At 70.6% G+C, this 56082-nt stretch carries 53 protein-coding genes and 4 tRNA genes (1 of these 57 only partly in view); 21 read left to right on the forward strand and 36 right to left on the reverse strand.

The annotated features are described in order from the left end of the window. Window positions 1-122: 122 nt before the first annotated feature. Window positions 123-1406, reverse strand: coding sequence for a UDP-N-acetylglucosamine 1-carboxyvinyltransferase (gene murA / locus ABIE38_RS16655; RefSeq protein ID WP_354058186.1), 1284 nt, complete (start codon window positions 1404-1406; stop codon window positions 123-125). 110 nt (window positions 1407-1516) lie between these two features. On the opposite strand from murA, the gene ABIE38_RS16660 reads away from it, so the two are divergent. Then, complete coding sequence (locus ABIE38_RS16660; RefSeq protein WP_354058188.1) at window positions 1517-2101, forward strand: cob(I)yrinic acid a,c-diamide adenosyltransferase; 585 nt, start codon at window positions 1517-1519, stop codon at window positions 2099-2101. Window positions 2102-2183: 82 nt separating this feature from the next. On the opposite strand, the gene ABIE38_RS16665 is transcribed toward ABIE38_RS16660, so the two are convergent. The 7 genes from ABIE38_RS16665 to ABIE38_RS16695 all read right to left on the reverse strand — a co-directional run bounded on the left by ABIE38_RS16665 (window position 2184) and on the right by ABIE38_RS16695 (window position 9151). Next, the gene (locus ABIE38_RS16665) at window positions 2184-3074 is read right to left on the reverse strand and encodes a LuxR C-terminal-related transcriptional regulator (RefSeq protein WP_354058190.1); all 891 of its coding nucleotides are present in this window, start codon (window positions 3072-3074) and stop codon (window positions 2184-2186) included. Window positions 3075-3258: 184 nt separating this feature from the next. Next, window positions 3259-4473, reverse strand: coding sequence for a CobW family GTP-binding protein (locus tag ABIE38_RS16670; RefSeq protein ID WP_354058192.1), 1215 nt, complete (start codon window positions 4471-4473; stop codon window positions 3259-3261). After that, window positions 4461-5246 (reverse strand): enoyl-CoA hydratase, encoded by a 786-nt coding sequence (locus tag ABIE38_RS16675; RefSeq protein WP_354058194.1) that lies wholly within the window; start codon window positions 5244-5246, stop codon window positions 4461-4463. Before ABIE38_RS16675 ends, ABIE38_RS16670 begins: the two co-directional genes overlap by 13 nt. Window positions 5247-5316: 70 nt before the next feature. Further along, complete coding sequence (locus tag ABIE38_RS16680) at window positions 5317-8559, reverse strand: arabinosyltransferase domain-containing protein (RefSeq protein ID WP_354058196.1); 3243 nt, start codon at window positions 8557-8559, stop codon at window positions 5317-5319. 85 nt (window positions 8560-8644) lie between these two features. Continuing rightward, window positions 8645-8718: transfer RNA gene (locus tag ABIE38_RS16685), tRNA-Phe, on the reverse strand. Window positions 8719-8767: 49 nt separating this feature from the next. Then, window positions 8768-8841: transfer RNA gene (locus ABIE38_RS16690), tRNA-Asp, on the reverse strand. 237 nt (window positions 8842-9078) lie between these two features. Continuing rightward, window positions 9079-9151: transfer RNA gene (locus tag ABIE38_RS16695), tRNA-Glu, on the reverse strand. A gap of 127 nt (window positions 9152-9278) precedes the next feature. Between ABIE38_RS16695 and ABIE38_RS16700 the strand changes: the two genes are divergently transcribed. From ABIE38_RS16700 to phoU, 3 genes are all read left to right on the forward strand, one after another. Next, window positions 9279-9354, forward strand: a tRNA-Lys gene (locus ABIE38_RS16700). A gap of 77 nt (window positions 9355-9431) precedes the next feature. Next, a complete protein-coding gene (gene dusB / locus ABIE38_RS16705; protein ID WP_354058197.1) occupies window positions 9432-10610 on the forward strand; it encodes a tRNA dihydrouridine synthase DusB in 1179 nt (392 codons plus the stop codon). Window positions 10611-10712: 102 nt separating this feature from the next. Then, window positions 10713-11486, forward strand: coding sequence for a phosphate signaling complex protein PhoU (phoU, locus tag ABIE38_RS16710; RefSeq protein ID WP_354058199.1), 774 nt, complete (start codon window positions 10713-10715; stop codon window positions 11484-11486). A gap of 82 nt (window positions 11487-11568) precedes the next feature. Here the strand turns inward: phoU and pstB are convergent, their stop codons facing one another. From pstB to ABIE38_RS16740, 6 genes are all read right to left on the reverse strand, one after another. Further along, window positions 11569-12345, reverse strand: a complete 777-nt coding sequence (pstB, locus tag ABIE38_RS16715; protein WP_354058201.1) for a phosphate ABC transporter ATP-binding protein PstB — start codon at window positions 12343-12345, stop codon at window positions 11569-11571. Window positions 12346-12356: 11 nt separating this feature from the next. Continuing rightward, on the reverse strand, window positions 12357-13271 hold the full coding sequence (pstA, locus tag ABIE38_RS16720) for a phosphate ABC transporter permease PstA (protein ID WP_354058202.1): 915 nt from the start codon (window positions 13269-13271) through the stop codon (window positions 12357-12359). Beyond that, entirely contained in the window at window positions 13271-14281 is a 1011-nt protein-coding gene (gene pstC / locus ABIE38_RS16725) for a phosphate ABC transporter permease subunit PstC (RefSeq protein WP_502914800.1), read from the reverse strand. Before pstC ends, pstA begins: the two co-directional genes overlap by 1 nt. Before the next feature lie 45 nt (window positions 14282-14326). Continuing rightward, window positions 14327-15442, reverse strand: coding sequence for a phosphate ABC transporter substrate-binding protein PstS (pstS, locus tag ABIE38_RS16730; RefSeq protein WP_354058204.1), 1116 nt, complete (start codon window positions 15440-15442; stop codon window positions 14327-14329). A 249-nt stretch (window positions 15443-15691) separates the two neighbouring features. After that, window positions 15692-16630: a mycothiol synthase gene (gene mshD / locus ABIE38_RS16735; protein ID WP_354058205.1), complete on the reverse strand. Its 939-nt coding sequence runs from the start codon at window positions 16628-16630 to the stop codon at window positions 15692-15694. After that, a complete protein-coding gene (locus ABIE38_RS16740; RefSeq protein ID WP_107748833.1) occupies window positions 16627-17316 on the reverse strand; it encodes a winged helix-turn-helix domain-containing protein in 690 nt (229 codons plus the stop codon). The genes mshD and ABIE38_RS16740 overlap by 4 nt, the downstream gene beginning before the upstream one ends. 84 nt (window positions 17317-17400) lie before the next feature. Here ABIE38_RS16740 and ABIE38_RS16745 point away from each other — a divergent pair, with 84 nt between their 5' ends. From ABIE38_RS16745 to ABIE38_RS16760, 4 genes are all read left to right on the forward strand, one after another. After that, window positions 17401-18141 carry an LmeA family phospholipid-binding protein gene (locus ABIE38_RS16745; protein WP_354058207.1) on the forward strand — a complete coding sequence of 247 codons (741 nt, stop codon included), beginning with the start codon at window positions 17401-17403 and terminating at the stop codon, window positions 18139-18141. A gap of 10 nt (window positions 18142-18151) precedes the next feature. Continuing rightward, window positions 18152-18982: a sulfurtransferase gene (locus ABIE38_RS16750; RefSeq protein ID WP_354058208.1), complete on the forward strand. Its 831-nt coding sequence runs from the start codon at window positions 18152-18154 to the stop codon at window positions 18980-18982. Between the two features lie 48 nt (window positions 18983-19030). Then, window positions 19031-19531 carry a DUF8021 domain-containing protein gene (locus ABIE38_RS16755; RefSeq protein ID WP_354058210.1) on the forward strand — a complete coding sequence of 167 codons (501 nt, stop codon included), beginning with the start codon at window positions 19031-19033 and terminating at the stop codon, window positions 19529-19531. Window positions 19532-19650: 119 nt separating this feature from the next. Next, window positions 19651-20340, forward strand: a complete 690-nt coding sequence (locus ABIE38_RS16760; protein WP_354058212.1) for a heme-binding beta-barrel domain-containing protein — start codon at window positions 19651-19653, stop codon at window positions 20338-20340. Between the two features lie 36 nt (window positions 20341-20376). Here ABIE38_RS16760 and ABIE38_RS16765 read toward each other — a convergent pair whose 3' ends face one another. Next, on the reverse strand, window positions 20377-21297 hold the full coding sequence (locus ABIE38_RS16765; protein ID WP_354058214.1) for an aminodeoxychorismate lyase: 921 nt from the start codon (window positions 21295-21297) through the stop codon (window positions 20377-20379). A gap of 38 nt (window positions 21298-21335) precedes the next feature. Here ABIE38_RS16765 and ygfZ point away from each other — a divergent pair, with 38 nt between their 5' ends. Further along, on the forward strand, window positions 21336-22499 hold the full coding sequence (gene ygfZ, locus ABIE38_RS16770) for a CAF17-like 4Fe-4S cluster assembly/insertion protein YgfZ (protein WP_354058216.1): 1164 nt from the start codon (window positions 21336-21338) through the stop codon (window positions 22497-22499). A gap of 132 nt (window positions 22500-22631) precedes the next feature. Next, window positions 22632-22835, forward strand: coding sequence for a DUF3073 domain-containing protein (locus ABIE38_RS16775; protein WP_354058218.1), 204 nt, complete (start codon window positions 22632-22634; stop codon window positions 22833-22835). Between the two features lie 89 nt (window positions 22836-22924). On the opposite strand, the gene purM is transcribed toward ABIE38_RS16775, so the two are convergent. The 4 genes from purM to ABIE38_RS16795 all read right to left on the reverse strand — a co-directional run bounded on the left by purM (window position 22925) and on the right by ABIE38_RS16795 (window position 27787). Further along, entirely contained in the window at window positions 22925-24010 is a 1086-nt protein-coding gene (gene purM / locus ABIE38_RS16780) for a phosphoribosylformylglycinamidine cyclo-ligase (RefSeq protein WP_354058220.1), read from the reverse strand. Window positions 24011-24050: 40 nt separating this feature from the next. Further along, a complete protein-coding gene (gene purF, locus ABIE38_RS16785; protein ID WP_182659464.1) occupies window positions 24051-25700 on the reverse strand; it encodes an amidophosphoribosyltransferase in 1650 nt (549 codons plus the stop codon). A gap of 150 nt (window positions 25701-25850) precedes the next feature. Continuing rightward, entirely contained in the window at window positions 25851-26234 is a 384-nt protein-coding gene (locus tag ABIE38_RS16790) for a sterol carrier family protein (RefSeq protein ID WP_354058222.1), read from the reverse strand. Next, a complete protein-coding gene (locus ABIE38_RS16795; protein ID WP_354058224.1) occupies window positions 26231-27787 on the reverse strand; it encodes an LssY C-terminal domain-containing protein in 1557 nt (518 codons plus the stop codon). Before ABIE38_RS16795 ends, ABIE38_RS16790 begins: the two co-directional genes overlap by 4 nt. 60 nt (window positions 27788-27847) lie before the next feature. On the opposite strand from ABIE38_RS16795, the gene ABIE38_RS16800 reads away from it, so the two are divergent. Beyond that, window positions 27848-28984, forward strand: a complete 1137-nt coding sequence (locus ABIE38_RS16800) for a hypothetical protein (protein WP_354058226.1) — start codon at window positions 27848-27850, stop codon at window positions 28982-28984. Window positions 28985-28993: 9 nt separating this feature from the next. Here the strand turns inward: ABIE38_RS16800 and ABIE38_RS16805 are convergent, their stop codons facing one another. The 3 genes from ABIE38_RS16805 to ABIE38_RS16815 all read right to left on the reverse strand — a co-directional run bounded on the left by ABIE38_RS16805 (window position 28994) and on the right by ABIE38_RS16815 (window position 33310). Further along, window positions 28994-29662, reverse strand: coding sequence for a YoaK family protein (locus ABIE38_RS16805; RefSeq protein WP_354058228.1), 669 nt, complete (start codon window positions 29660-29662; stop codon window positions 28994-28996). Window positions 29663-29744: 82 nt separating this feature from the next. Next, complete coding sequence (gene purL, locus ABIE38_RS16810; RefSeq protein ID WP_354058230.1) at window positions 29745-32045, reverse strand: phosphoribosylformylglycinamidine synthase subunit PurL; 2301 nt, start codon at window positions 32043-32045, stop codon at window positions 29745-29747. A 53-nt stretch (window positions 32046-32098) separates the two neighbouring features. Next, a complete protein-coding gene (locus tag ABIE38_RS16815) occupies window positions 32099-33310 on the reverse strand; it encodes a saccharopine dehydrogenase family protein (RefSeq protein WP_354058232.1) in 1212 nt (403 codons plus the stop codon). 252 nt (window positions 33311-33562) lie between these two features. On the opposite strand from ABIE38_RS16815, the gene ABIE38_RS16820 reads away from it, so the two are divergent. The 3 genes from ABIE38_RS16820 (at window position 33563) to ABIE38_RS16830 (ending at window position 34560) form a co-directional block, all read left to right on the forward strand. Next, window positions 33563-33754: a hypothetical protein gene (locus tag ABIE38_RS16820; RefSeq protein ID WP_354058234.1), complete on the forward strand. Its 192-nt coding sequence runs from the start codon at window positions 33563-33565 to the stop codon at window positions 33752-33754. 175 nt (window positions 33755-33929) lie between these two features. Continuing rightward, window positions 33930-34130: a hypothetical protein gene (locus ABIE38_RS16825; protein WP_354058236.1), complete on the forward strand. Its 201-nt coding sequence runs from the start codon at window positions 33930-33932 to the stop codon at window positions 34128-34130. A gap of 238 nt (window positions 34131-34368) precedes the next feature. Then, complete coding sequence (locus ABIE38_RS16830) at window positions 34369-34560, forward strand: hypothetical protein (RefSeq protein ID WP_354058238.1); 192 nt, start codon at window positions 34369-34371, stop codon at window positions 34558-34560. Window positions 34561-34639: 79 nt separating this feature from the next. Here ABIE38_RS16830 and purQ read toward each other — a convergent pair whose 3' ends face one another. The 4 genes from purQ to ABIE38_RS16850 all read right to left on the reverse strand — a co-directional run bounded on the left by purQ (window position 34640) and on the right by ABIE38_RS16850 (window position 37072). Next, the gene (purQ, locus tag ABIE38_RS16835) at window positions 34640-35317 is read right to left on the reverse strand and encodes a phosphoribosylformylglycinamidine synthase subunit PurQ (protein ID WP_354058240.1); all 678 of its coding nucleotides are present in this window, start codon (window positions 35315-35317) and stop codon (window positions 34640-34642) included. Next, entirely contained in the window at window positions 35314-35568 is a 255-nt protein-coding gene (purS, locus tag ABIE38_RS16840; RefSeq protein WP_354058242.1) for a phosphoribosylformylglycinamidine synthase subunit PurS, read from the reverse strand. Before purS ends, purQ begins: the two co-directional genes overlap by 4 nt. A gap of 166 nt (window positions 35569-35734) precedes the next feature. Next, on the reverse strand, window positions 35735-36454 hold the full coding sequence (locus ABIE38_RS16845; protein ID WP_354058244.1) for a DUF2334 domain-containing protein: 720 nt from the start codon (window positions 36452-36454) through the stop codon (window positions 35735-35737). A gap of 126 nt (window positions 36455-36580) precedes the next feature. Further along, a complete protein-coding gene (locus ABIE38_RS16850) occupies window positions 36581-37072 on the reverse strand; it encodes a glutathione peroxidase (RefSeq protein WP_354058246.1) in 492 nt (163 codons plus the stop codon). A gap of 63 nt (window positions 37073-37135) precedes the next feature. Between ABIE38_RS16850 and ABIE38_RS16855 the strand changes: the two genes are divergently transcribed. Both ABIE38_RS16855 and ABIE38_RS16860 read left to right on the forward strand, forming a co-directional pair. After that, complete coding sequence (locus ABIE38_RS16855; RefSeq protein ID WP_031264401.1) at window positions 37136-37414, forward strand: helix-turn-helix transcriptional regulator; 279 nt, start codon at window positions 37136-37138, stop codon at window positions 37412-37414. Then, window positions 37411-37938, forward strand: a complete 528-nt coding sequence (locus tag ABIE38_RS16860; RefSeq protein ID WP_354058247.1) for a hypothetical protein — start codon at window positions 37411-37413, stop codon at window positions 37936-37938. The genes ABIE38_RS16855 and ABIE38_RS16860 overlap by 4 nt, the downstream gene beginning before the upstream one ends. Before the next feature lie 87 nt (window positions 37939-38025). Here the strand turns inward: ABIE38_RS16860 and ABIE38_RS16865 are convergent, their stop codons facing one another. The 3 genes from ABIE38_RS16865 to ABIE38_RS16875 form a co-directional block, all read right to left on the reverse strand. Beyond that, window positions 38026-40254 carry a S9 family peptidase gene (locus ABIE38_RS16865; RefSeq protein WP_354058249.1) on the reverse strand — a complete coding sequence of 743 codons (2229 nt, stop codon included), beginning with the start codon at window positions 40252-40254 and terminating at the stop codon, window positions 38026-38028. Continuing rightward, window positions 40251-41144 (reverse strand): phosphoribosylaminoimidazolesuccinocarboxamide synthase, encoded by an 894-nt coding sequence (locus ABIE38_RS16870; protein WP_354058251.1) that lies wholly within the window; start codon window positions 41142-41144, stop codon window positions 40251-40253. The genes ABIE38_RS16865 and ABIE38_RS16870 overlap by 4 nt, the downstream gene beginning before the upstream one ends. Window positions 41145-41216: 72 nt before the next feature. Next, window positions 41217-42080 (reverse strand): alpha/beta hydrolase, encoded by an 864-nt coding sequence (locus ABIE38_RS16875; RefSeq protein ID WP_354058253.1) that lies wholly within the window; start codon window positions 42078-42080, stop codon window positions 41217-41219. A 161-nt stretch (window positions 42081-42241) separates the two neighbouring features. Between ABIE38_RS16875 and ABIE38_RS16880 the strand changes: the two genes are divergently transcribed. The 3 genes from ABIE38_RS16880 to ABIE38_RS16890 are packed head-to-tail and all read left to right on the forward strand — an operon-like array spanning window position 42242 to window position 46235. Next, on the forward strand, window positions 42242-44296 hold the full coding sequence (locus ABIE38_RS16880) for a serine hydrolase domain-containing protein (RefSeq protein ID WP_354058255.1): 2055 nt from the start codon (window positions 42242-42244) through the stop codon (window positions 44294-44296). A gap of 26 nt (window positions 44297-44322) precedes the next feature. Continuing rightward, window positions 44323-45582: a sensor histidine kinase gene (locus ABIE38_RS16885; RefSeq protein WP_354058256.1), complete on the forward strand. Its 1260-nt coding sequence runs from the start codon at window positions 44323-44325 to the stop codon at window positions 45580-45582. Continuing rightward, on the forward strand, window positions 45579-46235 hold the full coding sequence (locus ABIE38_RS16890) for a response regulator (RefSeq protein WP_354058258.1): 657 nt from the start codon (window positions 45579-45581) through the stop codon (window positions 46233-46235). Before ABIE38_RS16885 ends, ABIE38_RS16890 begins: the two co-directional genes overlap by 4 nt. Window positions 46236-46241: 6 nt before the next feature. On the opposite strand, the gene purB is transcribed toward ABIE38_RS16890, so the two are convergent. The 6 genes from purB to ABIE38_RS16920 form a co-directional block, all read right to left on the reverse strand. Continuing rightward, window positions 46242-47699, reverse strand: a complete 1458-nt coding sequence (gene purB, locus ABIE38_RS16895) for an adenylosuccinate lyase (protein ID WP_354058260.1) — start codon at window positions 47697-47699, stop codon at window positions 46242-46244. Window positions 47700-47720: 21 nt separating this feature from the next. Next, window positions 47721-47864 carry a hypothetical protein gene (locus ABIE38_RS16900; RefSeq protein ID WP_354058262.1) on the reverse strand — a complete coding sequence of 48 codons (144 nt, stop codon included), beginning with the start codon at window positions 47862-47864 and terminating at the stop codon, window positions 47721-47723. 24 nt (window positions 47865-47888) lie between these two features. Continuing rightward, window positions 47889-49067: an aminotransferase class I/II-fold pyridoxal phosphate-dependent enzyme gene (locus ABIE38_RS16905; protein WP_354058264.1), complete on the reverse strand. Its 1179-nt coding sequence runs from the start codon at window positions 49065-49067 to the stop codon at window positions 47889-47891. Window positions 49068-49089: 22 nt separating this feature from the next. After that, the gene (locus ABIE38_RS16910; protein ID WP_354058266.1) at window positions 49090-50757 is read right to left on the reverse strand and encodes an SLC13 family permease; all 1668 of its coding nucleotides are present in this window, start codon (window positions 50755-50757) and stop codon (window positions 49090-49092) included. A 91-nt stretch (window positions 50758-50848) separates the two neighbouring features. Continuing rightward, window positions 50849-52303 (reverse strand): family 43 glycosylhydrolase, encoded by a 1455-nt coding sequence (locus ABIE38_RS16915; protein WP_354058268.1) that lies wholly within the window; start codon window positions 52301-52303, stop codon window positions 50849-50851. Window positions 52304-52376: 73 nt separating this feature from the next. Beyond that, on the reverse strand, window positions 52377-54020 hold the full coding sequence (locus tag ABIE38_RS16920; RefSeq protein ID WP_354058270.1) for an AMP-binding protein: 1644 nt from the start codon (window positions 54018-54020) through the stop codon (window positions 52377-52379). A gap of 142 nt (window positions 54021-54162) precedes the next feature. Between ABIE38_RS16920 and ABIE38_RS16925 the strand changes: the two genes are divergently transcribed. Continuing rightward, on the forward strand, window positions 54163-55302 hold the full coding sequence (locus ABIE38_RS16925) for an acyl-CoA dehydrogenase family protein (protein ID WP_354058272.1): 1140 nt from the start codon (window positions 54163-54165) through the stop codon (window positions 55300-55302). A gap of 44 nt (window positions 55303-55346) precedes the next feature. Further along, window positions 55347-55901 (forward strand): isopentenyl-diphosphate Delta-isomerase, encoded by a 555-nt coding sequence (gene idi, locus ABIE38_RS16930; RefSeq protein ID WP_354058274.1) that lies wholly within the window; start codon window positions 55347-55349, stop codon window positions 55899-55901. Between the two features lie 17 nt (window positions 55902-55918). Here the strand turns inward: idi and purD are convergent, their stop codons facing one another. Continuing rightward, window positions 55919-56082, reverse strand: partial view of a phosphoribosylamine--glycine ligase gene (purD, locus tag ABIE38_RS16935; protein WP_354058276.1) — the 3' end only. Its footprint extends 1093 nt past the window's final position; the window shows 164 of its 1257 coding nt (coding positions 1094-1257); its start codon lies off the right edge, out of view — the gene reads right to left on this strand; it ends in the stop codon at window positions 55919-55921.

Raw genomic sequence — 56082 nt, forward strand, 5'->3', positions numbered from 1 at the left:
CCTCCACCAGCCCCGACCTCCCGGCCCGAACTCGCTCTCGGCGACTTCCAATAAGTTACGCAGACGTGAACCCAAACGCAAATCGCCAGGTCAACGGCTAGATAGCTGCGACGCTGGTTCTGTCACCTGTGGGTGTCGACGCGCTCGATCCGGCCCCCCAGTGACCGCACCTTCTCGAGGAAGTCCGGGTACCCGCGGTCGATGTGGAAGATCTCGCACACCTCGGTCACGGCGTCCCCGCACATCCCGGCGAGGACCAGACCCGCGCCGGCGCGGATGTCACTGGCCCATACGGTCGCGGAGTCCAGGCGCTCACGTCCCCGGATCTTGGCGTGGTGCCCGTCGGTCTCGGCGTCGACTCCCATGCGCACCATCTCCTCCACGAAGCGGAAGCGTGCCTCGAAGAGGTTCTCGGTGATCACGGACGCGCCGTCCGCCACGGAGGCGAGGGCGATCGCCATCGGCTGGAGGTCGGTCGGGAAACCCGGGAACGGCAGGGTCCGCACGTCCCGCGCGCGGGGACGGCCCTCCTGGACGACCCGCACCCAGTCCGGACCGGTCGAGACCTGCGCACCCGCTCCGCGGAGGTTCTCCAACACGACGTGGATGAACATGGGATCGATGCCGGTGACCGTCACGTCACCCCGCGTCATCACGGCGCCCATCGCCCAGGTGGCGGCGACGATACGGTCCCCTATCACCCGGTGACTCACAGGAGTCAGCGTCTCGACACCATCGATGGTGATGGTGCTCGTCCCGGCCCCGCTGATGCGGGCGCCCATCTTGGACAACAGATCGCAGATGTCGACGATCTCCGGTTCCCGGGCGGCGTTTACCAGCGTCGAGGTGCCCCGGGCCAGAACTGCGCCGAACAAGAACGTCTCCGTGGCACCCACGGAGGGGAACGCGAGCGTGTATCTGGCGCCCGTGAGCTCGGTGGCCTCGGCGACCAGTCGGCCGTGATCCATCCTGGTGGTGGCGCCCAGCTTCTCGAGTGCCTCGCGGTGCCAGTTGAGTGGCCGGTCCCCGATCGCGTCCCCGCCCGGCATGGCCAGCTCGGCCCGGTGGTAGCGACCGACGAGGGGCCCGAGAATGCAGACGGAGGCCCGCAGTCGCTGCGCGGCCCTGTCGTCGGAGACGTGCCCGAGGTCTGCGGGTGTATCGATCACCACCGTTCCGCCTGAGATATCGACGGCGCACCCGAGGTGCCGCAGCACGTTGGCCATCGCGGGCACGTCGGAGATGTCCGGGCAGTTGGTCAGGGTGGTCCGCCCCTCCGCCATCAGTGCCACCGCCATCAGCTTGAGCACGCTGTTCTTGGCGCCGGCGACAGAGACCTCGCCGGCCAGTCTGGTGCCGCCGGTGACGAGGAAGCTCTCCTCGCGGGACGTGGGGTTACCGCTCACGCATCCACCTTAGGCGAGAACCGGGGGCGACCATCGGACCCCGCGCGCCCTCGGGGCCACGAGTCCGTGGACCACGCGACCATGCGACAACGCACGAGTAGGTTGGCGTCATGGCTGTGCATCTCACCAAGATCTATACCCGGACCGGCGACGACGGCACCACGGGACTGTCCGATTTCTCCCGGGTGAGCAAGAACGACGCCCGACTGGACGCCTACGCGGACTGCGACGAGGCCAATGCCGCCCTGGGGGTAGCCCTGACCTGCGGCGATCTCGACAGTCGCATCGCCACCGTGCTCCGGGTCGTGCAGAACGACCTCTTCGACGCAGGGGCCGACCTCGCCACCCCGGTGGTCGAGGCCCCCGAGTACCCCCCGTTGCGGATCGAGCAGTCCTACATCGAGCGACTGGAGGGGTGGATCGACGAGTTCAACGCCGAACTCGCGGACCTGACCTCGTTCATCCTGCCCGGTGGAACCCCCGGCGCCGCCCACCTACACGTCGCCCGGACGGTGGTGAGGCGCGCCGAGCGAGCCGCCTGGGCCGCGGTCGACGCATACCCCGAGACCACGTCCGTGCTGCCGGCCAAGTATCTCAACCGTCTGTCGGACCTGCTGTTCGTCCTGGGACGGGTGGCCAATCCGGACGGCGACGTCCTCTGGGTCCCCGGCGGAGAGCGCGGCGAGCGCGGCTGACCGGTCCGGAGCCCCCGGGCCCCGCCCGTACCGGAGCCGCCGTGCCCGAGCCGTCATGCCCGACCGTGCAACCGCCCCGGGATCAGGGCAGTACGCCCATCCGACGTGCCGCGTTGACCGCCTCGAACCTGGTGTGCGCGTCGAGTTTGCGCATGACCGAGCGCAGGTAGCTCTTCACCGTCTCCGCACCGATCCCCATGTCGGCGGCCGTCTCGATGTTGGTCTTGCCCTGTGCGACGCAGGCCAACACGTCGAGTTCGCGGCGCGACAGTCGTGCCGTGGGCATCTCCGGCGGCGGGGAGACCATCTCCGCGCAGATCCGTTCGAGCTCGGCACGGACGTCCGGGTCCTCGGTCCGGGAGGCCAGCATCCGCAGCCGGGCGTGGGTGTCGCGCATGCGCTCGTTGGACAGGACGTCGTCCCAGCGCCCCTCACCGGCACCCGGGCCCATCGGGGCCGCGCCCCGGGCCGCGAGCGCGTCGTTGACCGCGATCTCCTGTTCGAGGGCACGGGCCGTGGCCGCCATCTGGTTGAGGACCTTCTCACCGAAACGGACCGAGGAGTGCACGCCGGCGTAGAGCACGGCCCGCACGTCCTTGCCCACGACGACCGGGATCGCCGCCATCGACCGCAGCCCCTCGGACAGCACCGGCAGGTCGTACTCGTGGGTGATCACCCCGGCGCGCGGATAGTCGGCTACCCCGACGGGCTTCCCTGTGGCCATGACCCGACCACCGACGCCCGCCCCGTAGTGGACGGTGAGGTCCTTCATCGCCGAGGTGCGCATCCCGAGAGACTCGGACAGCACGAGGGTGTGGCCCTCCCCGACAACGCCACCGATGGTCACCGGGATACCCGTGGCCTCCCGCAGGGCCGAGATCGCGCTCCGGACGGATGCCAGATCACGCCGGCGCCGCTGCGCCTCGCCAGCGGCACTCCCGGCTACACCACGGCCGGCATTCTCCTCGTCCATGAGGTCTCCTCCCACGTCCGTGGCATACCCCCACCGCGAGTAGGGGACGACCCCCCGCAAGTGCCACACATCACCATCGTCAGCGTCACTATACGCACGTCGTCGGGCTGATGCCGACCGGGACCGGCCGCCACTACCTGATGACCGCGGGGGTATCCCGCCCCGCTTCGCAACCGGAGTGCACTCAGGGAGTGAAAGCTGGATCGAATGCCTCGGGGTCCTCGGGATCCGCCAGCATCGCGGCCGCCCCGGTGAGGGGTGCGGCACGCTGTTCGTCGTAGATCCACTCCTCCACGTCGCTGGAGTCCGCGTCGCCCACCAGGTACGGGTACAGCCCCAGATCGGCGTCCGCGTCGACCGCCTCCCCCGGGGCCAGCACGGAATCGTCGAGGAACCGCGTCACCTCGTCGTCGTCGAGATCGACGCCGATCACCACCATCCCCTCCGTGCCCTCACCGCCCGCACGGAGTTCGAGCCTGCGCCCCACGAGCGCCACCTCGTAGCGTCGCGGGCCGTCTGCGGTGCCCAGGGTCAGCGTTCCCTTGGCGCGGTAGGCGCCGGTCGGCGGCGAGGCGAGCGCGGCCAGGAACCGACGGGGATGGAGGGGCCCGGACGGTGTCACGGTGAGTGCCCGGTAGCCCTCGTGGAGGTGTGAGTGGTCATGCGCGTGGGCCCGGTCACCCGTCGGCTCCTGGCTACCCGGCGGCACGGTGGCGGTGGCCCGGTCCGGTTCCATGCCAAGCAGTAACCCCGTCGGTACGGCCGCCCGGACCGCGGGCAGCACGGCGACCCGGGGGGCGTGCCGTCGGACCGTCTCCCGGACAGCCCCGAATCGCGCCTGCGACACCAGGTCGCACTTGTTGACCACGACGAGGTCCGCCTCCGCGAGGTGAGCCGCCAGCCGCGGGTGCCGCGCCATCGCGTCGTCGAGCCCTTCGGCGTCGACCACCTGGACCATCCCCGCGTGTCGCACCACGTCGCGTGGCACCTCGTGGACCATCCGCGACAGGATCGCCGGCTCCGCCAGTCCGCTGGCCTCGATCACCGCCAGGTCGAGCCCGTGCTCGGGACCGGCGAGCCGGGCCAGGGTGTCACCCAACTCGCTCGCGTCGACCTCGCAGCAGACACACCCGTTGGCCAGCGAGACCATGGAGTCCACGCGCCCCGCGACCGACGTGGCGTCCACATCGATCTCGCCGAAGTCGTTGACGATCGCGCCGATGCGCAGGCCGGGGGCGCCGGACAGCAGATTGTTCAGCAGCGTGGTCTTGCCGGCACCCAGGTAGCCGGTGAGGACCAACACGGGCAGGGGCTCACCGGGGGCGCGGCGGGCGTCCCCGCTCACGCCACCGCCCCCGGCGAGATGCCCGTGCGCGGGCTGGTCCCTCAGCGGCGCCACTCGGGCTTCCGCTTCTCGGCGAACGCCGACATCCCCTCGGTCTGGTCCTCGGTGGCGAAGAGGGCGTAGAAGGCGTTCTGCTCAGCGAGCAACCCCTCTTCGAGCGTGGTCTCGAAGGACCGGTTGACCGCCTGCTTGGCCGCGATGGCGGTGGTCTTGCTCATCGAGGCGATCTTCGCGGCGACCTTCATGGTCTCGTCGAGCAGGTCCGCGGCGGGGACGACGCGGGTGACCAGGCCGGAGCGCTCGGCCTCGTCGGCGTCCATCTGACGGCCGGTGAGGCACAGGTCCATGGCCTTGGCCTTGCCCACCGCACGGGTGAGCCGCTGCGAGCCGCCCATGCCGGGGATCACGCCCAGGGTGATCTCCGGCTGGCCGAACTTCGCGTTGTCGCCGGCGATGATCATGTCGCACATCATGGCGAGCTCGCAGCCGCCGCCGAGCGCGAAGCCGGACACCGCCGCGATGATCGGCGTGCGCGCGGCGGTGAGCCGCTTCCAGTCGCCGAAGAAGCGCTCGAGGTAGATCCCGGGGTAGCTCTTGTCCTTCATCTCCTTGATGTCGGCGCCGGCCGCGAAGGCCTTCTCCGACCCGGTGATGACGATGCAGCCGACGCCGGGGTCGGAGTCGAGGCCCTCGACCGCCTCGACGACCTCCTTCTCCATGGCGCTGCTCAGCGCGTTGAGCGCCTTGGGTCGGTTGAGCGTGATGACCGCGACACGGTCGTTGCGCTCCACCAGGATGTTCTCGAACTGCTTCTCGGTCACGGACATCGCGTGCTCCAGTCTGTGTCAGGGGATACTTGGACTTCCTTGTAAAAGCTCCGGGGCCGATGCTAGCCGGTCATCTGGCGAGCGGTCCCCCGTTCCACAGCCCCGACCGTACGGCTTCACCGTGGTCGATGGTCGCCTCCCGGGCCGCGGGCACCAACGGCTCGTACCGCACCAGCGAACCCCAGTCCCGTGACCAGTCGTGCTCCAGATAGGTCGGCACGGTCTCGCCGGCCAGGAGCAGCTCGATGAACCCGAGCGGTCCGCCACCGTCCCACGCCTGCCAGGTGTTGGTGGAACTCACCGCGAGGTCTCGATCCGGCAGGACCCGGTACTCGGGCAGCTCGTGGATCCCGGCGTACTCCTCGAACGGTCGCAGACACGGGGTGTGGAAGGCCACCGCCCAGTCCGGGAGCACCGGGCGGGAGTCGCCGACGAGCTCCTGCATGGTCACCAGTTCCGGCATCCGCGGTGGGGTGAACGCGATCCACCGCGAGGGGTCCGGGTCGAGATCGCGCACCACGAGCCGGATCGCCGCGGCGTCGGTCGGCAGCATGTCCATCGGCACGCGCAGGTTCCGCCAGGACGGTGCCGGGCCGATGTCCACGGGGAGGACCGAACCGTTCGGCTCGAACTGCTCTACGTCGGTGGCGTACTCGACGCGGATGGCGTCCGGGGCGAACGAACCGGCCACGGCGATCGTGATGAGCGGGTTCTCCTCGTCCGGTTCGGGGAGCCGGTACCAGTCCGTGGTGGTCTCGGCGTTGAACTGCGGGCCGGTCTGGTAGCTGCCGAGTACGGGCACGCGGGCCGGGTCGAGACCGAAGGGCAGGACGGCGTGACTTCCGTTGATGCCCTCCCCCGCACGCACTCCGCCCTCGGTGCCGGCGGTCGTCGCGGTGGCGTCGGAATCCTCCCCGGTGCCCGGGGTGTCGGTGTCCACGGCCTGGGTGGCGGTGAGGTCGGTGGGGATGCCGTCGGGGATGAACTCCACCGGCTGCGCGCCCGCCTCGAGCTGGTCACGGGGGTCACCGACCGGGGCGAGCAGTCCCGCGTTGGCGTCGGGCTCAGCGAGCACCATGTCGGCGATACCGCACGGCTGGCCGGACAGCACCCGCAGGTTCTGCAGGCCGACCGAGTAGGCGGGGTACTGGTTGCGGACCGCCGCGGCCATGGAGGCCACGATGACGACGACGACGAGGGCCGCCGCGAGCCCGAGTGGGGCGTGCGAGACCTCGCGCAGGAGCCGGACGACCGGACCGCGGTCGGTCTCGGCGCGCCCCGATTCCGTGGGCCGCACGAACGGTTCCCGGTAGTGGAGGGCCAGCGCGAGCAGGAGCGCGATGAGCATCAGCCCGAGGAACACCGAGGAGAACGTGATCCCCGCGATCGAGGGTTGCACGCCACCCCAGGGGATGCCGTAGATCGAGATGTACCACCAGCCGTTGGTGGAGGTGAAGCTCAGGGCCAGGACGAAGAACACCGCGGCGAGGAACAGCATCCGGTTGCGCAGCGACCGTGTGGCCGCCGGCAGGACGGCCATCGTCACCAGCGCAGCCAGCGCGGCGCCGATCGTGGCGAACGCACCGAAGTGGTGGGTCCACTTGGTGGGGTTGAGCGCCATGAACGCGATCGACATGGCGGCCAGACCCACGATCCGGCGGGCGGGGCCGACGGCCACGCCGGGGATCCGCCCCTTGCGGAACAGGATCGCTGCGCAGGTGACCAGGGACAGGAACATCGCCAGGACCGCGAACCGCCGGGCCAGGGACCCGTCCGGGGTCGGGTTCATGAGCCACTCGTACCGCCACACCTCCTCGAACCAGCGCCCGGTGGGGCCGACGTCGCCGAGCAGCGCCGACGACTGAAGGGTGGTCACCAGGGGTTGGTCCAGGAAGATCAGGTGCAACACGCCGAGCCCGGCGGCGAACAGGGGGGCCACCGTCGGGATCCAGCCGTCGCGCCGTGCCCGCCGGATCACCAGCAGCAACAGCGGTCGGGAGGCCGCGATGATCGCCGCGATGCAGAAGGTGCCCGTGGGCGCGGCGGACAGGGTGAGCCCGCCGATGATGAAGCCGGTGGCCGCGGGCAACAGCCTGCCGGTGGCCAGGGCCCGCTCGAGCGAGACCCAGGTGGCCAGCACGCCGAAGGCCACGATCGGCTCGGGGCGCAGCCCGTTGTTGTAGGTGAGCCAGAACGCGAGGAACACCGCGGCGGTACTCCACCGGACGGCCGACGCGCGGCGGGCGGCGATGCCCAGTCGCGGGATCACCTCGCGGGAGAGCAGCATCCACGACGCGATGCCCAGCAGCAACGCCGGTAGGCGTAGCCACATACTGCCCACGGTGACGGAACTGATCGCCGTGTACAGGTAGTACGGCATCCCGAACGGCGCGTACGGGGCGCCGTAGTACCGGAACACCTCGGGCATATAGCCGCTCGAGACGGCGGCACGCGCCTCGGTGAGGATGTATCCGTCATCCGCCGTGTTGGCGCCGATGACGTGCCAGACCAGGAGCGTTGCCACGACCACCAGGTCCAGGGGACGAGGCCTCCACCACCGGCGCGGCAGGACCCGTCGTCCGACCCGACCGTCGCGCAGGTCGAGTCGGTGCAGGGCGACCAGCGCCACGACGATCGCGAGGATCCCGACCACGATGGCGATCTGCTTGATCACGGTCGCCTGCGTGGTGTAGCGGGAGTCGACGGTGATGTCGACGGACATCCCCTCGGGTGCCGGCCCCTGTAGATCCGTGAAGACCCCGACCACCTGGGGCCGCAGATCCTGGTCGATCCGCCCTCCGACCTCCCGGCCGTCCGACTCGAGGCCGACGAACTCCGCGTTGATCGAACCGGAGTCGGCCACGACGCGGATCACCGAACACGCCCCGGGTGAGGCGACCGCGTCAGTGGGGGCTGCGGCGACCAGCACGTTCCGGCTGCGCACCTCGACGGATGGGCCGGCCACGGACACGACGAGCGCACGCGCGCCCGCGTTCTCGCCCGCCTGACGGGGTGCCGTGGACACGAGCACCCCGTCCTCACGGCCCTGGTCCCGCAACTCCGCCACCGCCGCGCACGGGACGTCCACCGCCAGGTCGAGCGGATAGTAGGCCACGAGGGGCGCCGTCACCGGGTCCAGGGTCCCGGCCTCCGGCCAGCTGATCGTCGAGGTGGTCTGGGTGACCGGGAGCAGCGGGACGATGATCGCGAGAAGGATCCCGACCAGGCCGCTGACCGCGGCGACGATCCCCCACCGGGTTCCTGTCCGGGACCTGTCCGGGACGTCACGGACCTCGGTGGCAGTCGATGGCATGGCGTCCACGCTATAACGAGGGACGGAGGTTCCCCGAAACGACGAACGCGCCGGAGGGAAACCCTCCGACGCGCTGCGCTCTCGGTGGCCAGAGTCGGGATCGAACCGACGACCTTCCGCTTTTCAGGCGGACGCTCGTACCAACTGAGCTACCTGGCCATAAGACCACCGGCGCATCCGGTAAACCGAATGCGCCGGTTGTCTCCTGCGACCCTGACGGGACTCGAACCCGCGACCTCCGCCGTGACAGGGCGGCGCGCTAACCAACTGCGCCACAGGGCCGTGCTTTTCGCACGAGACAGAACAGTAATCGACGCCCACGCCGGACGCAAATCGCGGGACCGGCGGTGGTTCCGGGGCAGCTCGGAACGGGTTCGGCGGATCCCGGCCGCGAAGCCCGGGGCGACCGCGACGGGGCGGACGACACCCGTCCCACGGTCGCCGGAGTCGTCGACACCGTGCCCCCGGACGAGAGAAGTCCCGGCCACCGACGAACGGTGACCGGGACTCCTGACCTCGTACCCCCTACGGGATTCGAACCCGCGCTGCCGGCGTGAAAGGCCGGTGTCCTAGGCCGCTAAACGAAGGGGGCCTACGCCACGTCCGGGATCGCCGGGCCGCAGCGGGTTCGAGTTTAGGGCACGGCCCAGCAGACGTCTAAACCAACCACGCCCGAGCCGACGCCCGTCGGCGCGAACGGGGACGGTATCGTGACCGACGCCCCTATAGCTCAGTTGGTAGAGCTACGGACTTTTAATCCGCAGGTCGTCGGTTCGAGCCCGACTGGGGGCACCACGATCTCCCCGGGCGGCGCCCGACCGCGCTCCCCCGCCCCATTGGACCTGCCCGCCCCGCGCTGGGACACTCGGATCATGTCCGCACCCACCGCCACCGGCGCGCCCGCCCTGCGCATCGGCCCCCTCGAGCTCGCCTCACCGGTCGTCCTGGCGCCGATGGCGGGCGTCACCAATGTCGCCTTCCGCACCCTGTGCCGCGAACTCGAACGTGAGCAGCAGGGTTCGGTGTCCGGACTCTACGTCTGCGAGATGGTGACGGCGCGCGCGCTCGTCGAACGCCAACCGGGGACCCTGCACATGGCCACGTTCGCGCCCGACGAGTCCCCGCGCAGCCTGCAGCTGTACACGGTGGACGCGAAGTACACGTACGCGGCCGCCAAGATGATCGTCGACGAGGACCTGGCGGACCACATCGACATCAACTTCGGGTGCCCCGTCCCCAAGGTCACCCGGCGCGGAGGTGGATCGGCGATCCCCTACAAGCGACGACTGTTCCGCTCCATCGTCGTAGCCGCGGTCCGGGCCACCGAGGGCACCGACATCCCGGTCACGGTGAAGATGCGGGTGGGGATCGACGACGAGCACCACACCCATCTCGATGCCGGCCGCATCGCCGTCGACGAGGGCGCCAGGGCCGTGGCCCTCCACGCACGGACCGCCGCCCAGCGGTACTCCGGTGAGGCGGACTGGTCGCAGATCTCCCGTCTGGTCGAGCACATCGGCGCGGTCTCCGACGTGCCGGTGTTGGGCAACGGCGACATCTTCTCCGCCGAGGACGCCGTCCGGATGCGGGAACAGACCGGGTGCGCGGGCGTCGTGATCGGTCGGGGCTGTCTGGGTCGGCCGTGGCTCTTCTCCGAACTCGCCGCCACCCTGGACGGGCGCGAGGCGCCGGCCCCGCCCACGCTCGGCGAGGTCGGCCGCATCATGTACCGGCACGGCGAACTCCTCGCCGAACACCACGGTGAGAACAAGGGGATGCGCGACATCCGCAAACACGTGGCCTGGTACCTGCGGGGGTTCCCCGCCGGCTCCGGCAAGCGGGTGGCCCTGGCGGCCGTCCGCACCCTGGACGACCTCGCGGAGATGCTCGCCGATCTGCCCGCGGACGAACCCTTCCCCGCCGACGGGTACGGCCCGCGCGGCCGCCAGGGATCGCCCTCCCGGGTTCTCCTGCCCGAGGGGTGGCTCGACGATCCGGAGGACGACGCGGTGGCGCTCGAGGGTGCGGACGCGGAGAACTCGGGCGGCTGAACCGGCACCGCCGGCACCGGCGCGGATGGCGTGCCCGCCTGTTCATCGGCCGTTCATCGCCGGTATCGATAGTGCGGTTGACATGCCCGTATGCTGGTTCCCATGCGTCTCGTCTACTCTGAAGAACTCGCGGATCTGGCCACCTCGATGGCCCGGATGTGCTCCCTCGCCACCGACGACATGGAACTGGCGACCCACGCGCTCCTACAAGTGGACCTGGTCGCGGCCGAGACCGTTCTCCAGTCCTCGACGGAGATGTCCCGGCTGGCGACAGAGAACGAGGAGCGCGGGTTCGCACTCCTGGCCCTCCAGGCGCCGGTGGCCCGTGATCTCCGTCAGGTGGTCACCTCCATCCAGCTCGTCCAGGACCTGACCCGGATGGGCACGCTGGCAGGACATGTCGCGAAGATCGTGCGTCGGCGGCATCCCGAGAGCGTCCTCCCGGAACCCGTCAACGGGTACTTCGCGGAGATGGGCAGGGTCGCGATCTCGCTCGGCCGGTCGGCCTCCGAGGTGCTGCTCAACCGGGACGCGGAGCAGGCCGCCACTCTGGCTCATCAGGATGACGCCGTCGACGACCTCCGCCGCCACCTGTTCACCCTGCTCACCGTGCGGGAGTGGAAGTGGGGAGTGGCGTCGGCGGTCGACGTGACCCTGCTCGGTCGCTACTACGAGCGCTTCGCGGACCACGCCGTGGAGGTGGCCCAGCGGGTGATCTTCCTCGCGACCGGCGAGTACGCCACCCTGGCGGAGGACGACCCGGAACACTCCTCCACCTCGAACGAGGAGCTGGTGCGCCGCTTCAACGAGACCGACCGGACGTTCAAGGGACGCGACTCCGGCGATGATCCCGGGGGCCGTCGGAGGCCGTACTGACCCACCCGGCGGAACGCGGGTGCGATGACCCAGCTCCCCGATCCGGCGGCGAACGACAGGCCTTTCGGCCGCGTCCCGCGAGTCAGCCGAAGCGGCCGGAGACGTAGTCCTCGGTCTGCTTGTTCTCGGGGTTCGAGAAGATCTTCTCCGTGGCGTTGACCTCCACGAGCTGCCCCGGCATTCCGGTGGCCTCGAGCGAGAAGAACGCGGTCTGGTCGGACACTCGAGCGGCCTGCTGCATGTTGTGCGTCACGATCACGATGGTGAACTCGCTCTTGAGCTCGGCGATGAGGTCCTCCACCGCGAGGGTCGAGATGGGGTCGAGAGCGGAGCAGGGCTCGTCCATCAGCAGGACCTGGGGTTCGATGGCGATGGCGCGGGCGATACACAGGCGCTGCTGCTGCCCGCCGGACAGTCCGCCTCCGGGCTTGTCGAGGCGGTTCTTGACCTCTTCCCAGAGATTGGCTCCCCGCAAGGACTTCTCCGCGACCTCGTCGAGTGTCTTCTTGTTCCTCACACCCTGGAGCCTGAGACCGGCCACCACGTTCTCCTTGATCGACATGGTGGGGAACGGGTTGGGCCGCTGGAACACCATACCGATGGTGCGTCGCACGGCGACAGGGTCCACCTTCTTGCTGTAGATGTCCACGCCGTCCAGCTTGATCGAACCGGTGGCATAGGCGCCCGGGATCTCCTCGTGCATACGGTTGAGCGATCGGAGGACGGTGGACTTGCCACAGCCCGACGGGCCGATGAACGCCGTGACCGAACGGGGTGGTACGTGGAGGTCGACGTCCTTCACTGCGTGAAAATCGCCGTAGAAGATGTCGACGTTCTCGAGGTCGAGTCGCTTTGCCATGAGTCGGGTCCTTACTTGGTCTTCGGCGCCAGCGCCTTGGCCGCGAAGGCGGCGAGGATGTTCGCCAGCGCGATGACGATGATGAGGGTCAGGGCTGCGCCCCAGATCCGGAACTGACCCGCCTCGTTGGGGTTCGAGAGCTGGTTGAAGATGAGTAGCGGCAGCGACGCCATGTTGCCCTCGAGGACGTTGTAGTTGATCGACGAGGTGTATCCGACCAGGATCAACACCGGCGCCGTCTCTCCCATCACGCGGGCGACCGCGAGGAACACCCCCGAGATCATCCCCGACAGCGCGGTCGGGATCACGATGCTGACGATCGTCTTCCACCTGGGGATCCCCAACGCGTACGAGGCTTCTCGGAGCTCGTCCGGCACCAGCTTGAGCATCTCCTCGGTGCTCCGAACGATCAGCGGGATCATGAGGAGCACCAGGGCGAGTCCCACAGCGAACGCACTGAGCTGCATCCCGAACGTGGTGACCCACACCCCGAAGATGAAGATCGCCGCGACCACGGAGGGAACTCCCGCCAGGACGTCGACCATGAAGGTGGTGGGCCGGGCGATCCTGGAGTCGGGGTACTCGACCAGCAGGATCCCTGCAGCCACACCGAGCGGGATCGAGATGACCGCCGCGATCAGCACCTGGATGAAGCTGCCGTAGATGGCGTGCCCCACGCCGCCCGCCATCGAGGTCGGCGAGACGAGGAAGAGCGAGTTCGTCCACCAGGTCGGGTTGAGGATGGCGGGGAGGCCGGCGGAGATCACCTTGTAGAGCAGCGCCGCCAACGGGATCACGGCGACGAGGAAACTCAGTGTGAACATCACCGTGGCGATGGTGTTCCTGGCTCGGCGACCACCGGAGATCGGCAGGAAGGCCTCCGAGGGCTTGGCGGGCTTGGCGAGGTCCGGGGTTATCTGTGACATCAGCCGTTGACCTTTCCACCGGCCACCGAGCGCGCGACGAGGTTGACGATGAACGTGAGGATGAAGAGCACCAGTCCTGCGGCGATATAGGCTCCAGTGGGGAGCGGCTGGTTGAACTCGGCGGCACCCGAGGCGATCTTCGACGCGAAGGTGAAGCCGCCGTCGAAGAGCGACAACGACCCGGGAGCGCTCGCCGCTCGCAGGATGATGAGGACCGCGACGGTCTCGCCGAGCGCACGGCCCAGCGCGAGCATGGAGCCGGCGACGATTCCGGACTTGGCGTAGGGGAAGCAGGTCATCCGGATCTTCTCCCACTTGGTGGCGCCCAGTGCCAACGCGGCCTCCTGATGCAGCGGTGGCGTCTGCCGGATGGTCTCCCGTGACATCGACGTGATGATCGGAAGGATCATGATCGCCAGCACGATCCCCGCCGTGAAGATCGTGCCGCCGCCGCTGATGGAGACGTTCCCGTCGCTGAAGAGGAAGAGCCAGCCCAGATTCTCGTTGAGCCACACGGCGAACGGGGTGATCAAGGGTCCGAGGACGATCAGTCCCCACATGCCGTAGATGATCGACGGGACCGCGGCCAGCAGATCGATGAGCGCCGACAACGTCCTCGACAACCTCGGCGGGGCGTACTGGACGAGGAAGGTGGCGATGCCGATCGCGACCGGTACCGCCAGGAACAGGGCGAACACCGAGCTCAACACCGTGACCTTGAGGAGATCGAGGATGCCGAACCTCATGTTGTCCGGATCGCTCGTGTTCCATTCGGACGACGTCAGGAAGTTGACCTGGTCCGCCATGATCGACGGCAGGGCCTGCATGACGAGCACCACCGCGATGAGGGCGATGAGCGCGACGATGGTCCCACCGGCGGCAACGGTGACACCTCGGAAGATCGCGTCCGCGCTGTGCGAGGACGGACCGGAGGTGAGGTCTCTCCCGGGGGTGCGATTCATCCCGGGAGGGGGGTCGGCCTCGCGCTCGAGGGAGTGGTGCACAGTCATGAGACCTTCAGTGGTTCGTGGGGGGCGGGACGCTGATCGAGGCGGTCACGAGATGGCGCTGATCGCGCCGTTGAGCTTCTCTCGGAAACCATCGGGAATCGGTATGTATCCCTGCCCTTCCAGTTGCTCCTGGACACCCGCCGAGACCGCGACTGTCAGGAACGCCTTGACTGCCCGGGCCGTCTCCGCGTCACCGTATCGCGAGCAGACGATTTCGTAGGTCGGCAGGATGATCGGGTAGGCGCCCGCCGCACTGGGGACGTAGAACGACGAGGTGTCGATGACAAGGTCGTTGCTGCCCTCGTTGCTGAACACGGCCGAATCGATGGTTCTTCCTGCGGTCTCGGCGTCGAGTGTCACCCCCTCCGCATCCGCCGGGGTGATGATGCTGACCACATCGAGACCGAGGTTCTTCGCGTACGACCACTCGGTGTACGTGACGGTGCCCGGGGTCTGCTCGATGGCCGCCGACACGCCTTCGTTGCCCTTGGCCCCCTCACCGACGCCGAGGCCGCCGGTGAACGTCTTACCCGTCCCCTGGGTCCAGGCCCCCTCGGACGCCGCCTCGAGGTACTTCAGGAAGTTGTCGGTGGTGCCGGATTCGTCCGAGCGGTAGATCACCGTGATGTCGCGGTCCGGAAGATCCACCCCGTCGTTCTCCGCTGCGATGGCCGGATCGTCCCACTTCTCGATCTGACCGTTGAAGATCTTCGCGATGGTCGGGCCCGAGAGGGTGAGGTCGACGCCGTCGAGGTTGTAGGCCACGGCGATCGGGCCGAAGACGGCGGGGATGTTCCACGCCTCGGAGTCGCACCGCTGCTCCGCCGCCGCGTAGTCGGCATCCTTGAGCGGGGAGTCGGATCCACCGAAGTCCGTCTGACCCCCGGTGAACTCGTTGACACCGGCGCCCGAGCCGTTGGAGTTGTAGTCGAGGGTATGCCCGTCACAGCTCACGGCGTAGGAGTTGGCGAAGACGGTCATCGCGTTGTTCTGCGCGGTCGAGCCCGATGCCCGGAGGGACGGCTTGCCACCGCACTCCACGTCGGCGACCCGGTGGGCCACGATCTCACCGCTCCCGGTGTTGTCGTCTGAGCAGGCGGTGAGACCGACCGCCGAGAAAGCGGCGAGACCGAGCAGAGCACCGGCGCGCGTGAAGTCCACTGATATTCCTCCATGGGGTGTCCGGCGAACACCGGACCGAACGAGTCCTGCGCGGTCATGGCGCGCAAATGCGGACGGACGTGCCGCCGGAGGCAAAATATATGACGCGGAGATGAACACCGTCTCGGGGCAAAGTGAACGCGAGGTGAATAGGGCCTTCCCTCGCGAACTGCCGAATGGTCGACCGCGGTCGATACCACCCCTGAACTGCGCATACCCGAACGGACTGTGACGGGTATCGCCGTGGCCTCACGACGAGGCGTAGGTCACATCGCGGTGCTCGACGGTGAATCCGAGCTTCTCGTAGGTCCGGATGGCCGCCGCGTTGTCGCCCTCCACGTACAGGACGACCGACTCCGCCCCCACCGGCCCCTCCAGGTGCGCGACCCCGAGCGCGGTGAGCAGCCCCCCGAGCCCGCGCCCCTGGTCGGACGGGTCGACCGCCACCACGTAGACCTCCCCCTCCACGGGGGAGCCTGGCTCGCTCACCGTCTTGGTCCAGTGGAAGCCCGCGAGCCGGGGCACGGGACCCGTGGTGTCGACGGCCAGGAAGATCGCCCCGGGGTCCACCCACTCCACCGCCAGTCGCTCGTCGAGTCGGGTGCGGGTCCACCCGCCCTGCTCGGGGTGCCACGAGAACGCGGCGTTGTTGACGCGGAGGAACTCCTCGCGGGCGTCCAGTCCGGGCCATCGGGTGCCGCCCTCGGAGGCCGCCTCGGCGAGTGTGCCCGTCTCGATCCCCTCGGCGGGCCCCGTGGCGAGCGTCGTGGAGCCGGCGGGGGTGCGCCGACGCATCTTGAGCAGCTCACGGGTGCGGACCAGCCCTGCCGACCCGGCGAGTGCACGGGCGGCCGGCAGGTCACCGTGCGCCCACACCGCGGCGGAGGGTTCCAGCTCGAACACCGCGTGGACCAACTCCGACCCGACCCCGCGTCGACGGTGCCCGGGGGCCACGACCATCTCGGCGGTCGCATCCCCGCCGCTGCCGTCGAGCTGGGCGTAGCCCGCGATACCACCCTCGTCGCCGCGGACCAGGAGATGGCGGACGGCCTGCTCGTCGCCCGACCGGAGCGACCGCAGCGGCTGCTCGCCGAGCGGGGCCACACCGTCCTCGGCTGCGGCGTCCCGGGCGACGGCCTCGATCAGCGCGGCCGTGTCGTCGTCCACGGCGTGCTCGACAGCGGTCATGCGTCTCCCCCGTCCTCCCTGCGGTCTGTCGGCCGGACCGCTTTGTACCCGACGTTACGCACGGTTCCGATGAGTGACTCATGGTCCGGCCCCAGCTTGGCCCGCAGCCGTCGGACATGGACGTCGACGGTCCGGGTACCGCCGAAGAAGTCGTATCCCCAGACCTCCTGGAGGAGCTGGGCGCGGGAGAAGACGCGTCCCGGGTGTTGACACAGATGCTTGAGGAGTTCGAACTCCTTGTAGGTCAGGTCCAGGGGCCGGCCCTTGACCCGGGCGACGTAGGTCTCCTCGTCGATCACGAGTTCACCCACCGTGAGCAACCCGCCGTCGGACTCCCCCTGCGCCGAGTGACGGGCCGCGGAGAGCCTGAACCGGGCGTCCACCTCCGCGGGCCCCGTGGTCGGCAGGATGATGTCGTCGAGACCCCAGTCTCCGCTGACCGCGATCAGCCCGCCCTCCGAGACCACCGCGATGACGGAGATGTCCGCGCTCCCCGAGAGGAGGCGGCAGAGCGCGCGGGACGCCGCGAGATCACTCCGCGCGTCGACCACGGCGAGCGCGGCCCCGGACAGCTCACCCACGGAGGAGGCGAGGGCCGGCAGCAGCCTGACCGAGTGCGGCAGTAGCGACAGCGCGGGGACCACCGCCTCGGGGTCGGCTTCAGTCGTGAGGAGCACTACGTCCATGTGTCGCTTCCTCCTCGTCCGGGCGCCCAGACGATACTAGCGACCCGCCCCCCGGTTCCGACGATCGGAGTAGACCTGAACCCCATGAGAGCCCGTCGCAGTGTCGCGGTGGCGACCGCCGCCCTGGCCGTCGTGGTGGTCGGCGCCTTCACCGTGGACTCCGTCAACGCCTCCAGGGTGGAGGCGGACGTGTCCACCCGGATCCGCCCGGCCACCCCGGGGGTCGCGGCCCCGTCGGTGATGATCGGTGGGGGCCCGTCGTCGCGGTGGGCCGGGCCCGGGACACTGTCGTCGGCGTCGATCCGCGTCGAGGGTGTCACCCGCCCGGGTCTCGGTCCGGTGGCCGTGGAGGCGGCCGTCACCGATCTGTCCGTGCCGGGGGACCGGTCCGCCGGCATGACCGCGGGTGCGGTCACCGTCTCCGTCCAGATCACCGGCGACTCACTCGGCCCCGCCCTGGGGATGCGGGACGTCCTGGTCGGCGGCGCCGACGACCCGAGCCTCGCCGGAGGGATCGAGCGCCGGGCCCGCATCACCGGGACCCTCGCGGACACAGACACCCGCGTGTCTGCGATCGTCGACCTGGTCGTCGACGATCGCGGCGCGCACCTCGTGCCGGTCGAGGCCGCCACGGGACCCTCCGGACTCCCCGACCAGGACCCCGACCTCGCGTTGCGCCGGACCGCGTTGACCCTCTCCCCGGATGTCCTCCCCCTCGGGATCGCGGTGGAGACCCTCACCGTGCGGGGCGGGACGCTCACCGCCGCCGGTACCGGTGGCCCGGGCGCTACGCCGCTCGGCGACCTGGCCCGACCGGACCACTAGACTCCCCGATATGAGTCGCGACGACGTACTGGTCAGCACCCGCTGGGCCGAATCGCGCCTCGACGACGACTCGGTGGTCTTCCTCGAGGTCGACGAGGACGTGGCGGCGTATCACACCGACGGCCACATCCCCGGTGCCGTCGCACTGAACTGGCGCACGGAGCTGCAGGAGGAGTACACGCGGGATCTCGTGGGCCGCGAGAGGTTCGGCGAACTCATGTCCGAACGCGGGATCACCCGCGATCACACGGTCGTGGTGTACGGCGGGAACCACAACTGGTTCGCCGCCTACGCCTACTGGTATCTGCGCCTCTACGGCCACGCCGACGTGAGGTTGCTCGACGGGGGTCGCATGCGGTGGGAGCGCGACGGGTTGCCGCTCGATACCGATGTGCCCCGGCGTCCGGTGACCGACTACGTGGCCGACCCGCAGGATCTGTCGATCCGCGCGTTCCGCGACGACGTCCTGGCGGGGCTGGGTAGCGACGCGCTCGTGGACGTCCGCTCCGTCGACGAGTACACCGGCCGACTCGCGGCGCCGGCCGGGCTGCCCCAGGAGGGCGGCCGTCAACGCGGCCACATCCCGGGCGCCGTGAGCATCCCCTGGAACCGCGCCGTGACCCGCGACGGCACCTTCCGCACCGACGCCGACCTCCGCGAGATCTACGCGGACTTCCTCGACCATCCCGGTCGCCGTGTGGTGACCTACTGCCGGATCGGTGAGCGCTCCAGCCACACGTGGTTCGTCCTCCACGAGCTCCTCGATCAGCCCGACGTGGTCAACTACGACGGCAGCTGGGTGGAGTACGGCTCGCTGATCGGGGTCCCCGTCGAGCGGTGAGGATCCTCCTCGCCCCGCACGAGCGATCGACTCGCTAATCTCTGGAGCATGTCACTTCTCTCCCGAGCGCTCGGACTGGCCGCACGCGCCTCCGTCGTCGCCGTCGGCGCCTCCGTGGCCTCCGCCGTCATCGTCGGCGTCGACCAGCGACGGGGCGCGGTCCCCCAGGTCCCGGACCACCCCGGCCCGTACTCCCCCGCGGAGCGCGAGGCGGCGGTGCGGATGTACCTCACCGCGCTCACGCTGCCCGCGGCTGCGTTCCGGGTGCCCTTCGCGCCGGACTGTGTTCGGCGGGAGAACGGGCTCAGGACCGGGTTCGGCGCCGACCACCTCAAGTGGGACCTGCACCTGCACCTGCAGTACTCGACGATCCGGGAGGTGCGCGACATCGTGCTCACCGTTGATCCGCCGGGGCGTGAGGGAGTCGTCCACGCGGACTTCACCCTCGTGACCGTGCTGGGACTCAGGGCACGGGTCAGCGAGGATTTCGTCGTACCCCCCGAGGACTGCCTGATCCACTCGATCGACGCCCGCATCTCACTGGGCTGACACCCTCGGGGTTAGGATTAGACCATGGTGCTCTTCTTCGAGATCCTCCTCGTCCTCTGCACGCTGGCCATCACATGGGTCACCTGCTACATCGTGTACCGCACGGTCACCGACGAGTCGTGACGGACGGCGACCACACCGGCGCGGTCGACCCCACGTCGTCCACCCCCGAGGGGGGAGACGGCGGGTCGGTCGTGCGCGGATCCGCGAACGCGGCGGTCGATGCCGCGGCGCAGCGTTCCGAGCAGACCGCGGGTCGGAACATCCCGGCGTTCTCCGAACTCCCGGTCCCGGGGGACACGGCCAACCTCCGGTTCGGCCCGGACCTGCATCCGGGACTCCTCGCGCTGCTCCCCCTGGTGGGGGTCTGGGAAGGTGAGGGCGAGGCGGACACCGCCGACCGGGGCGAGCACCGCTTCGGCCAGCAGATCGTCGTCTCCCACGACGGGGAGAACTACCTCAGCTGGAGCTCCCGCGCCTGGACGTTCGACACGGGCGGGGCGGTCGATGACGCCGCCTACCGCGAGTCGGGGTTCTGGCGGATCTCCGAGGACGACCAGCTCGAGTTCCTCGTGGCGCACGCCTCCGGGGTCATCGAGATGTACTACGGGGCGCCGATCAACCAGGCCGCGTGGGAGATGGCGACCGACGTCGTGCTCGCCTCCCCCACCGGCCCGGAGCGAGGCGGCGCCAAGCGCATCTACGGGATCGTCGAGGGCGGAGACCTGGGGTGGGTCGAGGAGCGCGTCCACCCGGAGAAGGGCCTGGTCCCGCACATGTCGGCGCGCCTGCGGCGCGTCGCCGGCTGACCGCGGCCGGAGTCGGCCGATGTCCCTCACGGGACGTCAGGCCCGCCCGACCGCCCGGTCGACCATCCCCGCGACGTCGACCCCGGGGTCGGCCCCGTCCAGAGTCACGTCGTCGATCCGTCGGACCCGGGCCGCGAGGGTGACCGAGGAGAGCAACCACACGGCGTCGGCCGTGAGCAGATCCGGCAGCAGGAGCCGTTCGCGGCGCACCGGTACGCCCTCCCGTTCCGCGACCTCGGCGAGAGCCCCGAGTGTGGTGCCCTCGAGGATCCCGACCTCCGCCGGGGGACTGACGAGTTCACCCGATCGGGCGATGAGGATCGTCGACCGGGGCCCTTCGAGCACCTCACCCTCGGAGGACAGGTACACCACGTCGTCGTACCCGTCGGCGGCCGCGTGGCGCAGGGCGGCCATGTTGGCCGCGTAGGACAGGGTCTTGGCGCCCAGCAGCATCCACGGCGCCGACGCGGCGAAGTCCGCCGGGAACCCCCTGCCCAGCACGGTCACGGCGATGCCCTCCGCGCGGGCCCGCACCGCGTGCGGACCGACCGGGGCGACGGTGATGTAGGCCGTCTCCGGGCCCCCGCGCTCGGGGCCACGGGACAGCACGAGCCGCACCATCGCCTCGGACTCCGGGCCCCATTCCCGCGCGGCCAGCGCGATCCCCGCATCCCATTGCCCGGCCGCCGGCCCGGTGAGACCGAGAGCGGCGGCCGACCTCGCCAACCGGGCGAGATGCCGGTCCGGCTTGGCCGGTCGGCCGCCCACCATCAGCAGGGTCTCGAAGCACCCGTCCCCCCGGACGGCGGCGAGGTCGTCGGCGAGCAGCAGCGGCTCCCCGGCGGGGTGCACCCGAGGGCGTGGGCCGTCCGGCCCTCCGGCGACCAGGACGACCACCCGCGCGTCCGCCCCCCGGTCCGTCGCCCGGTCCGCTCGATCTCCCGCCGCAGTGCCCATGGCGGCAACACTACGACGACGCACGTAGGATCGCGATCGTGACCGTCCCAGCTGTGCCCGACCGGACCGACAACGGCTACCACAGCCCGATCCTCACCCGACCCGGCGCCGTGGACACCACGGGTCCCGGCCCGGACGCCGGGGTCCCCTTCCACTACGGCGACCCCTTCGGTGAGCAGCGCACGGCCACCACCTCCGTGGTGGTCGTCGACCGCTCCCACCGCGACGTGCTGACCATCGGCGGCGGCGAGCGGCTGAGCTGGCTCGAGGGCTTCGTCTCCCAGCACGTGTCCGAACTCGCGGACCGCTCTGGTGGCGAGACGCTGATCCTGGACGCCAACGGTCGGGTGGAACACCACGTGGTGCTCTCCGACGTCGACGGGACGCTCGTCATGGACACCGAGCCCGGCCGGGGCGCGGCCCTGCTCACGTTCCTGACCCGGATGGTCTTCTGGGCCGACGCGACTCCCGAGGCCGCCGACCTCGTCGTCGTCACCCTCGCCGGCACCGGGCTCCCCGGTGCCCTCACGGCTCCGGACGGGACCATGGTGGAGCTCCCCGTCGGTGACTACGCGAGCGTCCCTCTGCCGGGGGGCGGGATCGCGCGACGGATGCCGTGGCCGTTGGCGGGTTCGGTCGATCTCCTCGTCCCCCGGGCCGGGCTGCCCGGCTGGTTCGACGCAGCGGTCCGGGACGGCGCCCGTCCGGCGGGCTCGTGGGCGTTCGAGGCCCTCCGCGCGGTGGAGACGGATCCGATCCGGGCGCGGCTCGGAGTGGACACCGACGAGAAGACCATCCCCCACGAGATCCCCACGTGGATCGGCGAGGTGGCGCAGCGCGGCGCGGTCCACCTGGACAAGGGGTGCTACCGGGGCCAGGAGACGGTCTCCCGCGTCCACAACCTCGGCAGGTCCCCCCGGGTCCTCGTGCGTCTGCACCTGGACGGCTCCGGCGGCGACCAGTCGCTCTCCCCCGGCGCCGAGGTCCTCGCCGGCGGCCGCACCGTGGGGCGCGTGGGGACCGTCGTCCAACACCACGAGTACGGCCCCGTGGCGCTCGCGCTGCTCAAGCGGTCGGTGCCGTCCGACACCGTTCTCGAGGTGGACGGGGTCTCCGCCGCCATCGATCCCGACTCCGTCCCGCACGACTCCGGCCCGCAGGCCGGACGTGAGGCGATCCGCAGGCTGCGCGGCCAGGCGTAGGAGCCGGAGGTGGCCCCCACGACACCCGGGCGGACATTCCGCGCCGGGCACGCTATCCTGTGGACAGGCAGATACTCACATTGATGGGCACCCCCGAGGTGGCCCAGCACCGTTTCCGAGGGGGTCAGGTCAATGGGCCGAGGCCGCGCGAAGGCGAAGCAGACCAAGGTCGCTCGCGAACTCAAGTACAACACTCCGCAGACGGACCTAGAACGTCTCCAGGCGGAGTTGGCCGGTGGTGGCGCGCCCACCACGCACCTCAGCACCGAACGGCCCGGTGCTGAGGAGGACGACGACCCCTACGGGTCGTGGTCCGACGGCGACAGCAGGTTCTGACCGCACTCCCCGACCGCCGCCAACACGTGGGCCGGGCATCCGACGAGGATGCCCGGCCCACGTTCGTGTGGCGGGGTGCGCCGCCCCGCCTAGAAGCGGGCGTGTGATCCCTCGAGGACGACGCGCGGTCCGTCCGCGGCGACCTCCCCGGCCTTGTCCACGTGGCCGATCACCCAGTTGTCCACGTGCCGGGCGGTGAGCACCGCCTGCGCGCGGTCCACGTCCTCGGCCGGGAGGACGGCGATCATACCGACCCCCATGTTGAACGTCCGCTCCATCTCGGCCTGCTCGACACGGCCGTGGTGGGCGATCGTGCCGAACACGGCGGGCACGGGCCACCGGCCACGGTCGAGCCGCGCGACCAGTCCGCGCGGCATGACCCGGGCGAGATTGTCCGCCAGGCCCCCACCGGTGACGTGGCTGAACACCCGGACGTCGGTCTCGGCGATGAGGCTCAGACAATCCAGGGCGTAGATGCGGGTGGGTTCGAGGAGCTCCTCGCCCAGGGTGCGACCGAACTCCTCCACGTGCCCCTCCAGCGGGAGGCGGGCGAGTTCCAGCAGCACGTGCCGGGCCAGCGAATAACCGTTGGAATGCAGGCCCGAGGAGGCCATCCCCACGATCACGTCGCCGGGGCGGACGTTCTCCGCCTTGAGGACCTCGTCGGCCTCGACGATCCCGACCCCGGTGCCCGAGATGTCGTACTCGCCGGGGGCCATCAGCCCCGGGTGCTCGGCGGTCTCGCCGCCCAGCAGCGCGCAACCGGCCCGGACGCAACCCTCGGCGATCCCCTCGACGATGTCGGCCACGTGTTCCGGCACGACCTTGCCGATCGCGATGTAGTCCTGGAGGAACAGCGGCTCCGCACCGCACACCACCAGGTCGTCCACCACCATGGCCACGAGGTCGATGCCCACCGTGTTGTGGACGTCCATGGCCTGCGCCACCGCGATCTTGGTCCCGACGCCGTCCGTCGACGAGGCCAGGAGCGGCTGACGGTAGGAGTTCCTCAGGGAGAACAGCCCGGCGAAGCCCCCGAGGCCACCCATCACCTCCGGCCGGGTCGCGCGCTTGGCGTGGGGCGCGAAGAGCTCGACGGCGCGCTCGCCTGCGTCGATGTCGACTCCGGCGGCGGCGTACGAGGCACCGCTCGCGGGGTGGGGGTTCTCGGTCATCTTCGGTTCTCCTCATCGGCGCCCGTGGTCGGGCGCCCGGTCAGGGTCGGCGGACGGCGTCCGCGTTGTCGTGCAGGACCAGGTGCCGATCGGGTGTCTCACCGTCGACCTGGGCGGCCAGTGCCAGGACGGCCGCGCTCATCGGCGAGTCGTCCGGGAGCGGGATGGGGTAGTGGCCGTCGAAGCACGCGGCGCACAATTCGTCCCGCGGCTGCCCGGTGGCCGAGATCATCCCGTCCACCGAGATGTACCCCAGGGTGTCCGCCCCGATCGCCCTGCGGACGCCCTCGAGCATCCCGTCGGTGGCGTCGACCCCGTTGGCGATCAGTTCGGCGGGGCTGGCGAAGTCGATGCCGTAGAAGCACGGCCAGCGGACCGGCGGGGAGGCGATGCGGACGTGCACCTCGAGGGCGCCGGCCTCCCGCAGCATCCGGATCAGGGCCCGTTGGGTGTTGCCGCGGACGATCGAGTCGTCCACCACCACCAACTTCTTCCCCTGGATGACCTCGCGCAGTGGGTTGAGCTTGAGCCTGATGCCGAGTTGCCGGATCGTCTGACTGGGCTGGATGAACGTGCGGCCGACGTAGGCGTTCTTGGTCAACCCCTGGGCGAAAGGGATCCCGGAGCCCTGGGCGTAACCCACGGCGGCCGGTGTCCCCGATTCCGGCACCGGGATCACCAGGTCGCCCTCGACGGGGTGCTCGACCGCCAGTTTGCGACCGATCTCCACGCGGGCGGAGTTGACCAGCCGCTGGTTGATCACCGAGTCGGGACGCGCCAGGTACACGTACTCGAAGACGCAGGCCTTGGGGGTGGGCTCGGAGAGCTTGCGCGACCGGACGCCGTCGGCGTCGATGGCGATCAGCTCACCGGGCTCGATGTCCCGGACGAACGACGCCCCGACGATGTCCAGGGCCGAGGTCTCGGACGAGACCACCCAGCCCCTCTCGAGCCGACCGAGCGCGAGCGGGCGCACCCCGTGCGGATCCCTGGCGGCGTAGAGCGTGTTCTCGTCGGAGAACGTCAGACAGTAGGCACCGCGCAGTCGCGGCAACAACCGGACCGCCGCCTCCTCGAGACCCCCGTCGCCCGCCTCGTGGGCGAGGAGGGTGGAGACGATGTCCGAGTCCGAGTGGGTGCTGTTCTCGGTGTAACCCCGGATGCCGATCGTGGTGGCGTAGCGCTTGAGTTCCTGCGTGTTGACCAGGTTGCCGTTGTGCCCCAGCACGACGGAGCCCCCGCCGGTGGTGGGCCTGAACATGGGCTGCGCGTTGTCCCAGGACGCGGCGCCGGTCGTGGAGTACCGGCAGTGACCGATGGCCACGTGTCCGCTCATCGACTCGAGGGTCTTCTCGTCGAAGACCTGACTCACCAGGCCGAGATCCTTGTAGACGAGGACCTGCTCACCGTCCGCGACGGCGATGCCGGCGGCCTCCTGGCCGCGGTGCTGCAGCGCGTACAGGCCGTAGTAGGTGAGCTTGGCGACGTCCTCACCGGGAGCCCAGACACCGAAGACACCGCACTCCTCGACCGGACCGATGCGCTCGGTGTCGATCGGCAGGCCGGTCGGGCCGGGAACGGACGGGTCGGGCAGACCCAGACCGACGGCGGCGCGGCCACTGGTGCGGCGGAGTGATCCGGACGGGGCCGGACGTGACGACGTGCTCTCCACCTGGTGGTGCTCCCTCATGTTTCGGGGCGGTCCGCCCGGACGGACCCCGGCGGTGCTGTTCGAGTGTACGTTCCCCGACCCCCGTGACCCCAGTCCCGTGTCCCCGCCCCTCGGGCGGGGCCCCTCCCCCGGCGCAGGTCGTCCGGACCCGCCCGGGTCGCCGAACGCTCAGCCGGGACGCACCACCGGCAGCCCCGCCGAGACCTCATCGGCCCGGGTCCCCGACGCCCGGACCCTCCCCGCCGCCACCGCGGACTCCCAGCTGCGACGGCCGGTGGCGAGCTCGAGCCAGGTCCTGGGGTCGGTCTCGACCACGTTGGGCGGGGTCCCCCGCGTGTGGCGCGGTCCGTCGATGCACTGCACGGCCGCGTAGGGCGGCACCCGCACCTCGACCGCCCGGCCCGGGAGCTCGGCCGCCAAGACGGCGGTCGTGGCCCGGACTGCCGCGGCGAGTGCGGACCGGCCGGGGGCGTCCGCCTCGTCGTCGTCGAGCCAGCTCCCGACCTCCTCGACCGCGGCGCGGACCGTCGCACCGTCGGGGACGCGCCTCATGTCCGGTCACCCGCAGCCGGGGGCACCGGATCGGACTCCGGCTGCGACCCCTCGCTCGGGAGCCCCCGGCGCCGGGTCCGCCGCGTCCGCCGCCGTTCCTGGGCGGTCCTGCGGCTCCACGTCCGCGTGGCCTGGCTGGTGAGCAACAACAGGATCAGCACGTTCACCGCCAGGGCGAGATAGCCGCCGAGGACGGTACCCAGTTCGGCATCCGTGGTGACGCGGCCGGACTCGGTCGAGACGATGCTCACCACCGTCAGCGTCAGCAACCACACGCGTGGTCTGGCGTACCCAAGGTACGTCAGCAGCGCCAGGACGCCCATCGCGCCGTAGACGCCGCCGATGAACACCGCGAGCACGATGATCGCGGGCACCACCTCGGACCGGTCGAGGCCGGCGAACTCCTCCATGCCCTGGTCCCCGAGGATGTCGCGCAGCGCCAGGATGAGCAGGACGAGGACCGTCGCCGCGACCAGTCCACAGCCGGCGGTGAGCGCGGCCGGACGGGGTAGGTGCCCGGGATCGGGGGCGACGTCGTCGGCCGGCCGGTCGGCATCCCCCGACGCCAGCCCGCCCTCCGCCTGGGGGTCGTCGTACCCGCGGGCGGCCCGCACCACCCCGGGCGGGAGCTCGGCCGCCGCCGCCTCGGGGACCGGCACGGACCGCAGGTCCACCACCGGCAGGTCACCGTCGGTGCGGATCGCGTCGCCCCCGCCGTTGCGGGAGTGGTAGCCGGCGGAGAAGTTCTCGAGCACCCTGACCCCCGCGGCGGGGACGTGGTAGCGGATCGAGTCCACGATGTAGTCGCGCTCCACGTCGATGTCCGCGTCGATCTTGTGCGTCACCTGGAGGGTGAACAGCGACAACCCCACGGCCCGGTCGTAGGTGCCGGCCCCGAGCCACTGCACGCGGTGACCACCGGGCAGCAGCCACCCGTCGGGGCACCGCCAGAACCGGACGTGGTGCCGCTGCGCCGCGTTGCCCTCGACCTCCTGCTGATAGGCCAGACACTGCCTGCGGCCGAAGAGCCGCAGGGGGCTCACCGGTGCGGAGGGGTAGGACCGCCGGAGCACCGAGGACATGATGATCCCCCAGGAGGAACGGACCGTGATGTCATCGGCCAGCACCCACCCGCAGGCCGTCATGGCCTCGTGGATCTGACGGGCGGTGCCGTCGACGGCCAGGTTGACCGGATCACCCAGCAACCCGTCCGACGTCCGGGTTCGCGCGATGAAGTACCCCGGCACGTACACCGAGGTGATCAGCGTCTGCAGCCGGGGCAGGACCAGATAGGCGACCAGCGCCCAGAACGGGATCAACAGGAACAGATGCCACCAGGTGTGGCGCCACACGTCGTCCAACAGCCGCCAGCCGAGCCATCCGGCCGCGAGGGTGGCCAGGGTGAAGAACACGGTGTCGACGACCTGGCCGGGCAGCGCCGGCCGCACATCGTCGTCCCGCACCTTGGACGGCAGGCGGGCGTAGACCGGGGGCGCGGTCGGCGTGGACCGCTCCGCGCCGGGCGACTGCACCGCTCGCTCACTGGTGGGCATGGCTCGACGATAGTCGGCGGTACGGGCCGTGTGGACCGCGATGACTGCCAGAATGTCCCCGTGCCCACGACCGATCCGACCCCGGCGAGCAGCCGCGGCGTCCACGAGGAGTACCTGCGGTCGCTGGGACTGCCGCTGATGATCGTCCCGTCCACACGGTCGCGCGAGATACTCACCCGGTCCGCCGGGGTCAGCGCCGGTCTCGCGGTGGCCACGGCCGGCCTCTCCGCGTTGGACCGCTCGAACGACTACGCGGTGGCGTTGCTCGACCGGGTCGGCGAGGACTCCCCCGAGTGGGATGAGATCGGGGTGAGCGATCCGATCATCCTCCTGCTGTTTCTGGCGCTCGGGTTGTTCGCCGCCGCGCCGCTCGTCGGCTGGCTGGTGGCCCGCGTGGTGCGACGCCTGGACCCGGTGGCCGGCTCCGTCGTCGGGCTCGCCTCGGCGGTCGCCCTCGTCGCGGCGTCGCCACTGAGCTTCGAACCCCACGACGGCCCGGGCCTCATCACGACGACCCTGCTTCTGGTGGCGGTCCTGGTGGGCACCTACATCGGTGCGGGTTCGCTGGTGCGCTGGGCCGCGCGGCGGGTCCGGCGCGAGCTCGGCACCATGGGCCACATGGTGGCCAGGGTCCTGCCGGTCCTCATGTTGGCCGTGCTCTTCCTGTTCTTCAGCGCGGAGATCTGGCAGGTCATGGTGGCGCTGTCCTGGCCGCGGACCTTCGCCGTGGTGGGCGTCATGGGTCTGCTCACCGTGCTGCTGGTGGCCATCACCACCCGGGACGACCTCCACGACGAGCTGGAGGCGCGGGCGCCGGGCCGGGAGCTGCGGGTGTCCGAGCGGATCAACATCCTGCTGGTCCCGGTGCTGGCTACCCTCATCCAGGCCGTGTTGTTCGCCTGCCTGGTCTTCCTGTTCTTCGTGTTCCTGGGGTGGATCGCGATACCGGAGGCCACCGAGACCCGGTGGACACTGCGGCCGACGGAAGACCTGGGGGGCCTGTTGGCCGGCGTGCCCGTCAGCGTGACCCTGGTGCGCGTGGCGCTGACCCTCGCGGCGTTCTCCGCCCTCAACCTGGCCGCGGCGGCGGCCTCCGACACCGCCCACCGGGCGCGGTTCGTCCGCCCCATGATCGACGAGGTGGTCCACGGCCTCGCCGCGCGTGAGACCTACCACCGGGCACGACGACGAGGCTGACCCCGACCCTCAGGCCCCGCGGTTCTCCCGACCACGCAGCCAGACCGTCACGAGCAGAGCACCGGTCACGACCGCCGCCGCGACACCCAGCGCGGCCACTCCGAGGCGCACCTGGAGCACCGCACCCGCCACACCACCGAGCGCGAGCGCGGCCCACAGGGAGACCTGCTGACGATAGGGCGCCCAGGAGCCCCCGGCCAGCGCGTCCACCAGCCGGTGGGCGGACTTGACCACCGCACCGGTCATGTAGGTGACCCCCAGCGAGACCTCTCCCCGCGAGTGGAACACCGAGTTCATGGCACCCATCGACGCCGCGACCACCGTCATCGACAGCGGCGCCCCGACGACCGTGGCGGCCGTGAGCCGGTGCACCGCGAGCGCCACCAGTAGCAAGGAGGCGACCAGGGCCAGGACGGCCGGGCGATCGTCCCGGGGCCGGAGGCGGGTGACCACCGCGCCGGCGACGGCGCCGAGGAAGAACGAGACCAGGACGACGGCCGCGATCCCCGCGCCACCGAAGTCACCCTGCACCAGGTCGACGGCCATACGCGTGGAGTTGCCGCTCATGAACGACACGAAGTAGCCACCCACGACGAGGAAGCCGACCGCGTCGACGAACCCCGCCGTGCCGGCCAGGACGACGGCGAGCAGCCGCTCTCGTCTGCGGAGATCACGCATCGGGTCGCTCTCGACCGGGTCGGCGCCGCCTGGTCCGACCCCGACCGGCCCGTCTCAGAACCACTGTCTCAGAACGACCGTCTCAGACCGGGTCGACGCCGAACAGCGCCGGCAGCGTCCCCTCGTGGGCGGCGCGCAGCTCCCCGGTGGTCAGGGTGAACTGCCCCTGGACCTCGAAGGTCCCCGACTCCGGGTCGGTGACGGCGATCCGGGTGTGCGGGATGTCCTGCGCGGTGAGCATCTGCTGGAAGCGGATCTCCTCGCCCCGGGGGACCGACACGATCACGCGTCCGGACGATTCGGAGAAGAGCCACACGAACGGGTCCGCGTCCGCGGGCAGCACGACCCGCAGGCCGCACTCCCCGGCCAAAGCCGACTCCACGAGCGCCTGCGCGAGGCCGCCCTCGGACAGGTCGTGTGCGCCTGTGATGAGGCCGTCCTTGGAGCAGGTGGCGAGGATCCGGGCGAGTGTGGCCTCCCACCGGAGGTCGACCGTCGGGGGCATACCTCCGAGGTGCCCGTGGGCGACCTGCGCCCAGATGGACCCGTCGAGCTCGTCGCGGGTCTCACCGAGAAGATAGACGCTCTCCCCCGGCGTGTCACCGAAGGCGGTCGGCGTGCGGCGGGCGACGTCGTCGATCACGCCGAGCACGCCCACGACGGGGGTGGGGAGGATCGGGGTGGACCCGGTCTGGTTGTAGAACGAGACGTTGCCGCCGGTGACGGGGATGCCGAGCTCGGCACAGCCATCCGCGAGACCGTGGACGGCCTCACGGAACTGCCACATCACCCCCGGGTCCTCGGGGGAGCCGAAGTTCAGGCAGTTGGTCACCGCCACCGGGGTGGCGCCGGTGACGGCGACGTTGCGGTACGCCTCCGCCAGGGCCAGCCGGGCACCGGTGTACGGGTCGAGCTTGGTGTAGCGCCCCGACGCGTCGGTCGACAGCGCGATGCCGCGGCCGGACTCCTCGTCGATGCGCAGGACACCGCCGTCGGCGTTCTCCGCGAGGATCGTGTTGCCGCGGACGTACCGGTCGTACTGCTCGGTGATGAACTTGCGCGAGCACAGGGCCGGGCTGGAGATCATGTCCACCAGGGTCTGGCGCAGCTCCTCGCCGGTGGCCGGGCGGGCCAGGTTCGCGGTGGTGTCGGCCTGCAGGGCGTCCTGGTCGGCGGGCCGCTCGAGGGGGCGCTCGTAGACCGGCCCCTCGTCGGCCAGCGACTCCGGCGGGGCGTCCACGACGGTCTCGCCGCGGAACTCGATGGTGAGCCGGTCGCCGTCGGTGACCTCGCCGATGTCTGCGGCCAACACGTCCCAACGGCGGCACACCTCCATGAAGGCCCCGACGTTCTCCGGCGTCACCACGGCGCACATGCGCTCCTGTGACTCGCTGGAGAGGATCTCGGCGGCGGACATGCCCTCCGCGCGCAGCGGGACGTTGTCGAGCACGACGTGCATGCCGCCGTCGCCGGCCGCGGCCAGCTCGGAGGTGGCGCATGCCAGGCCGGCACCGCCGAGGTCCTGGATGCCCACCACCAGCTCGTCGCGGTACAGCTCGAGGCAGCACTCGATGAGGACCTTCTCCATGAAGGGATCGCCCACCTGGACACTGGGGAGCTTGCGCGGTTTGACCGGTGCGCCGTTCTCGTCCACATCGAAGGTCTCGGACGCCAGCACCGACACGCCACCGATACCGTCGAGACCGGTGCGGGCACCGAAGAGGATGATCCTGTTGCCCGTGCCGGAGGCGAACGCCAGGTGCAGGTCCTCGACGCGCATGACTCCCGCACCGAGGGCGTTGACCAGCGGGTTGGCGGCGTAGGACTCGTCGAACACCGTCTCACCACCGATGTTGGGCAGGCCCAGGCAGTTGCCGTACCCGCCGACACCCGCCACGACACCGGGGAGCACGCGGTGCGTGTCGTCGGCGTCGGCGGGGCCGAAGCGGAGCTGGTCCATCACGGCCACCGGCCGCGCACCCATCGCCATGATGTCGCGGATGATCCCGCCGACACCGGTCGCGGCGCCCTGGTAGGGCTCGATGTACGAGGGGTGGTTGTGGGACTCAACCTTGAACGTCACGGCCCAGCCGCCACCGATGTCCACGACGCCGGCGTTCTCACCGATGCCGGCGAGCATGGACGAGCGCATCTCGTCGGTGGTGGTCTCGCCGAAGTAGCGCAGGTGCACCTTGGACGACTTGTAGGAGCAGTGCTCCGACCACATGACGGAGTACATCGCGAGTTCGGCGTCCGTGGGGCGGCGGCCCAGGATCTCCCGGATGCGGGCGTACTCGTCCTCCTTGAGTCCGAGCTCCGCCCACGGCTGGGCCAGCTCGGGGGTGTCGGAGGCGTGCGAGATGGAGTCCACGTGAGTCGTCACGGGGGCGAGTCTAGTCGGCCCACGGCGGGCCGCGAATCCGCTACCAGCCGGGGCTAGGTGGACAGCACCTCGAAGGTCAGGCCGCCGCGCTCGACACGCTCGAGCAGCGCATCCCCCATCGCCTGGGCGGTGGTGAGTTGACCCGAGAGCGCGGGAAGATCATCGAAGGCCAGGCACAGGGCCGACTCCGCGATCATCATGGCCGTCTCGGTGTACCCGGGGTCGCCGCCGCACACCCGCGTGACCACCCGCCGCCCGCCCCCCAGCGCCACGAAGGTCACGTCGAACGACGAACGCGCACGGCGGGACTCACTGGGCCCGGCACCGCGATCGATCCTCTTGAGCATCTGCGACCTGATGGGGCCGATCTGGGCGCCCACGGTCAGCGCCCCGACTCCGACCATGCCCGCCGTCGCGGTCAACGGCGACTTGACCGAGGCGTAGTGCGCGTACGTGAAGTCCGGGCCGTAGCTCTCCAGTGCGGCCGCGGACCGCAGCACGATCTGCGGGTCGATCGTGGGCAGTGGCACCAGCCACCGGCCGAGGACGCTGTCGTGGTGCGGTTTGCCGGTGACCGACTTGATCCGCCGCCCCTCGACCCTGCCCTCCTTCTTGCGCCGCGCCTTCGCCGTGCGACCCGCCTCACGGAGTCTGGCGAACTGGCCGATGGCCGAGTGGAAGGTGCCCCCGGAGAACTGGGCGTCGGCGTGGACCGCACCGTAGACCGCGACCGGCACCCCCTCGGGGACCTGCTTCATCGTGTAGAACACCCCCATGTCGTGGGGGATGGAGTCGAAACCGCACGCATGGATGATCCGCGCGCCGGAGGCCACGGCCTTGTCGTGGTACTCGAGGTACATACGGTCGGCGAACTCGGGCTCGCCCGTCAGATCCACGTAGTCGGTCCCGGCCTCGGCGCACGCGGCGACCAGCGGCTCGCCGTACTCGAGGTACGGCCCGACTGTGGTGATGACGACCCGGGCCGCGCGGGCCATGTCCGCGAGCGAGGCCGGATCCTCGGTGTCCGCCACCACGACCCCTGGGGCAGGGACGTCCGGCATCTCAGCGCTGAGTCGCGCCACGAGCGCATCGAGCTTGACCCGCGACCGACCCGCCACGGCCCACGCACCACCCTCGGGGAGGTTCCGCAGGAGGTAGTCGGCAACCAGACCGCCGGTGAACCCGGTAGCCCCGTAGAGGACGATGTCGAACGGCCTGGTGGACCTGTCGGACGCGGACACGGGCTGGGTGCTGGATTCGCTCACCCCACATTTCTACCGCATCCCGCGGGATCGGCGACCGCGGCCGGTCCTGCCCTCTGGCATCCCGCCGTCGGTCATCCCGCCGCCCGGCCTGTCCGCCACGGTCACGATCCGGCCTCAAGGGTTCTCACCTCCTCACGGAGGTGAGATGATCCTCATACGCCCGGCCTCGGGCTGAGCGTTGACCACCAGGGCCGCCGCTCTTATCGCGCCACCCCGCCCAGAGCGGGGGACGCAGAGACGAAGGAGTCCCTCATGGATCTGACCGGTTCACTGCTGGAAGCCGGAAACTCGGTGTTCGAAGTCGTCTACGGGAGCTTCGAGGGCACCGGGTCGTCGTTCATAGACACCCTTGCCACCGCTCCGGCATTCGCTTACAACATCGTCCTGATGTTCATCGGCGGCCTGGGAGGCGACCTCGGCAGTACCGGCAGCAGCGGGATCTGACCTCCGGTCGGCGGCGGGAAGCGGGTCCGAACTCGGTGAAATGGCATTAATCCATGGAGTAAGACCTGGTCATGTGCCCAGATGGATGTGCACAATGATCACGCGCGCGCGGCCACCCGGGTCGCCGCCATTCGCCCAGGCCATACAGGCAGGGTGACGACTCTGAGGAGACCCCATGGACCTCACCGGTTCGCTTCTGGACGCAGGAAACTCGGTATTCGAGGGCATCTACGGCAGCCTGGAGGGTGGCACGGGATCGGCGTTCCTCGACACGCTGATCACGACCCCCGCGTACCTCTACAACTCCCTGCTGATGCTCATCGGCGGATTCGGCGGCGACCTGGGCAGCACGGGCGTCTTCCCCGTCCCCGCCTGACCGGTCGCGGAGTGGTCCGGCCCTGACATCCCGGGCCCGGACCACTCCAGCCGTGTGGCGGTCGCGCATTCCGCGCGGAGGTGGCACCCGCGATGTGACGGGAGTGATTCCTGCCACTGGCGTGACCAATGTTGCACATGTTCCTCTCAGAAGGTGCAGAATCAATTGGCACGCGCGACCATCCGGGTCGCCGGCACTCGCCCCGAGACCGCTCGGGGCGACTACCCGAAGGAGTCCCATGGACCTCACCGGTTCGATTTCCGAAGCCACCGCCCCCCTGAGCGCCGAGTTCGGCAGCCTGCTCGGCAGCCCGACCGGGTCGTCCGCCATCGACACCATCCTCGGCACCGTCTTCCTGCTGCCGAACCTGCTCCTCAACGTCGTGGCCGGCATCGGCGCCGACCTCGGCAGCACGGCCGGGCTTCTCTGATCCCGCCACATCTCTGCTGAACGAAGGGCCCGCAGGGAGAGATCCCGGCGGGCCCTTCGCGATGGGCATGGCGCCCGAGTCAGGCGGTGACCACCGAGTCGAGGGCCGACAAGAACAGCCCCAGCCCGTCGTCGGAGGGCCCGGTCAACGGGTCGATCGCGTGCTCGGGATGGGGCATGAGCCCCACCACCCGTCCGTTCTCGGAACAGATGCCGGCGATACCGTTGGTCGAGCCGTTGGGGGCGTCCCCCGCGAAGCGGAACACCACGCGACCTTCGCCCTCGAGCTGCTCGATCGTCTCGGCGGTGGCCATGTACCGGCCCTCTCCGGACTTGAGGGGGATGAGGATCTCCGCCCCGTCCTCGAACCGGCTGGTCCACGCGGTACCGGTGTTCTCCACGCGCAGCCATTCGTCGCGGCACACGAAGTGCATGTCGCGGTTGCGGCCGAGAGCGCCGGGCAACAGGCCGGCCTCGCAGAGGATCTGGAAGCCGTTGCAGATGCCCAGGACCGGCATGCCGCTCCGGGCAGCCGAGATGACCTCGCCCATGACGGGGGCCATCGAGGCGATCGCACCGCATCGCAGGTAGTCGCCATAGGAGAAGCCGCCGGGTACCACCACGGCGTCGACGCCCTTGAGGTCCGCGTCGTCGTGCCACAAGGACACGGCTTCCGCACCGGACATGGTGACGGCCCGCGAGGCATCGATGTCGTCGAGCGTGCCGGGGAAGGTGATGACGCCGATCCGAGCGGTCACGAGGCCACCTCGGCGGTGTCCACGCGCACGATCTTCCAGTCCTCGATCACCGTGTTGGCCAGGAGCGACGAGGCGATCTCCTCGAGCTCGGCGTCCGATACGTCGTCGGCGACCTCGAGCTCGAACCGCTTTCCCTGCCGGACGTCGGTGACGCCCGCGTGGCCGAGTCGGCCCAGTGCCCGGTGGATGGCCTGGCCCTGCGGATCGAGAATCTCGGCCTTGGGCATGACTTCGACGACGACTCGGGCCACGGTGGAACTCCTCGATCGGTGGAAACGCGGGGCGGACCCGGACCGGCCGGGGCTCGATTCCCGATCCTACCCGGACTCGGCGGGGTCACCGAACGGCTCGGGCCGGGGCTGTGCACCCCCGCCCGGGCTGCGGAGGACTGTGCCGCCGGGGAGGCCCGGCCCTCGCTCAGGCCGCGGAGGCCAACACGACCCTCGGCCACTCATAGCGGCCGGCGACGGCTCCGTGCTCACCGGTCACCCGGTCCACCGCGTCCAGCAGGGCCGATCGCGGCACACGGCGCGAGAGCTGAGTGGCGGAGACGTTGACTCGCACCAACCCTCCGGCAGCCGCCGTCCGACAGGCCGCGGTGACGAGGGCCCGGCACCACCAGGAATCGGCGATGAACCCCTCCCCGATCGACAGCGCACGGCCACGCTCCGTGGTCCCCCGGACCACGTCATGGATACCGGAGAGGGCGGCGCACACCCGGAAGCCCGCCCCGGGCAACGCCTCGAGACAGCCCGGAGACGCGTTCCACCGCGGTGGGGCGAACAGCCGCGTCCGGAGGCCCATGTCGGCCATGATCCGGTCCGCTGCCGCCAGGCGGACGGCGGCCTCCGCGGGCCCGATGGAGGCGAACTCGGGACGGCGCGGGCGGGTCGCGGCCTCGTCGTAACCGCCCAACACGATCGAGTCACCCTGCTCGCGGCGGTGCCGTAGCCACCCCTGCGTGGCCCGGTCCTCCGACATCCGATACTCGCGTCCTCGCCTCGGCGCGACGAGCAGTGAGACGGGGACCGACCGCCGCTCGAGTTCGCCGACCAGGTCCACGGCGCCCTCCAGCGTCGACTCTCGCAGGCCCGAGATGGAGACGATGAGGCGGGGGGTGGCCGGGCGCTGTGTCATGCCGCCCATCCTCGCAGTCGGGGATGACAGGGTGACGACGACGAGGTGTACGTCCGGTGTCCCGACCGGACGTGACGGCCCGGGCGGACGTGGCGGTCCGGGCGGACGTGACGGTCCGGGACGAGGTCAGACCGGGAGGACGTCCTCGATCGCCTCGGTGAGCTCGGGGGCACCGGGCTCCACCTTGGGGCGGAAGCGGCCCACGACCTCACCCGCCGGGGACAGCAGGAACTTCTCGAAGTTCCATTGCACGTCACCGGCCTCACCGTCGGCGTCGGTGACCGCGGTCAGCTCCGCGTACAACGGGTGCCGGTCAGGGCCGTTGACGTCGACCTTGGCGGCCAGAGGGAAGGTGATGCCGTACTTCTCGGTGGTGAACTCCTTGATCGCGTCCTCGTCGCCGGGCTCCTGCCCCATGAACTGGTTACACGGGAACCCCAGGACGAAGAACCCGCGGTCGCGGTAATCATCGGCCAACTCCTGCAGGCCCTCGTACTGCGGGGTGAGTCCGCACTCGCTCGCCACGTTGACCACCAGGACGGCGTGACCCGCGTAGTCACCGAGTCGGGCCTGCTCGCCGTCGATGGTCGTGAAGGTGATGTCGTGAAGGCTGCTCATGTGAGCCAGCTTACGCGGCTGCCATCCTTGACATTTCGTTGGGTTTTTACAACACTACATTTCATGAGCCCAGTGCGACGGGGAGAAAAGCTCCCCATCTACAACCGGATCGCCGTCCTGCGGGCCGAGCACCGACTCAGCCGGGCCTCGCTCGCGGAACGGATCGAGGTCAACCCCCAGACCGTGGGGGCGCTCGAACGGGGCGACCACTACCCCAGCCTGGATCTGGCCTTCCGCATCTGCGCTGTGTTCGACCTGCCGGTCGAGGCCGTCTTCTCCCGGGAGGAGTTCCAGCCGATGTCCACCGAGATCTACCGCCGCACACGAGAGGACACACCATGAGCACCGCCACCGATCACACCCTGACCTCCGCCGAACGACGCTACGAGAAGACCGTCGAGCGGCTCTCCACCAGCCTCTCCTCGTGGCGCACCCCGGAACGCCGCCGATTGCTGGTCCGGTTGAACTGGGCGTGTGTCGCGGTCATGGCGGCGATCGCCGTCGCCGGGTTCTTCTGGCTCCCGATCGTCATCGCCTGGCTGCCCATGACCGTGGCCATCTGCACGGTGTGGACGATGCTGCGCACCGTCATCGACGTCAAGGACTCCGCGCCGCCGCGCTACCTCGACGAGTTCGAGACACAGACCCTCCTGCACGCCAGATCCACCGCGCTGTCGGTGCTCGTGGGAATCTGCTTCGTGATCGGATTGGTGCTGGTCTTCGGCTCCACTATGGAACTCGGGGACGGCCACCGCCTCGCCTACGCGATGGGCGGACTGGCGGTTCTGGCGGTCTTCGTCGGGGGGATCATCCCCGCCGCCGCAATGGCCGCGACCATGGACCCCGCCGACCCCGACGAGCGCTGAGACACCCGGAGCGACCACCCGGCGCGCCAGTCCGGTCCGACAACCCCGATCCGCTACCCTGATGTCCGCTCGAGTCGGGGCCTGGGCCTAGCCGGCACCGGCCGTGCGGACCGTCCACGCGTACTCGAACGCGGTCTGGCGCCACCGCTCGTATCGCCCGGAGACGCCCCCGTGACCGGCGCTCATCTCGCAGCGCAACAACACCGGCCGGTCCGCCGAGTCGGCCGAGGTCGACACCGCCCGGAGCCTGGCCACCCACTTGGCGGGCTCCACGTAGAGCACCCGGGTGTCGTTGAGCGAGGTCACTGCCAGGATCGCCGGGTAGTCCTTGGCCTCGACGTTCTCGTACGGCGCGTAGGAGGCCATGTAGTCGTAGACCTCCTCCGAGTGCAGTGGATCGCCCCACTCGTCCCACTCGATCACCGTGAGCGGGAGCTCTGGCATGAGGATCGAGGTGAGCGGATCGACGAACGGCACCACCGCCTGGATACCGACGAACAACTCCGGTGCGAGGTTGGCCACGGCGCCCATGAGCAGGCCACCCGCGCTTCCGCCCTCCGCCACCAACCGGTCCGGGGCGGTGAGCCCGGAGTCGACCAGGTGCCTGGCGCAGTCGACGAAGTCCGTGAAGGTGTTCCGCTTGGTCAGGGTCTTGCCCTGCTCGTACCAGAGGCGTCCCATCTCGCCGCCGCCCCGCACGTGAGCCACCGCGTAGGCCATTCCCCGGTCGAGCAGTGAGAGCCGGGCCACCGAGAAGGCGGGGTCGATGCTGGTCTCGTACGACCCGTAGCCGTACAGCAGGGTCGGAACCCGCTCACCCGCGTCGATCCGACCTGCGGTCTCCAGTGACATCACCAGGGAGATCGGCACCTGGGTGCCATCCCCGGCGGTGGCCCAGTCCCGGCGCTGCACGTAGCCGGCCGGGTCGTAGCCGCCGAGCACCTCCTGCTCGCGCAACAGGGTCCGCTCCCCCGTGGCCAACGCCAGGGAGTAGATACGGCCCGGGGTGACGAACGAGCCGAACCCGAACCTCAGCACCGGTGCGTCCCACTCCGGGTTCGACCCCGGGCCCGAGGTGAACAGTTCCTCGTCGAACTCCACGGGGGTGAACTCGGAATACGCCTCCACGCCCACGGTGGAGGCAGGATCCAGCGGCATCAGGGAGAACCGGGGCAGCGCCTGCTCCCGGTAGCCGAGCACCAGCACGCGGGCGAACGCGTCGACCCCCTCCACCCGCACGTCGTCGCGGTGCGGCACGAGCGGGTTCAGGTCCCTGAAGTCGCCTTCGACCGAGCCGGCAGGCGCCTCGACCACGGCGAAGTTGGGCGACCCCGCGTTGTGGGTGATGAGGAAGCGGTCCTCGCCTCCGACGACCGCGTGCTCGACGTCGTACTCGACGCCCTCCTCGCGAGGCCGTACGCACCAGAACTCACCCACCGGGTCTGCGGAATCCAGGCACCACACCTCTGTGGTGATCTTGGACCCCGCGGCGATCTGCAGGTACTTCTCGCTGCGCGTCTCGCCGACCCCGATCCAATAGGACTCGTCGGGCTCGTGGAACACCTTGTCGTCGTCGTCCCGCGTGGTCCCCAGACGGTGACGCCACACGGTGTCGGGTCGCCACGCCTCGTCGACCGTCACATAGAACACGTACTGCCCGTCGCGGGACCAGGTCACGCCGGCCGCAATGCCCGAGATCTCTTCGTCCGGCGCCGTGTGCTCGGGGTCCAGGGACCGGAAACGCAGGGTGTAGCGCTCGTCGCCCTCGGTGTCGGTGGCCCAGGCGAGGACGCGGCCGTCGTGGCTGACCGAGAACGCGCCGAGCGCGAAGTACTCGTGCCCCTCGGCCTCCGCGTTGCCGTCCAGCAGCAGCTGCTCCCCGGGGAGCTCGACACCGGGCGAGACCTCCGGCGGGACCCACCCGGCCGGGTCGCCGGGATCCGACACGAACTCCGGAGGGACGGGGACGCGGCAGTGCCGGGCGTAGGACAGGCCCTCCGAGGTACGGGAGAAGTACCACCAGCCTGCGGCCCGCACGGGAACCGACATGTCGGTCTCCTTGACGCGGGAACGGATCTCTTCATAGACCTCGTCCTCGAGCGGCTTCTGACCGACTGTCATCGCGTCGGTGTACGCGTTCTCCGCCTCCAGGTACTCGCGGGTCGCCGGGGCGTCCTTGTCGCGCAGCCACTCGTAGTCATCCACGAAGACGCGGCCGTGGTGCTCACGGCGGTGGGGGCGGCGCTCGGCGCGGGGCGGCGCGGGGACCCTCTGGTCGGTGGCGGTCTCGCTGCCGGTGGCGTCATAGGCGCTCATGCGGACTCACCGCCGAGCCACTCCGAGAACCGCAGGCCTGAGATCCGCTCGTACGCCTCGATGTACCGTGCCCGGGTCGCCTCGACCACCTCCGGTGGGAGCGGGGGCGGCGGGGAATCCGAGGTTCGGTCCCAGCCCGAGTCCGGGCCGGTGAGCCAGTCGCGCACGTACTGCTTGTCGAAACTGGGCTGGACGCGGCCGGCCTCGTACCCGTCCGCCGGCCAGTACCGCGAGGAGTCCGGGGTGAGCACCTCGTCGGCCAGGATCAACTCGCCCTCGGACAGCCCGAACTCGAACTTCGTGTCCGCCAGCAGCACCCCCCGGTCGGCGGCCATCTCAGCCGCCCGGGCGTACACCTCCAGGGTCGCGGTCCGGAGCCGGCCGGCCAGCTCGTCGCCCACGATCCCGGAGAGCTGCTCGAACGAGATGTTCTCGTCGTGGTCGCCCACCGCGGCCTTGGTGGCGGGCGTGAAGATCGGCTCCGGCAGCCGGCTGGCCTCGACGAGCCCCTCGGGGAGCTCGACACCGCACACCGACCCCGACTCGCGGTACTCGACCATCCCGGAGCCGGTCAGGTAGCCGCGGGCGACGCACTCGGCCTGCACCATGTCCAGGCGGCGCACGACCATCGCCCGGCCGAGCACCTCGGCGGGGATCCGTGCGTCGTCGAGAGGCCCCGCCAGGTGGTTCGGCACATCGAGGGCGTCGAAGAAGTAGGCGCTCATGGCAGTGAGCACACGGCCCTTGTCGGGGATCGGCGTGCCGAGCACGTGGTCGTACGCCGAGATGCGGTCGGTGGCCACCAGGAGCAGCGTCTCGCCGTCGATCTCGTATAACTCGCGGACCTTCCCGGCGGCGAGATGGCGGTAGGAGGAGAGCTCGGGTCGCATGGGGGCCAGCGTAGTCGGCGCCCCTGCGGCCGCCCCGCCGGACGAGCGGTATCGGCCGGGACGCCGGGGGCGTCAGCCCAGCCGCGCGTCCAGCCACTCCCCGAGCGCCGCGTACGCCTCGTCCGCACACAGGTCGTTGAACAGCTCGTGCAGGCCGCCCTCGAACTCCCGGTAGGTGATCTCCGGCCGCGGGTCGTGGTCCGATCCCGCGACCTGGGCGAACCGGCGCGCGCCCGTCGGTGAGGTGATGGAGTCCGCGGACCCGTTGATCACCAGGGTCGGCAACCGCAGGGTGCTCGAGCGCTCCAGGAACTTCTGCCCGCCCGCGAGCAGAGTCCCCGCGGCCAGCGCCGGCACCCCCTTGTGGTGGACGAGCGGGTCGGAGGTGTAGTCCGAGACGTACTCGGGAACGCGGGAGATCTCGTTCGGGTCCAGCTTCTCCACGGGCAGGAACGGCAGGAGCCGGGCGATCACAGGGGCTGCAGCCCGGAGCGGCGCGGGTGTGCTCTCACCCACGACGATGCCGGGAGAGGACAGGATCAGCCCCGCCAGGTCCCACGGGCGCCGGAGAGCGGACTCCCCGGCGATCAACCCACCCATCGAGTGCCCCATGAGCAGACGGGGCAGGGTCCCGGTCCCCACGCCCTCGGGGGTCCGGGTCCATTCCAGGACCGCGTCGCGGACGGCCAGGTTGTCCCGGATGTGGGCCTCCGTGGCGACCCTGGCCCGCGGTCCGGGGGCCGTGCCGTGCCCCCGGAGATCGTAGGTGACCACGTTCACGCCGCGGTCCACCAGGAACCCCACCGTCCGCCCGTACCGGCCGGAGTGCTCACCGAAGCCGTGGACCAGCAGTAGCAGGGCCCGGGGATTCTCGGCGTGGTGCAGGGTCGCCTGCAGACCGGAGGTACCGGGGACGGGGATGACGGTCTCGCGCATGCGCCGAGACTAGCGCCCGGAGGCCGCCGGCCTCCCCCAAAGGTGCCAACCGGTTTTCCACCTCCGGCCTCAAGACCGACGACCGCGCGCGGACGAGCATGGGTCCGGTCAGAGAAACCTGTCCGGACGCCGTCCGGGTACCCACAGCGCAGGAGGTTCCCGTGGTCCCCACCACCCTCGCCCCGTCACCGGAGGCACCGCCCGGCCGTTGCCGCACTCGCCGGACTCACCGCGCGGCCGTCGCGGTCCTCGGTGCGGTCGTGGCCGCGACGCTCGGCGCGTGCGGATCGGCGGAACCACCGCCCGACCCGCACCAGTCCCCACCGGCCCTCGCCGCCGACCTGACCCGAGCGGACGTGGACGCATGGCTCGACCGGACGATCCCACCGGCGCTCGAGTCCGGGCGGATCGCGGGAGCGACGGTCTCCGTCGTGCGGGACGGCGAGATACTCACCGCCCGCGGGTTCGGGCAGGCCGACGTCGGCGCCGGGACCGTCGTCGACCCGGAGGCCACCCTGTTCCGGGTGGGGTCGGTGTCGAAAATGGTGACGGCGACCGCCGTGATGCAACTCGTCGAACGCGGCGAGGTCGACCTGGACACCGACGTCGAGCAGTACACCGGCCTCGACCTCCCCCACGAACACCCCGTGACACTGAGGCACCTGCTCAGCCACACCCCCGGCTACGAGGAGCGGGCCGCCGGACTCTTCGTTGCGCCGGGGCAGGCCGTCGACCTGCGCCGATCGCTGGTGGAGGACCCTCCCGCCCAGGTGTACGAGCCGGGCACCACGCCCGCGTACTCCAACTACGGCAACGCGCTCGCCGGGTATGTGGTGGAGGCCGTGAGCGGCGTGCCGTTCGAGGACTACGTCGACCGGAACATCCTCGCCCCGGCCGGGATGACGTCGTCCTCCTTCGCTCAACCCCTCCCGGATCACCTGGCGGCGCGCGTAGCCCAGGGGTACCCGACATCGGATGAGGCGCCGATCCCCTTCGAGGTGGTCGGGGTGCCGCCCGCGGGCTCGATGAGCGCCACGGCCACGGACATGGCGCGGTTCATGCTCGCCCATCTCGGCCACCCCGCCGGCGACGGCGCGGGCACGGGTGCGGGCGCGGACACGGGTGCGGGCACGCGCGTCCTCGACGACGAGACCCTCCAGGTCATGCGGGAACCCGCCCTCGACGCCAGCACCCTGGGCGCCCTGGCCGCAGGTCACAGGATGGGCCTGGGCTGGTTCGACGAGTCCCGCGACGGACGGGACGTCGTCGGACACGGCGGCGACACCCTCGCGTTCCACTCCCACCTCCAGCTGTGGCCCGACGACGACACGGGCGTCTTCGTCTCCTTCAACAGCACCGGCGTCGACGGCGCCGCGCTGCTGTTGCGCGAGGACCTGCTCGACGGGTTCGCCGACCGATACCTCCCCGCCGGCGGCGCCGATCCCGTCACCGTCGACCCCGCGACCCGGGCGGAGCACGCCCGCGCCCTCGCCGGGACATACGAGAGCACGCGCGGATTCCACACCACCTTCCTCACCGTGGCCGGGCCCCTCCAGCCGATCCGGGCGGAGGTCGTCGACGGCGACAGGGTGCGGTTCTCCCCCGGGGTGGCGCTGCGGCCCACCCTCTATGAGGAGACCGAGCCGTGGCTGTACCGGGAGGTCGACGGACACCGGGTCCTCGCGGTGCGGACGGATTCCGACGGGCAGGTGCAGCTCATCGGCCACGACTCGGCGATGTCGCTGACGCCGGTGAGCGCGGCCCGGGCGGCGGCGATGCCGGTCCTGGCCGGAGGTCTCGTGGTGCTGCTGGTGACCGTCCTGGCGTGGCCCGTCGGGGCCGTGGTGAGGCGGGCGCGCAGGCGCCGCGGCACCGCTCATGGTGACGCGCCGGCCCGCGGTCCCGTCCGGGTCCCGCGCATGCTGACCAGGGTCGCGGCCCTGTCGGCGATCCTGGGGATGCTCACCTGGGCCCACGTCGTCGTCGCCGTCATGGGCATGGAGGCGGTACCGACCGCGGTGATCCGGACGGCGCAGGTCCTCACCGCGGTCGGAGTGCTCGGCCTACCCGCCGCGGTATGGCTGGTGGCCGCCGAGATCCGCACCCGCTCGGGGTGGTTCCGCCCGACCGCCGCGGCCGTGGTGCTGCTCGGGTTCGCGGCGCTGACGTTCGGTGCGCTCGAGTTCCTGCTCCTGTCCCCTGACATCAGCTACTGACGGGCCGGTACGACAAGATGTCCGTCATGCGCACCGGCCAGCTCACCATCCCCGGGGCCTGGTGGGATGCACGCCTGACCAGGCTGGGGATCCGCGGGCCGGTGGCCCGTGACGCGCTGCTCGCGGTGGCGGTCGCGGCGGTCATGGCCGTGCTCGTCCTCACGGCCATGCGGTACGCGCCGGCCGACCTCGCCCCCGCCGAGGGGACGATGGCGTGGTTCGTGGTGATCGTCGTGGTCCAGTCCCTGGCACTCGTGTTGCGACGGGTGCGCGTGGGAATGTGCGCGGCGCTGGTGATCGGCACGCAGGTCGGCCTGGTGGCGCTCGACCCGGAGGTCTCGGTGAGAGGGGTCGCGGGGGTCGTCGTGGCGGTGACTCTGGGGACGGTGTTCCCGGCCGGGCGGGCGCTGAGGATGGCTGCCGCCGCGACCCTGGTGGAGGCCGTGGCGGTCGCGGCGGTCTCACTCGCCCGGGGCGCTGGCGTCGGGATCGTGGTCGAGCACGTGATCTCCACAGTCGTGGTGTGGATGGCATCGGTGCTGCTCGGGGTGTATCTCGCCACCAGACGGGACCACCTGCGGCTCGTGCAGGAGCGCGCCGATCGACTCGCGCGGGACCGGGACACCCGGGTGAGGTCGGCCGTCGTCGAGGAACGGGCCCGTCTGGCCCGCGAGCTGCACGACGTGGCCGCCCACCACCTGTCGGGGATGGTCGTCCAGGCAGCGGCCGTGGAGCGGCTCGTCGGCCGGGACCCCGACGCCGCGCGGGCCGGGGCCGCGTGGTTGCGGGACCAGGGCCGCGAGACCCTCGACAACCTGCGGCAGATGGTCGGGCTGCTGCGCGAGGACGCCGGCGACCGCGACGGACTTGCGCCACTACCGGGGATCGCGGCGCTCGACCACCTGACCAGGACAGCCCGGGCTCTCGGTGACCGGGTGACCGTCGAATTCGTCGGCGACCCGGTCCCCCTGCCGACACTCGTGGACGTGTCGGTGTTCCGGGTGGCGCAACAGGCCGTGACGAACGCCCGGCAGCACGCGGGCGGCGCGGACGTGACGATGCGGGTGACGTACGAGACCGACGGGGTGATGCTCGAGGTGTACAACGGTCCCGCGTCAGAGGGGTCGGTACCGTTGCGGGGCACACACGGCGGGACCGGACTGGCGGTCATGCGCGAGCGCGCCGGCCTCATCGGGGGAACCCTCGACGCGGGCGGGACCGATGACGGCGGGTGGCGGGTACGGCTGCGGGTCCCCGTGGCCACGGAGGACGGGGGGCTCGCGTGATCCGGGTGGCACTGGTGGACGACCAGGCGGTCGTGCGCGCCGGGTTCCGGGTGCTCCTGGAGGAAGCCACGGACCTCGACGTGGTCGGGGAGGCGTCCAGTGGACCCGAGGCCGTCACCATGGTGCGCCGCACCCGGCCCGACGTCGTCTGCATGGACGTGCGGATGCCCGGCGGGGACGGGCTCACCGCGACCCGGCAGATCGTCGCCGAACGCGACGGTGATCTGCCCGCCGTGCTCGTGGTGACGACCTTCGACCTCGACGACTACGTGTTCGGGGCCCTCGAGGCCGGGGCCAGCGGCTTCATCCTCAAGGACTGCGACCCCGCCGACCTCGCGCACGCCATCCGACGCCTCGCCCGCGGAGAGGGGATGGTCGACCAGGCCGTGACCCGACGCGTGATCGCCGAGTTCGCCCGTCGGCGCCGGGCCCCCGACCCCGCAGAGGCCGCCGACCCCCTCACCCCCCGCGAGCGTGACATCGTCCGGCTACTCGCCGAGGGCATGTCGAACGCCGAGATCGCCGCCGCCCTCCACGTGGAACAGTCCACCGTGAAGTCACACCTGGGGCGGGCCATGACCAAGCTCGGCACCAGGGACCGGTTGCAGACCGTGGTGTGGGCCTACCGGACGGGGGTCGCCGGCGGGGCCTGACTCCCGCTAGAGGATCGAGCCCGGGGCGTACCCGGCGGCCTCCGGGTACCGGGCCACGAGTGCCTGGACGCGGGCGGCGACGGCGTCGACCTGGTCACCGGCGGCACCGACGAACGCGGCGCGGTCGGCCAGTGCCCCCTCGAGCGCCGCGCGGTCGAGCGGCAGACGGTCGTCGGCGGCGAGCCGGTCGACGAGGTCGGGCTCGCGGCCCTCCTCCCGCATCGCCAGCGCCACCGCCACCGCGTTCTCCTTGATCGCCTCGTGCGCGACCTCCCGGCCGACCCCTGCCCGGACGGCCGCCATGAGGACCTTGGTGGTGGCCAGGAACGGCAGGTACCGCTGCAGCTCCTTGTCGAGCACCGCGGGGTAGGCGCCGAACTCGTCAAGGACCGTCAGGAAGGTCTCGAACATCCCGTCCAGTGCGAAGAACGCGTCCGGCAGTGCCACCCGGCGCACCACCGAGCAGAAGACGTCGCCCTCGTTCCACTGCGCGCCGGCGAGCTCGGCCGCCATGGAGCCGTACCCGCGGAGGACCACCTGGAGTCCGTTGACCCGCTCGCAGGAGCGGGTGTTCATCTTGTGCGGCATCGCCGACGACCCGACCTGCCCGGGCTGGAACCCCTCGGTCACCAACTCGTGTCCGGCCATGAGCCGGATCGTGTGGGCCAGGGAGGAGGGGCCGGCCCCCAGCTGGACCAGGGCGGAGACGACCTCGTGGTCGAGGGACCGCGGGTACACCTGTCCGACCGAGTCCAGGGTCCGGGAGAAACCCAGGTGCTCGGCGATGCGGCTCTCGAGCTCCGACATCTTCCCGGCGTCGCCCCCGAGCAGGTCGAGCATGTCCTGCGCGGTGCCCATCGGGCCCTTGATCCCGCGCAGGGGGTACCGCTCCAACAGTGAGTCGACCCGCTCGAGTGCCAACAGCAGCTCATCGGCCGCGGAGGCGAAGCGCTTGCCCAGGGTGGTGGCCTGCGCGGCGACATTGTGACTGCGGCCGGCCATGACCTGGTCGCGGTGCGCCACCGCGTGCTCGGCCAAGCGGCGGGCCGCCGCCACCCCGCGGTCCCGGACCAGCTCGAGGGAGCGGACCACCTGGAGCTGCTCGACGTTCTCGGTGAGGTCCCGGCTCGTCATCCCCTTGTGGATCTGCTCGTGCCCGGCGAGGGCGTTGAACTCCTCGATCCTCGCCTTGACATCGTGCCGGGTCACCCGCTCGCGATTGGCGATCGACGCCAGGTCCACATGATCGATCACGGCCTCGTAGGCCTCGATCACGCCGTCGGGGACGGTGATGCCCAGATCACGCTGGGCGCGCAGGACCGCGATCCACAGCTGACGCTCGAGCACGATCTTGTGCTCGGCGGACCACAGCGTGGCCAGGTCGGCGCTCGCGTAGCGCGAGGCGAGGACGTTGGAGATCCGGGGCTTGGTGGCCCGGGCGGGTACGGCGTTCTGGGCGGTCACGCCCCCAGTATCGCAGCCCGGTCAGGAGATCATCGAGCCGCCGGTGGACCCGGCGAGGATCTCACGCGCGTTGAGGTAGACCTGATCCACCGTCAGCGGCGCCTCGAGCAACAGCCACGGGCGGGTGATGTAGACGATGGTGGTGATGATCTCGACGGAACCCATGCGCCGACGTTAACCCGTGGGCCGCTATCGCGGGACCAGTACGGCCTCCAGCCGGTCCATCGCCTCGGCGATCTCGGCGGTGTCCCCGGCGAAGCTCAGACGCACCGTGTGCCGACCGTCGACGGTGTCGAAGTCGACGCCGGGTGTCAGCGCGACCCCCGTGCGTTCGAGGATCTCGGCGCACCACGCCACCGAGTCGTCGGTCCACCCCGAGACGTCGAAGTAGGTGTAGAAGGCGCCGTCGGGAGGTGCGGTCTCCCCCACCCCGAGTCCGGCGAGCCGGCGCAGCACGAGCTCGCGGTTCCGGGCGTATCGCTCCACGTGTGAGTCGAGCTCGGCGGCCGAGGCCTCGGTGAACGCGGCGACGGCGGCGAACTGGGCGTGCGCGGGCGGGCAGATGGTGAGGTTGCCGATGAGCCGGTCCACGGGGGCGCTCAGATATCGCGGCAGGAGCATCCACCCGATCCGCCACCCGGTCATGGAGAAGTACTTGGACACCGAACCCATCACCACGGACTCGCGGCTCGTCCGCCACGCGCTCGCGCACTCCCGACCGTACGTGACCCCGTGGTAGATCTCGTCGCTGACCAGCAGCGTGCCGTGGGCCTCGCACCAGCGCGCGAGGGCGGCGAGTTCGGCGGAGTCGATGATCGTCCCGGTCGGGTTGGCGGGACTGGCCACGATGAGGCCGGCGGGCGGGTGGCCCAGCTCCGCCGTGACCGCCTCGAGCTGCGCGACCGTGGGTTGGTACCGGGTCTCGGGGCCGCAGGCGATCTCGTGGACGCGGCACCCCAGGGCCTGGAGGGTGTTCCGGTAGGCGGGGTACCCGGGGCGGGCCATGACGACGGTGTCCCCGGGATCGAACGCGGCCAGGAAGAGCACCGTGAATCCGCCGGACGATCCGGTGGTGACGACGACGTCGTCGGCGGTCACCTCGACACCGTCCACCCGCCGGTGGTGGTCCGCGATCGCCTCCCGGAGCGGCCGGATGCCGAGCGCCTCGGTGTAGCCGAGGATCTCGCCGTCCACCGCACGCCGCGCGGCCTCCAGCACCGGCCCGGGCGCCGGGGTCGAGGGCTGCCCGGCACACAGGGAGATCACGTCGCCGTGGGTCTCCTGACGCCGCGCCGCCGCGGCCAGGACGCTCATGACGTGGAACGGCTCGACAGCCGACCTGAGAGAGGGGGTACGCGCGACGCTCATGCCCCCGACGCTAGCGCCCCCGTCAGGAGGTCAGTCCGAACACCCACACCAACAAGGTCATGGTGACGAGCGTGATGAGCACTACCCCGACGAGGTTGAGCCACACCCCGCCGCGGATCATCTGGCCGATCGTCACGTATCCGGATCCGTACGCGATGGCGTTGGGCGGGGTCGCCACCGGCAGCATGAACGCGCAGGTGGCGGCCAGCGCGACCGGGACCGCCAGCAGCATCGGGTCGAGGCCGAGACCCAGCGCCACTCCACCTGCGACCGGCAGGAACGTCGCGGCGGTGGCGGTGTTACTGGTCAGTTCGGTCAGGATGAGGACCCCGCCGGCGGCGACGACGACGAGCAGGACGACCGGCAGGCCTCCGAGGGCTGCGGACTTCTCACCGATCCAGTCGGTGAGCCCGGACCCGGAGAACTGGGCCGACAGCGCCAGTCCGCCGCCGAAGAGCAGGAGCACCCCCCAGGGCAGGGCCAGGGCGGCCTCCCACGTCAACAGTCGTACGCCACGCGCGGTGCCGGCGGGGAGCAGGAACAGCACGAGTCCGGCGATCAACGCGATCCCCGCGTCGGAGACGGGCGGGTCCTCCCACACCAGCGGCACCGCCACCCACGCGACCGCGGCGGCGACGAACACGGCCAGGACGCGCTTCTCGCCCGACGATATGGGTCCGAGGCTGCGCAGCTCGTCGTCGAACAGCTGCCGCCCCCCGGGGATCCGCTCCACCTCCGGCTTGAACAGCACCTTGGTGAGCAGGAACCAGGCGACCACCAGCATCACGATCGACAGTGGGAGACCCACCATCATCCACCGGCCGAAACCCAGGATGATGCCGTGCTCGCTCTCGAGGTAGCCGGCGAGCAGGGTGTTGGGCGGGGTACCGATGATCGTCGCGAGCGATCCGATCGACGCGGCATAGGCGATGCCCAACATGAGCGCGGTCCCGAAGTTGGACCGGATGACGGCTTTCTTGACCTCGTCGGACGTCGGGTCGGACGAGGAGTCCATCCGGGGCATCGATCCCTCGGGGTCGTCCTCCTCCCCATCGGACCCGCTCCTACCCAGCTCGGAGGCGAGCATGAGGACGGAGACGCCGATCGGCAGCATCATCACGGCCGTGGCGGTGTTGGACACCCACATACTCAGGAAGCCGGTCGCGATCATGAACCCGGCGATGACCCGCGTCGAGCGGGTGCCCATCGCCCGGACCGTCAGCAGGGCGATCCGTCGGTGCAGGTTCCACCTCTGCATGGCGATCGCGATGAGGAACCCACCCATGAACAGGAAGATGATGTTGTTCCCGTACTGGGCGCCGACGTCGTCGACCGAGATGTCCTGGCCCAGCACCGGGAACGCGATGAGCGGCACCAGCGCGGTGGCGGGGATGGGGATGCACTCGGTCATCCACCAGATCCCCAGCAACACCGCCACCGCGGCGGTCAGTCGCGCGTTGTGCTCCAGATCGCCCGGCATGGCCGTGTAGACCAGCACCGCCGCCACGACCCCGGCGACGGTCCCGATCACACTGCGGACGAACTCGCCTCGGGGCACGGCGCCGTCGCGCTCACCGGGCGACTTCTGCTGGATCTCCGCGCCGCGGTCCGGGTCGGGGTCCAGGCCGCTCAGGTGCGGGGCCATGACCATCCTGCGGCCCCTCGGTCGATCACGGTCGCCGGCTGCCATCGCCTTCTCCCTCGCGCGTCACGCATCCCGGAGCGGCCCCCCGGGATGTCGTGCACTCACCGTAAACGCGATCCCGGCGCGGGTCACCCGATCAGCCCCCGAGCGATCCCAGCGGCGCCGAACCGAGCGCCCCCGAGCCCATCGAGAGCGACCCGTCGGGGGCCACCTCGAGGCCGAACACGGCCAGCTCGCGAGCCGGCACGCCGGCGTCGCCCACGGACACGACGAGCTCGTACCGCCCCGGGGAGAGTGGGGCCGCAGGGCGGAAGGTCAGAGTTCGGGTCACGGTCGCACCCGCGCCCACGGTCTGGGGGACGGACGGCCGTGGCTGCCCGTCGACGAGCACGGGCAGCTCGAGCCGGCGCTTGTCGGGTCCGGTGAGTGCGGCGCGCAGGTCGCCGGAGTAGGCGGACCCCGTCGACTCCATCCGGACCGAAGCGTCGAGCACCTGTCCGTCCCGGTCCGGACGCAGCACCGCTCCACCGACCGCCGTGAGCCGTACCGGGAGGATGACGACGGGATCGGCGGACCGGGTCGAGGACGGGGTACCGTCCCCGACCACCGGCCACCCGCCGACCCAGTCCAGGCGGTCGAGCATCATGTATCGCCGTTGCACCCCGTTGGGGAGCACGGCGCTGCCACGAGGGGCGGCGTGGTAGAGCATCCAGTCCTGCCCGGCATCGTCGGTGGTCACGTCGACGTGACCCGGTCCCACCCAGTCGGCGTCACCCTTGAGGACCACGTCCCCGGGCAGCGGGGAACCCGGCCCCTGCACCAACGGGCGCTGCTGCCGATCGGCATACGGGCCCATCACGTCGTCGGCCCGACCCCCCAGGACGCGGTACTGCGACTGCTCACCGTCGCAACACAGTCCTGCACTGGTGAACAAGTGCGTCCTGCCCTCGCGGCTGACGACGGCCGGAGCCTCGACGCCCGTGCCGGCCACCAGGACGGGGTCGCCGACGAGAGCGGTGCCCGCGGGATCCATCCGCACCGCGTGGATCCCCTCGAAGTTGCCCATGAACATGACCGGGCCGTCGGCCGTGAACACCACCTCAGGGTCCATCGGGTCCAGATCCTGGTAGGGCTCTGCGGCCCCGAAGCAGACGATCGGTGCGACCCCGTGGGTCCACGGGCCCTCGATCCCCGGCGCGGTGGCCATCCCGATACAGGGGGACGGTCCGCCGGTCGTGTAGTACATGACGGCTCCGGCGTCCGTGACGTGGACGTCCGGTGCCCAGAGGAACGAGCCCGGCGGTGCCCACGCGGGGCGGGATCCGAAGGCGTCCCCCACATACTCCCACTCGACGAGGTCGAAGGATCGGAAGTGCGGCACGAGCCGGTACCCGGCGCCGTCAGACCAGTCGTCCGAGGACGCGTAGACGTGGAACGCCCCGTCCGCTCCCCTCTGGACCGACGGGTCCGGGGCGATCGAGGAGATCACAGGGTTCGCGGCCGCGGGCACCGCCGCGGTGGCCGACACGAGGGGGATGACGATGGCCAGCGCTGCAGCGCCGAGGGCGCGGGCTCCGCGCGGGATTTTCATCGACCGAGCATAGACCCGTGAACCGTCTTTATGTCACCGTACTTAACTTCCGCTTCGAGCGATCGCCCCGGTCCTACTTCGCCCCACGCTCCTTTCGCAGCAGGAAGCGCTGGATCTTGCCCGACGGCGTCTTGGGCAGCTCACGGGCGAAGTGGACCTTCCGGGGGAACGCGTGGGCCGCGAACTCCGTCTTGACCCACTTCTGCAGTTCCTCCGCCTTGTCGTCGTCACCCTCGACACCGTCGCGCAGCACGACGTACGCCTCGAGCACCTCACCGGCCAGTTCGTCGGGGACACCGATGATCGCCGACTCCAGCACGTCCGGGTGCTTGGCCAGGACGGACTCCACGTCGAACGGGCCGATCCGGTAGCCGGACATGATGATCACGTCGTCGTCGCGGCTCGAGAAGTAGAAATGCCCGTCGGCATCGAGTTTGGCCGCGTCGCCCGTGTAGTACCAGCGGCCGTCCGAGCTGAACCGCTCGGCAGTCTTCTCGGGCGCATCGTGGTACCCCGTGAACCACATGAGCGGGCTGGCGGGGACGTCGATCGCGACGCGGCCGAGTTCCCCGACCGGCGCGGTCTCGTCGGAGTCGGCCGCGAGCACGGTGCACCCCCACCCGGGAAGCGGCACTCCCATGGACCCGGGACGGACGTCCTCACGCAGCGAGTCGTGCCAGGGGTTGATGATGAACATCCCGTGCTCGGTCTGGCCGTACTGGTCCCGGACCTCGACACCGAACTGCTCGATCGACCACTCGATCACCTCGGGGGTGAGCGGCTCACCGGCGGCGGAGGCCCTGCGGAGCCTCACGTCCGGCGCGATGTCGCGCTTGGCGCGCATGGTCCGGTAGACCGTCGGCGCGGCCGCGAAGTTGGTGACCCCGTAGTACTGCAGGACCGCGAACGCCAGCTCCGGGCTGTATCGGGCGTGGAGCAGCAGGCTGCGCCGGCCCACGGCCAGAGGACCGAGGATGCCGTAGTAGAGGCCGTACGCCCAGCCCGGATCGGCGCCGTTCCAGAACACGTCGTCGGCGCGCACGTCCAGACCGGTCTCGATGTACTGGTGGAACGCGGCGAGCGCGCGGACGGGGACGACGACTCCCTTGGGGGTGCCGGTGGTGCCCGAGGTGAAGAGCATCACCATCCCGGCGTCCGGGCCGGTGACCGCGGCCTCGCGACCGGGCTCCTGGTCGCCGACGATCGTGTCGAGGTCGAGGTCTCCCTCCCTGGCCCCGGGGCAGTCCGCGAGGCCGGCCACGACCACCGGGATCGACGTGGTCTCGAGCTTCCCCCGCTGGTCGGCGTCGGACACGATCACCCGGGCGTCCCCGCCGGTGATTCGCATCTCGATGGCGGGCCAGGCGAACGCGGTGAACAGCGGCATGTGCACCGCGCCCAGGCGCCAGATCCCCATGAGGGTGAACACCAGGTCCGCGGACTTGGCCATGAGCGTGGCGACCCGGTCCCCCTCGCCCACACCGAGGGACTCCAGGGCGGCGGCCACCTTCTCGCTCCCGACCTTCAGCTCGCCGTAGGTGATGTCGCGACCGGACAGGTCGGCATCGATCACGGTGAATGCCACGGCGTCGGGGTCGTGGCGGTCGCACAGGAACTCCGCCGCACTCGCTCCGGGGACGTCGTAGATCGCCAGGAGCTCGTCCGGGGACAGGGGCGTACCGGTGGGCGGCGTGGTCTCGGCTGTATCTGCAGACATGTCTGCAGATACTGCTGCAGAGGCCCGCCGCACACCACCCACCGACGGGCACCCCCGCTTTCGGGGCTGGTACGACTGCTCCGGGGCCGTGCACTCTAATGGGACCACCCGACGATTCCCGCACGTATCCGGAAGGACTCCCATGGCCGTCGACCGACTGCTCCCCAGCGACGAGGCGTACGAACTCCTCGACATGACCCGCTCGGTCGCGGACAAGCTCCTCGAGCCGATCGCGGCCGAGCACGAGCGTGACCACACCTATCCCGAGGGGCTCTTCGCGCAACTCGGCGAGGTGGGACTGCTGGGGTTGCCCTACCCTGAGGAGTTCGGCGGCGGCGACCAGCCGTACGAGGTGTACCTCCAGGTGTTGGAGGAACTCGGTGCACGCTGGGCGGCTGTCGCCGTCGCGACGAGTGTGCACGGCCTGTCCTGCTTCCCCCTGGCCACCGCCGGTTCCGACGAGCAGAAGGCCGACTGGCTTCCCGGGATGCTCGCCGGCGAGCAGATCGGTGCGTACTCGCTCTCGGAGCCACAGGCCGGGTCGGACGCCGGGGCGCTGCGGTGCCGCGCCGTGCGGGAGGGTGACGAGTTCGTTGTCACCGGTACCAAGTCCTGGATCACGCACGGTGGGATCGCCGACGTGTACAACACCTTCGTCCGCACCGGCGAGGGGTCCCGCGGCATCTCGTGTCTCCTGGTCCCCCGCGACACCGAGAACCTGACGTTCGGGAAGCCCGAGGACAAGATGGGCCTGAACGGCGTCCCCACCACCACCGCCGCATACGAGGGCGCGCGGATCGACGCCGACCGTCTCCTGGGTGCCGAGGGCGACGGACTGCGCATCGCGTTCTCCGCCCTGGACTCGGGCCGACTCGGGATCGCCGCGGTGGCCACCGGCATCGCGCAGCGGGCACTCGACGACGCCGTGGCCTACGCCAACGAGCGCGAGGCGTTCGGCAAGACCATCATCGGCCACCAGGGTCTGGGCTTCCTGCTGGCGGACATGGCCGCGGCCGTGACCTCCGCCCGCGCCACGTATCTCGACGCCGCCCGGCGCAAGGACGCCGGCCGTCCCTACTCCCGCCAGGCCTCGATCGCCAAACTCACCGCCACGGACGCGGCGATGAAGGTCACGACGGACGCGGTCCAGGTACTCGGCGGCGTCGGCTACACCCGGGAGTTCCCGGTGGAGCGGTACATGCGCGAGGCCAAGATCACCCAGATCTTCGAGGGCACCAACCAGATCCAACGACTGGTGATCGCCCGCGACCTCGCCGTCTGAGTCCCCGGAGCCCCGTCCGGCCCGAAGCGCCTAAGGTTGGCGGCATGTCCTCCCTCCCCGACGCCTCCGCCCCCACGAGCACCGAGTACGTGGTCCTCCTCTCGGAGGACGGCGAGCCCGTCGGCACCGCGGACAAGGCCACGGTCCACACCACCGACACCCCGCTGCATCTGGCGTTCTCGTGCCACGTGGTCGACGAGGAGGGCCGCGTCCTGCTCACCCGACGCGCACTCGACAAGCGCGCCTGGCCCGGCGTGTGGACCAACTCCTTCTGTGGCCACCCCGCACCGGGCGAGGACCCCGCCGAGGCGATCGTGCGACGGGCGGAGCAGGAACTCGGGACGCGCGTGGACGGGATCGAGCCGGCGTTGCCGGACTTCCGGTACCGGGCGGTGGACGACTCCGGGATCGTGGAGAACGAGATCTGTCCGGTGTTCACCGCCCGGATCCGCGCCGAGCTGGCCCCGCGGGCGGACGAGGTGTGCGCCCACCACTGGGCCCGGCCCGAGGACGTGCGCAGGGCCATCGACGCGACGCCGTTCGCGTTCAGCCCCTGGCTGGTGGCGCAGGCGCCGCGGATGGCCCTTTACTCTCGTTGAGGCCGGCGGATCCGCCGTCAACCCGGGATGCCGATGCGCCCCTCCTCGGCCGCCAGACCGATGTCGCGACGGAAGTGTCCGCCGCCCAGCTCGACCCCGTCGAGGATCCGGTAGGCCTCCGCGCGCGCGGCAGCGAGATCGGGACCGGTACCGACGACCGACAGAACCCTCCCCCCGGCCG

This window comes from Dietzia sp. 2505, from assembly GCF_040546785.1.
In the GTDB taxonomy this organism is placed as follows: Bacteria; Actinomycetota; Actinomycetes; order Mycobacteriales; family Mycobacteriaceae; genus Dietzia.

Excerpts from the sequence above, each read along its gene's own strand:
- ABIE38_RS16660 (WP_354058188.1), top strand. The coding sequence starts at position 1,517 with ATGGCTGTGCATCTCACCAAGATCTATACCCGGACCGGCGACGACGGC.
- ABIE38_RS16665 (WP_354058190.1), bottom strand. The coding sequence starts at position 3,074 with ATGGACGAGGAGAATGCCGGCCGTGGTGTAGCCGGGAGTGCCGCTGGC.
- ABIE38_RS16675 (WP_354058194.1), bottom strand. The coding sequence starts at position 5,246 with ATGTCCGTGACCGAGAAGCAGTTCGAGAACATCCTGGTGGAGCGCAAC.
- ABIE38_RS16680 (WP_354058196.1), bottom strand. The coding sequence starts at position 8,559 with ATGCCATCGACTGCCACCGAGGTCCGTGACGTCCCGGACAGGTCCCGG.
- dusB (WP_354058197.1), top strand. The coding sequence starts at position 9,432 with ATGTCCGCACCCACCGCCACCGGCGCGCCCGCCCTGCGCATCGGCCCC.
- phoU (WP_354058199.1), top strand. The coding sequence starts at position 10,713 with ATGCGTCTCGTCTACTCTGAAGAACTCGCGGATCTGGCCACCTCGATG.
- pstB (WP_354058201.1), bottom strand. The coding sequence starts at position 12,345 with ATGGCAAAGCGACTCGACCTCGAGAACGTCGACATCTTCTACGGCGAT.
- pstA (WP_354058202.1), bottom strand. The coding sequence starts at position 13,271 with ATGTCACAGATAACCCCGGACCTCGCCAAGCCCGCCAAGCCCTCGGAG.
- pstC (WP_502914800.1), bottom strand. The coding sequence starts at position 14,281 with ATGACTGTGCACCACTCCCTCGAGCGCGAGGCCGACCCCCCTCCCGGG.
- mshD (WP_354058205.1), bottom strand. The coding sequence starts at position 16,630 with ATGACCGCTGTCGAGCACGCCGTGGACGACGACACGGCCGCGCTGATC.
- ABIE38_RS16740 (WP_107748833.1), bottom strand. The coding sequence starts at position 17,316 with ATGGACGTAGTGCTCCTCACGACTGAAGCCGACCCCGAGGCGGTGGTC.
- ABIE38_RS16745 (WP_354058207.1), top strand. The coding sequence starts at position 17,401 with ATGAGAGCCCGTCGCAGTGTCGCGGTGGCGACCGCCGCCCTGGCCGTC.
- ABIE38_RS16750 (WP_354058208.1), top strand. The coding sequence starts at position 18,152 with ATGAGTCGCGACGACGTACTGGTCAGCACCCGCTGGGCCGAATCGCGC.
- ABIE38_RS16755 (WP_354058210.1), top strand. The coding sequence starts at position 19,031 with ATGTCACTTCTCTCCCGAGCGCTCGGACTGGCCGCACGCGCCTCCGTC.
- ABIE38_RS16765 (WP_354058214.1), bottom strand. The coding sequence starts at position 21,297 with ATGGGCACTGCGGCGGGAGATCGAGCGGACCGGGCGACGGACCGGGGG.
- ABIE38_RS16775 (WP_354058218.1), top strand. The coding sequence starts at position 22,632 with ATGGGCCGAGGCCGCGCGAAGGCGAAGCAGACCAAGGTCGCTCGCGAA.
- purM (WP_354058220.1), bottom strand. The coding sequence starts at position 24,010 with ATGACCGAGAACCCCCACCCCGCGAGCGGTGCCTCGTACGCCGCCGCC.
- purF (WP_182659464.1), bottom strand. The coding sequence starts at position 25,700 with ATGAGGGAGCACCACCAGGTGGAGAGCACGTCGTCACGTCCGGCCCCG.
- ABIE38_RS16790 (WP_354058222.1), bottom strand. The coding sequence starts at position 26,234 with ATGAGGCGCGTCCCCGACGGTGCGACGGTCCGCGCCGCGGTCGAGGAG.
- ABIE38_RS16795 (WP_354058224.1), bottom strand. The coding sequence starts at position 27,787 with ATGCCCACCAGTGAGCGAGCGGTGCAGTCGCCCGGCGCGGAGCGGTCC.
- ABIE38_RS16805 (WP_354058228.1), bottom strand. The coding sequence starts at position 29,662 with ATGCGTGATCTCCGCAGACGAGAGCGGCTGCTCGCCGTCGTCCTGGCC.
- ABIE38_RS16820 (WP_354058234.1), top strand. The coding sequence starts at position 33,563 with ATGGATCTGACCGGTTCACTGCTGGAAGCCGGAAACTCGGTGTTCGAA.
- ABIE38_RS16825 (WP_354058236.1), top strand. The coding sequence starts at position 33,930 with ATGGACCTCACCGGTTCGCTTCTGGACGCAGGAAACTCGGTATTCGAG.
- ABIE38_RS16830 (WP_354058238.1), top strand. The coding sequence starts at position 34,369 with ATGGACCTCACCGGTTCGATTTCCGAAGCCACCGCCCCCCTGAGCGCC.
- ABIE38_RS16845 (WP_354058244.1), bottom strand. The coding sequence starts at position 36,454 with ATGACACAGCGCCCGGCCACCCCCCGCCTCATCGTCTCCATCTCGGGC.
- ABIE38_RS16850 (WP_354058246.1), bottom strand. The coding sequence starts at position 37,072 with ATGAGCAGCCTTCACGACATCACCTTCACGACCATCGACGGCGAGCAG.
- ABIE38_RS16855 (WP_031264401.1), top strand. The coding sequence starts at position 37,136 with ATGAGCCCAGTGCGACGGGGAGAAAAGCTCCCCATCTACAACCGGATC.
- ABIE38_RS16860 (WP_354058247.1), top strand. The coding sequence starts at position 37,411 with ATGAGCACCGCCACCGATCACACCCTGACCTCCGCCGAACGACGCTAC.
- ABIE38_RS16865 (WP_354058249.1), bottom strand. The coding sequence starts at position 40,254 with ATGAGCGCCTATGACGCCACCGGCAGCGAGACCGCCACCGACCAGAGG.
- ABIE38_RS16870 (WP_354058251.1), bottom strand. The coding sequence starts at position 41,144 with ATGCGACCCGAGCTCTCCTCCTACCGCCATCTCGCCGCCGGGAAGGTC.
- ABIE38_RS16875 (WP_354058253.1), bottom strand. The coding sequence starts at position 42,080 with ATGCGCGAGACCGTCATCCCCGTCCCCGGTACCTCCGGTCTGCAGGCG.
- ABIE38_RS16885 (WP_354058256.1), top strand. The coding sequence starts at position 44,323 with ATGCGCACCGGCCAGCTCACCATCCCCGGGGCCTGGTGGGATGCACGC.
- ABIE38_RS16900 (WP_354058262.1), bottom strand. The coding sequence starts at position 47,864 with ATGGGTTCCGTCGAGATCATCACCACCATCGTCTACATCACCCGCCCG.
- ABIE38_RS16905 (WP_354058264.1), bottom strand. The coding sequence starts at position 49,067 with ATGAGCGTCGCGCGTACCCCCTCTCTCAGGTCGGCTGTCGAGCCGTTC.
- ABIE38_RS16910 (WP_354058266.1), bottom strand. The coding sequence starts at position 50,757 with ATGGCAGCCGGCGACCGTGATCGACCGAGGGGCCGCAGGATGGTCATG.
- ABIE38_RS16915 (WP_354058268.1), bottom strand. The coding sequence starts at position 52,303 with ATGAAAATCCCGCGCGGAGCCCGCGCCCTCGGCGCTGCAGCGCTGGCC.
- ABIE38_RS16920 (WP_354058270.1), bottom strand. The coding sequence starts at position 54,020 with ATGTCTGCAGATACAGCCGAGACCACGCCGCCCACCGGTACGCCCCTG.
- ABIE38_RS16925 (WP_354058272.1), top strand. The coding sequence starts at position 54,163 with ATGGCCGTCGACCGACTGCTCCCCAGCGACGAGGCGTACGAACTCCTC.
- idi (WP_354058274.1), top strand. The coding sequence starts at position 55,347 with ATGTCCTCCCTCCCCGACGCCTCCGCCCCCACGAGCACCGAGTACGTG.